The 57,671-nt window shown below is 40.8% G+C and carries 54 protein-coding genes and 2 pseudogenes (2 of these 56 cut by a window edge); 23 read left to right on the top strand and 33 right to left on the bottom strand.

Annotation, left to right across the window (positions count from 1 at the left end):
- The 9 genes from LC586_RS03195 to LC586_RS03235 form a co-directional block, all read right to left on the bottom strand.
- On the bottom strand, window positions 1–645 hold the beginning of the coding sequence (locus tag LC586_RS03195; RefSeq protein ID WP_229482959.1) for a hypothetical protein. The gene continues 954 nt to the left of window position 1, outside the view; the window shows 645 of its 1,599 coding nt (coding positions 1–645); the start codon lies at window positions 643–645; its stop codon lies off the left edge, out of view.
- Entirely contained in the window at window positions 642–1,346 is a 705-nt protein-coding gene (locus LC586_RS03200) for a hypothetical protein (protein WP_229482961.1), read from the bottom strand. Before LC586_RS03200 ends, LC586_RS03195 begins: the two co-directional genes overlap by 4 nt.
- Before the next feature lie 121 nt (window positions 1,347–1,467).
- Window positions 1,468–2,295, bottom strand: coding sequence for a hypothetical protein (locus tag LC586_RS03205; protein ID WP_229482963.1), 828 nt, complete (start codon window positions 2,293–2,295; stop codon window positions 1,468–1,470).
- Between the two features lie 309 nt (window positions 2,296–2,604).
- Entirely contained in the window at window positions 2,605–3,666 is a 1,062-nt protein-coding gene (locus tag LC586_RS03210) for a hypothetical protein (RefSeq protein ID WP_229482965.1), read from the bottom strand.
- 705 nt (window positions 3,667–4,371) lie between these two features.
- The gene (locus LC586_RS03215; protein ID WP_229482966.1) at window positions 4,372–5,298 is read right to left on the bottom strand and encodes a hypothetical protein; all 927 of its coding nucleotides are present in this window, start codon (window positions 5,296–5,298) and stop codon (window positions 4,372–4,374) included.
- Window positions 5,299–5,574: 276 nt separating this feature from the next.
- Window positions 5,575–8,322, bottom strand: coding sequence for a putative type IV secretion/conjugal transfer ATPase (locus LC586_RS03220; RefSeq protein ID WP_229482968.1), 2,748 nt, complete (start codon window positions 8,320–8,322; stop codon window positions 5,575–5,577).
- Window positions 8,276–8,647 (bottom strand): hypothetical protein, encoded by a 372-nt coding sequence (locus LC586_RS03225; RefSeq protein WP_229482970.1) that lies wholly within the window; start codon window positions 8,645–8,647, stop codon window positions 8,276–8,278. The genes LC586_RS03220 and LC586_RS03225 overlap by 47 nt, the downstream gene beginning before the upstream one ends.
- 25 nt (window positions 8,648–8,672) lie before the next feature.
- On the bottom strand, window positions 8,673–9,290 hold the full coding sequence (locus LC586_RS03230) for a hypothetical protein (protein ID WP_229482972.1): 618 nt from the start codon (window positions 9,288–9,290) through the stop codon (window positions 8,673–8,675).
- 328 nt (window positions 9,291–9,618) lie between these two features.
- Window positions 9,619–10,824 (bottom strand): RNA-guided endonuclease InsQ/TnpB family protein, encoded by a 1,206-nt coding sequence (locus tag LC586_RS03235; RefSeq protein WP_229482974.1) that lies wholly within the window; start codon window positions 10,822–10,824, stop codon window positions 9,619–9,621.
- 715 nt (window positions 10,825–11,539) lie between these two features.
- On the opposite strand from LC586_RS03235, the gene LC586_RS03240 reads away from it, so the two are divergent.
- Window positions 11,540–11,968: a hypothetical protein gene (locus LC586_RS03240; protein ID WP_229482975.1), complete on the top strand. Its 429-nt coding sequence runs from the start codon at window positions 11,540–11,542 to the stop codon at window positions 11,966–11,968.
- A gap of 202 nt (window positions 11,969–12,170) precedes the next feature.
- Window positions 12,171–12,404 carry a DUF3134 domain-containing protein gene (locus LC586_RS03245; RefSeq protein WP_114082879.1) on the top strand — a complete coding sequence of 78 codons (234 nt, stop codon included), beginning with the start codon at window positions 12,171–12,173 and terminating at the stop codon, window positions 12,402–12,404.
- A 377-nt stretch (window positions 12,405–12,781) separates the two neighbouring features.
- Here the strand turns inward: LC586_RS03245 and mltA are convergent, their stop codons facing one another.
- Together mltA and LC586_RS03255 are read right to left on the bottom strand one after the other, a co-directional pair.
- Window positions 12,782–14,053 (bottom strand): murein transglycosylase A, encoded by a 1,272-nt coding sequence (mltA, locus tag LC586_RS03250; protein WP_229482977.1) that lies wholly within the window; start codon window positions 14,051–14,053, stop codon window positions 12,782–12,784.
- A 144-nt stretch (window positions 14,054–14,197) separates the two neighbouring features.
- Window positions 14,198–15,544: a proton extrusion protein PcxA gene (locus LC586_RS03255; RefSeq protein ID WP_229482979.1), complete on the bottom strand. Its 1,347-nt coding sequence runs from the start codon at window positions 15,542–15,544 to the stop codon at window positions 14,198–14,200.
- An 87-nt stretch (window positions 15,545–15,631) separates the two neighbouring features.
- Here LC586_RS03255 and LC586_RS03260 point away from each other — a divergent pair, with 87 nt between their 5' ends.
- Complete coding sequence (locus LC586_RS03260) at window positions 15,632–17,806, top strand: PD-(D/E)XK nuclease family protein (protein WP_229482981.1); 2,175 nt, start codon at window positions 15,632–15,634, stop codon at window positions 17,804–17,806.
- Window positions 17,807–18,255: 449 nt separating this feature from the next.
- Here LC586_RS03260 and LC586_RS03265 read toward each other — a convergent pair whose 3' ends face one another.
- The gene (locus tag LC586_RS03265; protein WP_229482983.1) at window positions 18,256–19,164 is read right to left on the bottom strand and encodes a beta-1,6-N-acetylglucosaminyltransferase; all 909 of its coding nucleotides are present in this window, start codon (window positions 19,162–19,164) and stop codon (window positions 18,256–18,258) included.
- Window positions 19,165–19,178: 14 nt separating this feature from the next.
- Here LC586_RS03265 and LC586_RS03270 point away from each other — a divergent pair.
- Window positions 19,179–19,328, top strand: a pseudogene (locus LC586_RS03270) (IS4 family transposase); the annotation flags it as partial.
- Between the two features lie 596 nt (window positions 19,329–19,924).
- Window positions 19,925–20,749 carry a hypothetical protein gene (locus LC586_RS03275; protein ID WP_229482984.1) on the top strand — a complete coding sequence of 275 codons (825 nt, stop codon included), beginning with the start codon at window positions 19,925–19,927 and terminating at the stop codon, window positions 20,747–20,749.
- A gap of 71 nt (window positions 20,750–20,820) precedes the next feature.
- Here LC586_RS03275 and LC586_RS03280 read toward each other — a convergent pair whose 3' ends face one another.
- From LC586_RS03280 to LC586_RS03290, 3 genes are all read right to left on the bottom strand, one after another.
- Window positions 20,821–21,333 (bottom strand): YidH family protein, encoded by a 513-nt coding sequence (locus LC586_RS03280; RefSeq protein WP_229482986.1) that lies wholly within the window; start codon window positions 21,331–21,333, stop codon window positions 20,821–20,823.
- A 233-nt stretch (window positions 21,334–21,566) separates the two neighbouring features.
- Complete coding sequence (locus LC586_RS03285) at window positions 21,567–22,568, bottom strand: hypothetical protein (protein ID WP_229482988.1); 1,002 nt, start codon at window positions 22,566–22,568, stop codon at window positions 21,567–21,569.
- A 15-nt stretch (window positions 22,569–22,583) separates the two neighbouring features.
- Window positions 22,584–24,086, bottom strand: coding sequence for an MBOAT family O-acyltransferase (locus LC586_RS03290; RefSeq protein WP_229482990.1), 1,503 nt, complete (start codon window positions 24,084–24,086; stop codon window positions 22,584–22,586).
- A 222-nt stretch (window positions 24,087–24,308) separates the two neighbouring features.
- Here LC586_RS03290 and msrA point away from each other — a divergent pair, with 222 nt between their 5' ends.
- Window positions 24,309–24,977: a peptide-methionine (S)-S-oxide reductase MsrA gene (gene msrA, locus LC586_RS03295; RefSeq protein ID WP_229482991.1), complete on the top strand. Its 669-nt coding sequence runs from the start codon at window positions 24,309–24,311 to the stop codon at window positions 24,975–24,977.
- A gap of 261 nt (window positions 24,978–25,238) precedes the next feature.
- Here the strand turns inward: msrA and LC586_RS03300 are convergent.
- Window positions 25,239–25,901 (bottom strand): annotated as a pseudogene (locus LC586_RS03300) (serine/threonine protein kinase); the annotation flags it as partial.
- A 167-nt stretch (window positions 25,902–26,068) separates the two neighbouring features.
- On the opposite strand from LC586_RS03300, the gene LC586_RS03305 reads away from it, so the two are divergent.
- Window positions 26,069–26,332 (top strand): helix-turn-helix domain-containing transcriptional regulator, encoded by a 264-nt coding sequence (locus tag LC586_RS03305; protein WP_229482994.1) that lies wholly within the window; start codon window positions 26,069–26,071, stop codon window positions 26,330–26,332.
- Here LC586_RS03305 and rfbB read toward each other — a convergent pair.
- From rfbB to pedR, 5 genes are all read right to left on the bottom strand, one after another.
- Complete coding sequence (gene rfbB, locus LC586_RS03310; RefSeq protein ID WP_229482996.1) at window positions 26,259–27,320, bottom strand: dTDP-glucose 4,6-dehydratase; 1,062 nt, start codon at window positions 27,318–27,320, stop codon at window positions 26,259–26,261. The genes LC586_RS03305 and rfbB overlap by 74 nt on opposite strands.
- Window positions 27,321–27,372: 52 nt before the next feature.
- Entirely contained in the window at window positions 27,373–28,368 is a 996-nt protein-coding gene (locus tag LC586_RS03315; protein WP_229482997.1) for a glycosyltransferase, read from the bottom strand.
- A 187-nt stretch (window positions 28,369–28,555) separates the two neighbouring features.
- Window positions 28,556–29,263: a DUF6391 domain-containing protein gene (locus LC586_RS03320; RefSeq protein ID WP_229482999.1), complete on the bottom strand. Its 708-nt coding sequence runs from the start codon at window positions 29,261–29,263 to the stop codon at window positions 28,556–28,558.
- The gene (locus LC586_RS03325) at window positions 29,263–29,412 is read right to left on the bottom strand and encodes a hypothetical protein (protein ID WP_229483001.1); all 150 of its coding nucleotides are present in this window, start codon (window positions 29,410–29,412) and stop codon (window positions 29,263–29,265) included. The genes LC586_RS03320 and LC586_RS03325 overlap by 1 nt, the downstream gene beginning before the upstream one ends.
- Window positions 29,413–29,639: 227 nt before the next feature.
- Complete coding sequence (pedR, locus tag LC586_RS03330) at window positions 29,640–29,903, bottom strand: photosynthetic electron transport-dependent transcriptional regulator PedR (protein ID WP_069073632.1); 264 nt, start codon at window positions 29,901–29,903, stop codon at window positions 29,640–29,642.
- 364 nt (window positions 29,904–30,267) lie between these two features.
- Between pedR and LC586_RS03335 the strand changes: the two genes are divergently transcribed.
- Entirely contained in the window at window positions 30,268–31,245 is a 978-nt protein-coding gene (locus LC586_RS03335; RefSeq protein WP_229483003.1) for a carbohydrate kinase family protein, read from the top strand.
- On the opposite strand, the gene LC586_RS03340 is transcribed toward LC586_RS03335, so the two are convergent.
- Window positions 31,242–32,006: an HIRAN domain-containing protein gene (locus tag LC586_RS03340; protein ID WP_229483005.1), complete on the bottom strand. Its 765-nt coding sequence runs from the start codon at window positions 32,004–32,006 to the stop codon at window positions 31,242–31,244. The genes LC586_RS03335 and LC586_RS03340 overlap by 4 nt on opposite strands.
- 371 nt (window positions 32,007–32,377) lie before the next feature.
- Between LC586_RS03340 and LC586_RS03345 the strand changes: the two genes are divergently transcribed.
- Complete coding sequence (locus LC586_RS03345; RefSeq protein ID WP_229483006.1) at window positions 32,378–32,812, top strand: hypothetical protein; 435 nt, start codon at window positions 32,378–32,380, stop codon at window positions 32,810–32,812.
- 19 nt (window positions 32,813–32,831) lie between these two features.
- On the opposite strand, the gene LC586_RS03350 is transcribed toward LC586_RS03345, so the two are convergent.
- A complete protein-coding gene (locus tag LC586_RS03350) occupies window positions 32,832–32,987 on the bottom strand; it encodes a hypothetical protein (protein WP_229483008.1) in 156 nt (51 codons plus the stop codon).
- A 192-nt stretch (window positions 32,988–33,179) separates the two neighbouring features.
- Window positions 33,180–33,857, bottom strand: a complete 678-nt coding sequence (locus tag LC586_RS03355; protein ID WP_229483011.1) for a polysaccharide deacetylase family protein — start codon at window positions 33,855–33,857, stop codon at window positions 33,180–33,182.
- A gap of 330 nt (window positions 33,858–34,187) precedes the next feature.
- Between LC586_RS03355 and LC586_RS03360 the strand changes: the two genes are divergently transcribed.
- The 4 genes from LC586_RS03360 (at window position 34,188) to LC586_RS03375 (ending at window position 37,485) form a co-directional block, all read left to right on the top strand.
- Window positions 34,188–35,183: an RnfABCDGE type electron transport complex subunit D gene (locus LC586_RS03360; protein ID WP_229483013.1), complete on the top strand. Its 996-nt coding sequence runs from the start codon at window positions 34,188–34,190 to the stop codon at window positions 35,181–35,183.
- A 60-nt stretch (window positions 35,184–35,243) separates the two neighbouring features.
- Complete coding sequence (locus tag LC586_RS03365) at window positions 35,244–36,632, top strand: DUF2330 domain-containing protein (RefSeq protein ID WP_229483015.1); 1,389 nt, start codon at window positions 35,244–35,246, stop codon at window positions 36,630–36,632.
- Window positions 36,629–36,760, top strand: coding sequence for a histidine kinase (locus tag LC586_RS03370; protein ID WP_229483017.1), 132 nt, complete (start codon window positions 36,629–36,631; stop codon window positions 36,758–36,760). Before LC586_RS03365 ends, LC586_RS03370 begins: the two co-directional genes overlap by 4 nt.
- Window positions 36,761–36,834: 74 nt before the next feature.
- The gene (locus tag LC586_RS03375) at window positions 36,835–37,485 is read left to right on the top strand and encodes a sigma-70 family RNA polymerase sigma factor (protein ID WP_229483019.1); all 651 of its coding nucleotides are present in this window, start codon (window positions 36,835–36,837) and stop codon (window positions 37,483–37,485) included.
- Between the two features lie 114 nt (window positions 37,486–37,599).
- Here LC586_RS03375 and LC586_RS03380 read toward each other — a convergent pair whose 3' ends face one another.
- Complete coding sequence (locus LC586_RS03380; protein WP_229483021.1) at window positions 37,600–38,538, bottom strand: alpha/beta fold hydrolase; 939 nt, start codon at window positions 38,536–38,538, stop codon at window positions 37,600–37,602.
- A 173-nt stretch (window positions 38,539–38,711) separates the two neighbouring features.
- Between LC586_RS03380 and LC586_RS03385 the strand changes: the two genes are divergently transcribed.
- Window positions 38,712–39,596 (top strand): shikimate dehydrogenase, encoded by an 885-nt coding sequence (locus tag LC586_RS03385; RefSeq protein WP_229483023.1) that lies wholly within the window; start codon window positions 38,712–38,714, stop codon window positions 39,594–39,596.
- Between the two features lie 143 nt (window positions 39,597–39,739).
- Window positions 39,740–40,942, top strand: coding sequence for an alpha/beta hydrolase (locus LC586_RS03390; RefSeq protein WP_229483025.1), 1,203 nt, complete (start codon window positions 39,740–39,742; stop codon window positions 40,940–40,942).
- 36 nt (window positions 40,943–40,978) lie between these two features.
- Here LC586_RS03390 and LC586_RS03395 read toward each other — a convergent pair whose 3' ends face one another.
- The 3 genes from LC586_RS03395 to LC586_RS03405 form a co-directional block, all read right to left on the bottom strand.
- Window positions 40,979–41,548 (bottom strand): Uma2 family endonuclease, encoded by a 570-nt coding sequence (locus LC586_RS03395; RefSeq protein WP_229483027.1) that lies wholly within the window; start codon window positions 41,546–41,548, stop codon window positions 40,979–40,981.
- A 201-nt stretch (window positions 41,549–41,749) separates the two neighbouring features.
- Window positions 41,750–42,187: a hypothetical protein gene (locus tag LC586_RS03400; protein WP_229483029.1), complete on the bottom strand. Its 438-nt coding sequence runs from the start codon at window positions 42,185–42,187 to the stop codon at window positions 41,750–41,752.
- A 54-nt stretch (window positions 42,188–42,241) separates the two neighbouring features.
- Window positions 42,242–42,853: a hypothetical protein gene (locus LC586_RS03405; RefSeq protein WP_229483031.1), complete on the bottom strand. Its 612-nt coding sequence runs from the start codon at window positions 42,851–42,853 to the stop codon at window positions 42,242–42,244.
- 134 nt (window positions 42,854–42,987) lie between these two features.
- On the opposite strand from LC586_RS03405, the gene LC586_RS03410 reads away from it, so the two are divergent.
- On the top strand, window positions 42,988–43,419 hold the full coding sequence (locus tag LC586_RS03410; RefSeq protein ID WP_229483033.1) for a biotin carboxylase: 432 nt from the start codon (window positions 42,988–42,990) through the stop codon (window positions 43,417–43,419).
- A gap of 143 nt (window positions 43,420–43,562) precedes the next feature.
- Window positions 43,563–43,691: a hypothetical protein gene (locus tag LC586_RS42520; RefSeq protein ID WP_438822871.1), complete on the top strand. Its 129-nt coding sequence runs from the start codon at window positions 43,563–43,565 to the stop codon at window positions 43,689–43,691.
- Window positions 43,692–43,756: 65 nt separating this feature from the next.
- Here the strand turns inward: LC586_RS42520 and ccmS are convergent, their stop codons facing one another.
- Both ccmS and LC586_RS03420 read right to left on the bottom strand, forming a co-directional pair.
- On the bottom strand, window positions 43,757–44,185 hold the full coding sequence (gene ccmS, locus LC586_RS03415; protein ID WP_229483034.1) for a beta-carboxysome assembly chaperone CcmS: 429 nt from the start codon (window positions 44,183–44,185) through the stop codon (window positions 43,757–43,759).
- A gap of 41 nt (window positions 44,186–44,226) precedes the next feature.
- The gene (locus LC586_RS03420) at window positions 44,227–46,035 is read right to left on the bottom strand and encodes an ABC transporter ATP-binding protein (RefSeq protein WP_229483035.1); all 1,809 of its coding nucleotides are present in this window, start codon (window positions 46,033–46,035) and stop codon (window positions 44,227–44,229) included.
- A 362-nt stretch (window positions 46,036–46,397) separates the two neighbouring features.
- On the opposite strand from LC586_RS03420, the gene rbsK reads away from it, so the two are divergent.
- A complete protein-coding gene (rbsK, locus tag LC586_RS03425; protein ID WP_229483036.1) occupies window positions 46,398–47,351 on the top strand; it encodes a ribokinase in 954 nt (317 codons plus the stop codon).
- Between the two features lie 146 nt (window positions 47,352–47,497).
- Here rbsK and LC586_RS03430 read toward each other — a convergent pair whose 3' ends face one another.
- Window positions 47,498–48,625: a hypothetical protein gene (locus tag LC586_RS03430; protein ID WP_229483037.1), complete on the bottom strand. Its 1,128-nt coding sequence runs from the start codon at window positions 48,623–48,625 to the stop codon at window positions 47,498–47,500.
- A gap of 188 nt (window positions 48,626–48,813) precedes the next feature.
- Window positions 48,814–50,301: a galactose oxidase-like domain-containing protein gene (locus LC586_RS03435; protein WP_229483038.1), complete on the bottom strand. Its 1,488-nt coding sequence runs from the start codon at window positions 50,299–50,301 to the stop codon at window positions 48,814–48,816.
- Between the two features lie 878 nt (window positions 50,302–51,179).
- Here LC586_RS03435 and LC586_RS03440 point away from each other — a divergent pair.
- The 4 genes from LC586_RS03440 (at window position 51,180) to LC586_RS03455 (ending at window position 55,304) form a co-directional block, all read left to right on the top strand.
- Entirely contained in the window at window positions 51,180–52,235 is a 1,056-nt protein-coding gene (locus tag LC586_RS03440) for a glutathione S-transferase family protein (protein ID WP_229483039.1), read from the top strand.
- Between the two features lie 175 nt (window positions 52,236–52,410).
- Window positions 52,411–53,295: an aspartoacylase gene (locus tag LC586_RS03445; RefSeq protein ID WP_229483040.1), complete on the top strand. Its 885-nt coding sequence runs from the start codon at window positions 52,411–52,413 to the stop codon at window positions 53,293–53,295.
- 451 nt (window positions 53,296–53,746) lie between these two features.
- Window positions 53,747–54,730 carry a polysaccharide deacetylase family protein gene (locus LC586_RS03450; RefSeq protein WP_229483041.1) on the top strand — a complete coding sequence of 328 codons (984 nt, stop codon included), beginning with the start codon at window positions 53,747–53,749 and terminating at the stop codon, window positions 54,728–54,730.
- A 334-nt stretch (window positions 54,731–55,064) separates the two neighbouring features.
- Complete coding sequence (locus tag LC586_RS03455) at window positions 55,065–55,304, top strand: hypothetical protein (protein WP_229483042.1); 240 nt, start codon at window positions 55,065–55,067, stop codon at window positions 55,302–55,304.
- 463 nt (window positions 55,305–55,767) lie between these two features.
- Here the strand turns inward: LC586_RS03455 and LC586_RS03460 are convergent, their stop codons facing one another.
- Entirely contained in the window at window positions 55,768–56,355 is a 588-nt protein-coding gene (locus tag LC586_RS03460) for a hypothetical protein (RefSeq protein ID WP_229483044.1), read from the bottom strand.
- A 701-nt stretch (window positions 56,356–57,056) separates the two neighbouring features.
- Here LC586_RS03460 and LC586_RS03465 point away from each other — a divergent pair.
- Window positions 57,057–57,671, top strand: the beginning of a protein-coding gene (locus LC586_RS03465; RefSeq protein WP_229483046.1) for an Hsp70 family protein. It continues 984 nt past the right edge of the window; 615 of the gene's 1,599 nt are visible here — the first part of the coding sequence; it begins with the start codon at window positions 57,057–57,059; its stop codon lies beyond the right edge, outside the window.

A 57,671-nucleotide genomic window follows, 5' to 3' on the forward strand; every position in this document is an offset into this window, starting at 1 on the left:
CGATCGCACAGGTTGAGAAGCAGGTACTTTAACGATGCGCTCAACTGTCACTGTCCGAGGTACATAAGCTGTTGGTGGTGGGGGTATTGGGATCACTCTTTCTGTACCTCTGGAAGATACTGACGGTTGTTGTAAGGCTACTGTTGGCGTTGATTTGGCAGTTCTGAGCTGTTGTTGGGCGGCTTTCACCATTTCTGCTTGTTCAGTCAAAGCTAATTTCGTTTTTAGAGTATCTACTTCGCCTGCTAGCTGTTGAGAGGTGGATTCATTAGTTGGCTGCTCAGGCACTTGTGGGGAAACAATATCTGGCTTTTTAGAGCCGGGGTTCATCAACTGGGACAAAAACACACCACCTACCAAAACGATCGCAAAGGTAGCGGCCCCTACCAAGCCTAACTTGGCAAAGGGATTAGATGAGAGGGGTTGCTTTGTCTGAACATCTTGTGGTTGAGAAAGCGATTCTTGTGGAGTTGCAGAGTCTTCTGATTCTTGGGTATCGGGAGAAGAAGATTCTTCTTCAAAGCCGACTAACCTTGACATCCGCGATTCCCAATCAAAAGATTCTACATCTTGTTGGTGAGCGTCGTTGCTTAGAGTAAATTCATTTTGAGCAGGTGTTTCCGCAGGAGTTGAGTATTTAGTCATGGTAAAGCTTGGTTAGGATTTCCAGAACAATTTTTATCTTTGATATCACATACATTATAAATTTCTAATCTGGCTTCACCAAGGCGGTAAGCTGCGAACTGCAATGGTAGTGCTGCATTTGGTAGGGAAGTTGTGGGTTCATCTATTGCTCTAACTAAAATTTGTTTATTAAAAGAAACTGATTTTCCTAACTTATCATAACCGCTAAACACTAGTTGATTAGCAAACATCTCCACTTTCCACTTTCCATTACCTATTTCTGTCGGTTGAGAAATTTTTTGGATTACTAGTACATTCTCTGCTCCCCTATTAACATTTTCAAATTGGCTATCTGGATTTAAATTGGTAACTTCTGACTTAAGTTTTTCTTTAAAATTATCAGCTACCAGTTGGGAGGTAATTTCCCAAACTTGCGTTGGCGGCTGTTGATCTGACCAGGTAAGCATTAAGCTCATAGTTTCACCTACAAACCGCCGAATAGCCTCTGGCTGCCGCTCTAAATTTGGTTGGGGGTCTACGGTTATAGTGCGACCATCAACAAGCTGCACTAAACTTTGAGGTGTGAGTTGCCGGCCTAATTGTTGTAACATAGACCCGTGAAATAGTAGTAAAAGCAAGGTCAATACATGTAACCCAAATGTTCCTACTGCTAACAGTGGCAATGGGTTATTTTTCCTATTTTCTGGTTTGAGTAATTGCATTAATATTTATATAAATTGAATTAGTGAATTAGAAATCTTTAGGTCTTATTTGATTTTTTAAAAAAGCCCTCAACTCGAAAAGGCTGATTCCCCAGACGCGATTAATCGCGTCTCTACCTACTCATCTAATAAAGCTATCAGATGTTTGTCCAGCCCCGCATTGGGTAAATCTATTTTGATTAAGGTTGTTGTTGCCATCTAGCAAACATAAGTTACGAATTTCATAAATTTCTAATCTATCAGCGCGGACACTATAAATTGCTTTTTGCAAGTCTGTGCCATTGTCGCCTTGGGGATTACCGAAATAATCTGCTGCACGTACAAGTAAATCTTTGTTAAAAGGAGTTATGAGTCTTGCACCACCAACTCGGTTTTTTTGAATTAAGTCGGCTACCATACCCACTTGCCACTTACCTGGAGCAATTTGTTTTGGCGGATAAACCCGCTTAATAACTAATTGTGATGTCATGACTAGGTTAGGATTTTCAGAGAAAACTTCTGTCGGTGTCATTTCTGCAACTGTGCTTAAGAAACCTTTACGAAAGTCTTCTGATAAGGCAAAACTAGCTATCCAACTGCTGGTACTAACTTTTTGGCTACTTCCTTGAGGTGTTTGAATAAGAACTCCTAAATCTGGTTTGGGGTTTGCAACTTCTTCAATCCTTTGTGGTGGTAAAGTTCCAGACCAGCTAAACATTGATATCATCGTTTTGCTGATGAATTGGCTAATTGCTTCTGGTTCTCTTGCTAAATCATCAATATTAGCTACTGGTTTACCGTCTATTAATTGCACAAAGTTGGGAGCTTTTCTCACACTGAGTTGGCGAATATTTAGCCCTTGTAATAAGAATAAAAATAAAACTAATATATGTAAACTGAAGGTTGCGATCGCAAAAATTGTCAAAACACTTGCCGTCGTTCTTTGTCTTTTTTCCAGTAAACGCACCATTTACTCACCTCTTTTGCAGAAAACTTCAGCTATTATTATATATTAATTATAGATAGGGCTATTTTATTTTATACATAAACCGCCCATAACTAAAGTTCTAGGCTAATAGCTAAAGTCCGTTAAAACGGACTAGAACCTTTGCTCAGTCATCTTTAGATGACTTTCGCTATTAGACTCAGAATTCATTCTGAGGCGGGCTAGATGAGAATGAAATAGCCCTGATATTAATTCCGATTTGCATATAGTTCAGCAGTTACGACACTTATCAAAATTTTATTCATTTTGAATTTTGAATTTTGAATTTTGAATTTATATTCTCTCCCTTACTAAAGAAGCTGTATTACTGATACCACTGAAGACTGCAAAACCGCCAGCAGCAGCCACAAGTAACGATAAAATTGGTGCTAAAATTCCCAGAAAAATTATGAACCACATTAAATCTGGATCAGCACTAACATTTTGACCTGGCCCATTTACAATAACTGCGGCAGTCACCACAGCAATAACATTGAATGAAATTTTTGCGATTCCAATAGATAAAAATCCGGTCAGCCATGCAAAAATTGGTTTACCAGCTACAGGTAGTAAAGAGCCACCTACAGCTATTGGCCCTAAAAGTGCTATCAGCAACATAGTAGCTTCTATCAGATTCTGAAAGGCATATTGCAAGGAAATTAAAAAGTTTTTGATGCTTGTTTGGACTGTAGAACCTAACAAAGAATTAAATGAGGTTTCTGATACAAAGCCTTTGCTATATCTAATATCATCTACCCTAGTTTGTAGTCTAATTATCCAGTTTTGATTTCTGTATGTATTTCTATATTTCTGCAAGAGAATGTTGATTTTATCGGCAGCGCTGACAAAGCATTGACTTTGTTGAGTGCCAGTTAGCGATTGGCAAGGGCGCAGAAAAGAACCAGTTACTTCTTCAGCAACACTCATATTCAGTGCTTGCTGATAGATTTTATTGGCATCTGCTGTTACCAATATTTGCTGATTTACAGTGTTTACAAAATTCCGCAGTCCCAGTGTCAGATTAGAAAGGATACTTCCATTGCCTGAATTACTTAAGAGAATCACCACCACAAAAGGCCAGATTAAAGCTGATATTGGACGACTATATTCGTAGGATATTAAGTCTTTGAGGAATTGTATCATAAAAAATAACAGGGTTCCTACCGCAAAAAAAATACCCAGATTTGTCAGCGCTCCATACAAGTTATTACTGGTGGTATTTTGTAATAAATCCAGCCATTGTTTATTCCAACCATTGGCAATACTTTGGGAAGTTACTGCACCATTATCGAGAACGTCATCAATGCCTACTTGGCGGCCTACTTGGGCAAAAATTAGTTGAATAGGAAGTTGCATTTTGAGTTGATGGGCTGTTTTTTTTAGATTTCGTAGGGTGCGTTACGTTCCTAACGCACCATCCAGGATGCTTTCGGTACGTTACGCTATCGCTAACGCACCCTACCAAACTGTTTTTTAGACTTCCTGTTGGTTTGTAAGAAGTTTAGAGAATGTCTTAAAAGTCCTCTTGTTGGTAGCAAAACGTTCTAGAACCCCCTAAATACCCCGATAAATTGGGGGACTTTGATTTCGGTTCCCCCCTTAAAAAGGCTTGTCATTAGCAACATTTTTTTTGTAACAGTCAAAGTGTAGCACTTACTCACATCCCGCCCAGAACTTAAGTTCTGGGCTAATAGCTCAAGTCCACTTAAGTGGACTTAAATTTTCGCTTTCACAAGGTCTAGCCATCTACATCGCTTAAAATATTGTATTTAGTCCTCTTGAGAGGACTTTAGCTATTAGCTTTGGAATTTATTCCTAAGCGGGATAGCAACGAAGCTAGTGATTGAAAAGATGTGGGTAACGACAAGCCTTAAAAGGCTTGCTCTCAGAGTTTATTTACCCCCCTTTTTAAGGGGGTTATAGGGGATAAATAAATGCCTAAAATCATAGCCAAGCACTTTTCAAACAAGCTCTTAAGGATTTTAAAAAATATATGGAAAATTAGAGTTTTTTTATCCTAAAATCCTACTCCCCAACTTTTTCTCTGTCGGTGTTGCTGAATTAGGGGATGACTTCGCACAATAATTTATCACGAATTTCCAATGGTTTTAACCGCAAATTCATCCCGCATTTATCCAACGCCTCTCTGCCAAACAAATCTAGTTGAGAAGTAGCTCGTAAAAGTCGCGCCGCTTCTGTAGATGTATCTACTCTCCGAGCGCGATTTGCCTCTTCTGCCTGCTGAGAAATGTTTGCTAAATTTAAATTAGAATATTGTAAAGACTGATTTGTTTGTATTGTCTGAGCAAATGTTTCAGCTACAATTTTTGATTGTTCCTGTTGAATATTAATAGCTTGTAATTGAGTCTTCCCTAGTGCATCTGCTAAATATGATATAGCCCTAATAGTACTAGATCCAACTTGTTGAGGAATATTTCCTGTTGTTAAATTTTCAAGGTTATCAGCTAAACCTTTAATTCCTCTACCAAATCCACTGTTCCCTACCTGCGCGTCGTTGGCAAAACCGGCAATAGCTTCTAGTGTGTTTTCAGTATTTTCTAACTTTTCTTGTGTCCGCTTTTGTCCTTCTTTACCAAGAATAGCTTCCGATGCTCCACGAGTAATAAAACGATTGAGTTCATTACTAGCTATATTTCCCCGTACTGCTGCATTATTTTCAAAGCGGCTTCCTCTAGACTGTGAACGATAAGATTCGTTGATAATGTAATTACGAACTATTTGTCCCGCAGCGACGGGGTTAGGTATCTTCAATTCTGTATCTCCCTTGGAACTATCAAGAGCATTTCGACTCTCTGCTTCTACAGGGTTTAAGTTTTCGCTCAGATTATTTTGAAAGTATTTTCCCATATCTATAGAATATGATTTAAAATCAGTCCAAACCTGCCCTAATCCCGTCTGTGTTTGTGCCATTGCTGGTAGGATTGCCAGGGATAGCAACGCAAGAGTAAAAATGGTAGTTTTTCGCATACATTTGTGCCTGAAAAAGGTAGACGATATTAAGTAGAAAGTCAGAAATTTCGAGGATATTTTAAAAGTATTTTTAGTAAGTTCAAAGCCTCCCAAACCTAACCCCCCTAGCCCCCTTCCCTAAGAGGGAATGGGGGTTTCAAAGCCTCTCTCCCTGTGGGGGAGAGGTTTGGAGAGGGGTTTCTGCTATAATGTGCGATTTTTCAAGCATTTTCTGAGCTTTTTAACTATAATTTATAACTTTTTGAATCACTGTTAACTGCTAACACAACCCGATTAACTACTACGCAGATTAGCCACTAACTGACGTGCAAATGCAGAAATTGCTTCATATTTATCGCTATGAAGTTGCATCATTTTACTACGTGCAGTTTGTTCAGCAGGGTTATTAGCAACTGCTGCCAATTGTTCGTAACCTGGATAATAACGACAGAATGTATAAATACCGTTATCATCTAACAGCCATTGGCTATAAACGCCTTCTTTGCGGGGAAAGAAGCTTTCTGAGGCATTACGAGCAATAATGTTGCGAGGATATTTTAAGATATCTGCAAAACTATCCACTGCAACGGGCTGAATGCGTCCAATCAATCGTGTTGTCAAGTTTTGCAAAATCTTAGATGCAGCTTTAGATTTGGCAATTGTATCAGGATCTTGTCCTGATAAGATGACTCTGATACCGGCTTTAGCGCCGTTTGCACAAACTCTGCCAACTAAGTCAGAAATTTGCTCGAATTCAAATAGAATTGGTGCTTCGTCAATGAAGAATATAGAAGCTGGACTACCTAATGCGCGTCGTAATGCTGCTGAATAGGCACTCAGAGATAGTACGGCTGCATCTTCACTATCTGATAGGTTTCTCAGAGCAAAAACTAATAGTTGTGCATCGGTAGGAAAGCTAGATGGTGCAGAAATGGCTTGTCCCACGCGACTAGAAAGCCAAAACCGCAAGCGCAGTTGAATTTGACTCAGCGCGTCTTCTACTCTGCCAGTTAAAGTACTTAGCTGCAAGTGTTCTGATGAACAGAAATACAGAAAATCTTTTAAGGTAGGGGTTTTCTGCCAAGCAAGAGTGCCAAATCCTCCCGCCATCGCCTGTCGATATCGCTCTTTTATGCCCTCATCAGCAAAGAAGGCTTCTAATGCTAAGTTGAGCAGCGATCGCACGGTTTGCGATAAAATTTGACTTTCAGTGGATGATCCTAAAACCATTGTCATCAACGCTGATTCTAGGAAGGCGGTATAATCGTTAAAGCGATCGCGCTGTTGTTCTGGATCTAGCGATCGTAAGTCTGGCTGTTCAAATAAGTTATTCGATTGTTTGGAGATATCAAAGTACGCTCCATTGACCCCCATAAACTCTGTGTAATCAGTGAAAGTAGATGTACCATCAGGTTTAGGGAAATCTAATGCCACAACAGGAATACCATGCGCCAAAGCCTGAGTTAAAATCCCTGATACCAACACCGATTTACCAGCACGAGTTGTAGCAAACAGAGCTAAATTTTTGTGCTGATTAAACAAATCTAAATGTACCGGTGTTCCGCCTTCTTCAGCAATCAACTCAAAGCCTTGTCTATCACCCCGTTTAGTTAAAACTAAAGGCATTAATCCGGGAACTTCACTGGTTAAATATAGCTGGCGACGGTTGAAAGGTGTCGCTAACAAACCTTCCCAAACTATTGGTAGAGTTTGCAGCCAAATTTTCCAGGCGTACTCAGTTTCCCTAATTAATTTTGCTGGACGTTGAAAACAGTTTTCAATATATCTTGTTGCCTCATCTAATTTATCGACAGTTTGACGATGTACCAAAATAACGATGCTCGTATAAATCGGGACTGCACCTTCAAATAATTGTTCTTGTGCTGCTACCGATTTCTTCAACTTTAATTGGGCGTTGACATCAATAGTTTTACTTTTTTCTTGAGCCATGATTGTCGTCATGTTTGACTGTTTCAAGACTCGTTGCAAAGTAGTTTTCACCACTGCTGGATTTGCCGCAGTCAACTCACAAAAAATTTCTGTATCTATTACTGTTTCTCTGGCTAACAGTTCCCATAGATATCGCAGTTGAGCAGATTTATTTACCCAACCTCCGGGTTTTTCCAGAAATGACAGGACGCCAATATAACGATTGTTAACATTCACCCAACGGCGATCGGCACAAGGTACACTAGACTCCATCAGCAAAGTTGTGCCGTGGATATTCTCTAGAAGCAATTTAGTACTAGCTAAATCTGAATTAACTTGCTCGTGCAGTCCTTGTTCATCTAAAGTCATCAACTGGGGAATCGGTATTGGCTGCGTATCATTAAACCTTTTCCAGATGCCCTCCCAGAGTTCATCAGCTTTTAAAGGCTTAACATCCAATCCCATTTGGTTAGATAAAATTTGCTCCCAGCGTAGAAAACCTTGCTTGTAAGCATTTGTTATCAGCGTTTCAATACGCTGGTTTTCTACTTCTGAAAGATCCCCTTTGAATTTTAACCACCATGATTCAGCTCTAACTAAAAGCTTCTCTATCCAATCATCTGCATTTCTGGAGTTGGATTCAATAGTGTAAGTGACATAAATCCGCAAAAATTTAGGCTTACGAACACCAGAAATAGTCAATTCTTTGACTCTGGCTCTTTCTGCCATCAACAAATATTTTATATCTCGTGATGGGGCATTTCTGATTAGCGATACTAATTCTTTTTGGCGCTCTTTGTCTGAACTAAAAGATCCCAAATGCAGTGTCATTCTTTCACCGCTAGGAATGTCTTTCAATCCGGCTTCAATGTTATTAAAGAGTGTATCGATTTGTTCTGGTCTTAAAGTGGTATGAATTCCCTTACAGTCAAAACCAAAAACAAAGCAAAACCGATCTCTTTGAGTGCCTTTTGTCAAAAGGTAAGCGCCAATATCACGTCCATTCATTGCGACACGCAGCATTGTCGCCAAGTGCAAGGCATCTTCAAATGGTGTTAATCTACCTTCATTTCCGGCTACGCCGACGCTTTGTTTTCCGATTTTTTGCTTCATGGTTAACTTCCAATAAGCTTTGATAACGAGCAAAGCCTCTTGTCCAAGCGGGAACGCCAATAAATTTACTTAAAAAACTCCAACTCCTACCACCAGTTAAAATCCACCAAGTTCCTATTCCCCAACCTGTCATTAGTATTGTCCACAACCACTTTTGAAACTCTTCTTGGAAAATGCCACCAAAAACTCCATTGACAATAAAGTAGGAGGCTAAGGCAATTACTGTCCAAGGAAGAATTTGATCGGCAGGGATTGGCCCTAATGAGGGTTGGCTTCCTAGAATCTGATTCACTGGACGAAAATCTTGTTCCCGCTCTTGAGACATTTGAAATATGAAATATCTAAATTATTTACTGCCCTTGTGGCCCAATTACAAAGCGTGTGAGTACATCAGCAATGGTAACAGCAACAACCACTAATAGGGGAGTTCTGGCAATACTTTGCCAATCCTCATCCTTACGCACTGCGTTAATCACACCAACTAGAGAAATTGCAATATAGAGTAAGTAAATTGCCCGCAACACATTAAATATCAAACTTATTGCTGCCTCACTACCACCACCAGCTGCTTGTGCTCCACCTAAGTTTCTTTTGAAAAACCTTTCAGCTTCTCCAAAAAACTGTGCTTGTGCAGGGGCTGCAAACCAGTCTAACCAATACAAACTCAGAATGACGGCTGCTGCTAAAATTTGTAATAATATTAGCGATCGCCTTGGTAAATTCACCTGCTGGCCAATTTGCTGTATGATAACTGCAATTAAACTACCAACTAGTAAACAAAAAAGCAGGATAGGACTTTTTAGGCTGATAACGCTTACAAGTACAGCACAAGCAATCAAAAAGGGTACAGACTCAACCAGAATAATCAAGCTGGATTCCAATCCCAGTTTTAACTTATGAGATCCTTTGACAGCGCTACCAGTTAAAGCTTTGAAAAAGTTTCTCTTATGAGAACTTTGTCTAGACATTGCTAATTTTCCTATGGTGTACTTGAGTGTTTATTGTCTAAAAATTTACCATACTTAAATCAATTTAACATGATTTAACATTTATTTTTAATCAAATTTCTGAACTTGCAGTCAAGTATCACATTATATACAACTATTATTTAATTAAATAAATATTAATATTTATTTAAAAGCAAGTATGTACCGTTGCAGAAGCTAGGTTTTGAGCCTCAAGCCAGAAATCCCACAGTCCTCCTCAAGTTTTGCCCTCTCAGCGATTAGCCTCACTTAGAGGTTGGGGAATGCGTTGACATCCTCACCGTGGCTTTAGCCACGGTGATTCCAAAGATTACTCTTTAGGTTTCCTCTTTCCACGACCCGACTTACTTGGAGGAGTTTCCCCACCCACGCAGAGGTCGATGTCTCCAGAGGCGATTAACGTTCCCGTATGCCCTACGGTACGGAGTCCAATCTCAAGTATGTTCCGTGCCGCGTTCCAGTCCCGGTCAAGAGTTAGCCCACAGTCAGGACAAACATGAGTTCTAGTGCTAAGAGATTTTTTCACAACCTCACCACAGTTAGAGCAATTCTGCGAAGTGTAGTGAGGTGGAACTGCAACAGTTACCACGCCAAACACCTTGCCAAAATACTCAACCCATTCACGAAACAGCGACCAAGAAACGTCACTAATCGATTTAGCCAAGCGATGATTCTTGGCCATGTTTCGCACCTTCAAATCTTCATACGCCACAAGGTCGTTAGACCTCACCACGCACCTTGCTGTCTTAACAGCAAAGTCTTTACGTTGGCGACTTACTTTGAGGTGTTTGCGCGCAAGTTTATTTCTAAACTTAATTCTGTTTTGAGAACCCTTTTTAGTCTTAGACAAACGGCGTTGCAGTCGTTTCAAAGACTTCTCGGATTTACGCAGGTGGCGCGGGTTAGCAACTGTTTCCCCGTCACTATCTGTATAGAAGTGATTCAATCCCACGTCAATACCAATGGTTTTACCCGTTGGTTTCCGCTTTTCTATTCGCTCTTGGTCAATGCAAAACTGGACATAGTACCCATCGGCACGACGCACAACCCGCACTCTCTTGAACTGTTTCAACTGATAGAAATGCAAATCGCGGGTTCCCCAAAGCTTAAAGGTTCCCGATTTAAATCCATCAGTGAAAGTGATGTATCTCCTATCTTCCGACAAAGCCCACCCACTGGTTTTATATTCAACAGAACCATGTGTTTGCTCTTTGTTAAAGCGTGGATATCCTTTCTTTCCTGGATTAGATTTCTTGCAGTTGTCATAGAACCGAGCGATTGCCGACCACGCTCTTTCTGCGCTGGCTTGACGGGCCATAGAATTAAGATTCTTGGCAAACTCAAACTGCTGCGCTAGCACAGCGCAATACGCAGAAAGCTCGTATCTGCCTACATTTTTATTGTCCATCCAGTATCTCAGGCAACTATTACGAACAAACCGATCAGTCCGAATAGCCTCGTCCAGCTTTCGATATTGCTTGCTTTGTCCCTCAAGTTTTGCCTCAAATACCAGCATTTTACGTCATACTCACTGACGTAATTATCTCACAAAGTCGCCCTTCTAGGGCGAGGCTTTAGACCCAGTTTTTCGGTAAAAATTGCAGATAATGTTTGGGAGTTTGTATTTAACCTTCAGAAGGCTGTGTAAGTAAGACCTAGCAAGGTTAGCAGTATTATTCATACAGGATTTGCACCTAGATAGTTATATCTAAATACTGACATATCTTAAGTTTTATGGACACCACTACATAATGCAATAATACTAAATATTTATTCTCAATATTTAACTGATTTTGGTAAAAATTAAAACTAGTTAAGCAGGGTATTTAGTTGTCTAAAAGTCGGGATTCAATACAAATTTACTGTTGTTCATGCCCTAATATACTTAATATCTATGGATCAGAATAGTTGAGAAAAGTTTAACCGTCAACTATGTTATAATTAGATGGTTGAGAAATATTTTCGGTCATGTAACTGACTATATAGACGCTTCTCCGAATCTAAATCTCTACACCCTTTGATTCTGGAGGTGTTTTATGTCAGTTTATATTGCCAATCTATCCTTTAGAGATGAGAGTCTTCAGCATTGCAAAAATTGAAATTTTTAGTTAGCGGAACTATATTGGAATATTTCGTGTAAAACAGATACATCCCATTGTCCAAGAATGTGCTAGTACGGACAAGTTGAGGGTGTCACAAGCCCAGATAATATACGGTTAGTACTTGAACTTATGCCAACGGATATAATTACCCGTCCTGACTCACTCACAGAAGATTGCTTTTTTACTTATGCCCTTGGGACTGATTTGCACGATACCAATTCGACTGCCCAATATTTACGCAGAATCAGGAAAGAAGATAAACCCTATATCGACATAGCTGTTTCTCCCAGGCCTGGCTATCGATTTGAGGTCTGCCTTATCCCTGTTGAAGGGTTCGCTAAAGAAACAATATTGACAAAAGATGGGTTCGCTAAAGCTTTAGCGATTATTTGTGCTGTATCTAACAAAGCTAGAAAGCGATTCCCCTCAGGAAATGGACAAGAGATTGTCCGGTGTCAATTTAGCAACTTAGCTGATGCAGTCGCTGTAGCGAACAGATTGTCTGCATTACCCTCTAATATGTATGAAACTCTCGCCAAGCTACCAAATGCCTTGTGAGATGGCGTCCGCTTGAAGATTTATTATTAGAACTGACGCGAAGACATTTTAATGGTAAGTAACTAGACGGACAAGAGAATAAAAAACTCAATGGTTCATATTTCATCTGTTGAGAAAAGACTTGTAATACAAGGCTTTTAACTCTAGTGGACAATTTTGCTGTTTTTGCACACTGACCGATAATTCAAAGTGAGTTTTTTTTATGCCTATAAGCCCTTTGCGTGAAGAACCTCGTAACCAGCGAGCGCCTGTAATTCGTACAAGTAATGAGTTTATTCTCTTGGAATGGTTAAAGTCAACTGGTCGTCTAATAGAGCGGGAACATCAAGAATCTGAGTATCTAAATGAAGTAGAAGAAATTTCAGAAATGATAGACCTTGACGATATCCCTTATGATCATGACGATGATGATGGTGATATGGATATAGAAGCGTAGTACCGCTACGCAAAAGTCAAAAGTCAAAAGTCCTGTATTTTAGGGCTTTGAACGATTGAGAATGGTATCTTCATTTCTACCACGCTGTACTAATAGGGTAATTTGTAATTAGTAATTACCCTAAGCGTTTCATATCATGTCCGCTTGATTGCTTATTAAACCCCAAGAACCCCACCCCGCCAAAGCTATGCTTTGTCTCCCCTCCCCGCAAGCGAGGAGAGGGGTTGAGGGTGGGGTGTAATGACTGTGGTTAGCATAACTATTTATGCGGACATAATATCATTGATTTGGAATGTGTACTTTGTTTACGCCGAAAGGTTAAGATTCCCGACTTCTTTAAAAAGTCGGGAATCTTTAGTATTAAAATGCGAGTGTGTTTAATTGTTGGATTGAAGTAATAGATAAAATAATTGTCCATTGCTGACTGTGACACCAGCGCGATCGCCTGCTAATTTCCCAGTACCTAAAAAATAATCTACCCTACCTGCACCTTTAATTGCACCTCCGGTATCTTGGTCAAGAACATAGCGACTAACGATGCGCTCCTCCATTTTTCCGGTAGGATTAGCAAAGGGAATAGAAGCGCGAATCAACGCTAAAGCACCAGGAGGCATGAGGGATTTATCTGTAGCGATAGAACGCTCTGCTGTTAATGGTACGTTGATAGAACCTTGGGCTGGCTCACCGTGGTTTTCTTGAAAAAAAACAAAACTGCGATCGCGCGGAATATAAATATTTAATTCTTGGGGATGCTTTTGGAAATAGTCGAGAATAATGGGCATAGTCATCCCTTCTAGCGGTAATTTGCCATCATTCGCTAATTCTCGCCCAATGCTTTTGTAGTTATAAGCAATATTACCTGCATAGCCGATTGTTGTCTGACTACCATCGGGAAGCTGAAGTCGCGCTGAACCTTGAATTTGAGCTAAATATGGTTCAAGGCGATCCCGAAACCAAAACAACTCTAATCCTCGTAATTTTCCTTTTGCGCCTTGTAAACCATCTGCTCCTTCTAATTCTTCGCGGGTAGGATGAGGTTTAGTCCAGGAGTTTAAATCAGGAGGTAATCGATAAACAGGATAACGATATTCTGCTGTGGGGACGCGACTGGCTGCGTAAAGCGGTTCATAATAGGCGGTGAATAAAACGGAACCTTTGGTGTCTTTACCGACTGACTGGTAAAGAACAAATTCCCGCAGGGTAGCTTGATGTAATTCTCTTGCAGAATTAGTTGTTAGTAGGAGTTCGCGGAATCTTTTCAAGCTTTTGATGATGCGATCGCGCGTAATCCCAGCCACTTGATAGTTTTGATAAGCAGCCGCAGCATTAGCCGTTTGCAGGTATTGGAGACTGCGAGCGATCGCACTGATCAGCGCCTTTTTGTCTGGTATTTCTCCATAAAGAAGTTCATCCAAACAAGAGGTATCACCTTGACAACAAGTGATTGGTAACCTCTGAATTAATGGTGCTTTTTGGTTTTCAGCAGTCAAGGAAACTGGTATATCCCACTTTTTCACACGACATTCAGGCAGGCTAAGTTCCTGATACGCTAAAAATTGCATACGCACCAGGAAAATTGACAAAATTACAGGTAAGCTGATGGCGATAACTTTGTTAAACTTCCCTAACTCAGCAAGTGTCTTTTTCATCAAAATTCAAATTTTTAATATTATCTCACTTTCCTCAAATTCAAAAATCAAACCGCAACGCGAGAGTCATTAGTCATTAGTCATTAGTCATTCATTCTCTGTGCAATGCCCCATGCCCAATGCCCAATGCCCAATCCCCACTTCTTATTCATTCATATTCCGGTAAGTTGCAACTGCTGAAGGCGATATCCGGTTCAAATATCGGAATATCCAATATTTAAATATAGTATCTAAAATTACTGGAAATGTAGCAATAAATAAGAAGATAAAATCTCGATTTGCTGGCAATCCCCAATGACGCGATACACCTTCTAGGAGTACTTCCCAGCCATGAGGAGAGTGGAAACCTACAAATATATCGGTAAACAAAATAATGATAAATGCCTTGGCACTATCACTAAGTCCATAGACAATACGATCAAAGAAATCTTTAATCACAGCAATAGAAGACTTGCTGACGAGTAAAAGCCAGATAAAAGCAACCACCGAGAAAATATCTGCAAAAACATTTTTGATAGCATTAGAGCTTTCGTGACGAAATTCCTCAGCAAGCTTAACCGCCCTCTTTTTCATTTCAATTTCTATCTGATTGGGCAACAGTGGCGGGGCATTTCTAATAAAATTTTCAAATTTGAGTTTTTCTTCAAATCTTTGTAATTCTACAAGGGCTTCCTCTTCCATTTCGGAATTAAGGAATATCTGCATTTGCTCAGTGTCTCTAAACTCCTCAACAAGTGGCCCTACTACAAAAGCTTTTGCTATCTGATGCGTCAGAAGTGGTACGATAACTAATAGTAAAATAAATCTAATAGATATTATTGTTCTTCTTTGAGCTTGACGAAAATTCTGAATTACCTCTTGTTCAGAATTCGGGTCTAATTCAACTTGCAGACGAGTGATAGTACTTAAAATAGAGCGAGGTAAAACGCCCATTGTATCAGCTTTAAGCTTTGGTTTTGGTCTGTGATCCGAGCTTTGAATTGGTATTTTGGGTGGTAAACTTGGAGCGTTAACACCCAGCAGATTGTTGTCAGATATTACAGGGTCAACTGGGATATTTGGAGGTTTGACTACTAAAGCTTTAGAAGTTATCTGATCAGAAATTATTGTGTATTTGGATATAACTTGATCGATGAAGTTAAGCTTTTCCAAAACCAAAGAAGGACTGGGATGCTCTATACCTGCTTTTTGAGCAGCTTTTTGATTCTCTTCATCTAGAAACCAACGGCTTGCTCTAAACTCTGTAAGCCGCATCTTAGCAGTTTTTAATAGCTTTTTTAAGTCTGACTCAAAATAATCCATCACGCTCTTACTGTACATGGCTGAGTCAATGTCTATTTTATTACCATTGAAATGCTTATTTTCTATTTCCTTAATTTTTAATGCTGCATCGTAAGCTTGATCTAAAGAACGTTCAGGAGTTTGTAAATACCATCGGTAAGTATCAAGTAAGAAAGAATATATTTTTTGGCTAAAAACAGAGTTTTTCATTGGAGATAATCATCCAGCATTATTTGGTGATTCTTAACCTTAAGTTAACGCACGAGATATACTAGCAAATCTATAAGGAGAAAGTTTGTGGTTTCCCATTCGGTTTGGATTGTTGGCACTAGCCGCAGTGGTAAGACAGCTCGTTTGGTAGAGCAATTTTGTAGTTGGGTACAACCTGAGAAGGAGTATGCTGAATTATTTTATACTAAAAATTTATTACGTAAAAAGGGCGTTCATATACCCGAATTTTTATATCTTAAACAAACAGAGCCAGGAGTTTTAGTCTTAGCTGCCAATGATGATAATCGGCGAGAATTAGGAGATATAATTGTTACATCTACCTTAGGAAAATATGCAGTGCGTGCCAAGACACCGCTAGGTTTTTTCCAGGATGAAGTTATTTTATTTTGGCCATTGCTAATTAACTCGTTGAGCCTGAAGGCACAGTTTCCGGTAAGATTGCGCCCAGAAACGGAGCAAGAGTTAGCAACCAAACTCTGGCGTCCCCAATTAGACGAAGAAATTTTACGTGTTGCGGGAGTGAATGAATCTCGCTTGGTGCGTCGCATTCTAGACCTATTGCAATTAGCAGCTTACAGTGGTGTGCCTTGCGAAGATATTGCCCAGATTTTGACAAGGGGTCTGGGGGAAAATAGTACAACTTTAGAGCCGGAATTTCTAGCCTCTTTGCTCCTAGATTGGCGTAACTGGTGTTTAGAGAGAGGGTTACTAACTTATGGCATTATTACTGAACTTTATAGTCAGCATTTATTAAGCGATCGCAATTACCAGCAGCACCTAATTAAACGCTATCAGGCTGTACTGGCGGATGATGTAGATGACTATCCTAGCGTAGCGCGTCTTTTGTTTGAGTTGCTATTAGATCAAGGTGCAGTCGGGGCGTTTAGTTACAATCCCGATGGTGCAGTGCGATTGGGATTGGGAGCAGACCCCAACTACCTAGAAGGGTTAGCAGAGCGTTGTCGGGTAGAAATCTTGACCGGGCCGCCTCCAGAGTCTCTGGGAGAGCAACTCACTCAACAGATGGTGGAATTGGTCACAGAACCAATGGCACTGTCAAGCTTACCAAAAACGGTGCATTCAATTCAAACCACCTCCCGCGCCCAACTATTGCGGCAAACAGCAGAGGAAATTGCTAATGCCATCCAATCACAGCAAGTGAAACCAGAAGAAGTGGCGATTATTGCACCAGGTTTAGATGCGATCGCTCGTTATACCCTAGTAGAAATCCTCGTTAAGCAAAACATCCAGGTAGAATCGTTGAATGACCAACGTCCCTTAGTTAGTTCACCCGTCATTCGCGCATTACTCACCATGCTGGCACTAGTTTATCCCGGCTTGGGACGCGTCGTAGACCGGGATGCCGTGGCAGAAATGTTGGTTGTCTTAAGCAGAAAGCAACAACCATCAGAAAACTCCTCACTCCTAACTCCTAACTCCTCACTCACCACTGATATTGATCCGGTACGCGCTGGTTTGATTGCAGATTACTGCTTTGTACCGCATCCCGATCGCCCCAACTTGCTACCAGTGTCAGCCTTCGAGCGCTGGGATAGAATCGGCTATGCAGCGACTACAGCATATAATGAGATATTGCAGTGGTTAGAACAGCAGCGATCGCAACAAGAACTGCGTTTAATTCCCAGTCCCATTTCCCTCTTAGACAGAGCAATTGTGCGCTTTTTGTGGAATGGTAGTAATCTCCCCTATGAACAACTAGCAGCATTACGAGAATTATTAGAAACCGCCCAACACTACTGGGAAATCGACACCAGGTTACGACAAATTGCCCCAGCTCAGACAACGCCTCACACAACTCTTATCGAATTCATTCAACTACTGCGACGTGGGACTATTACCGCCAACCCTTACCCTGTGCGCCCCATTGGTGGAGCGAGAAAGGCTGTCACCTTAGCAACTATATTTCAATATCGATCTAGTAGGCGATCGCACCGTTGGCATTTTTGGCTAGATGCTGGTTCACCTCTATGGGCCAAAGGTGGTGCAGCGACTTTGTTTGGTGCGCCGTTTTTCCTGCAAGACAGGTTAGGCGAACCTTGGACAGCAGAAGATGAAAAATTGGCACAAGAACGAAGACTGCAAAGAATTTTGACAGATTTACTTTCTCGTGTATCCCAGAGAGTTTATTTGTGTCACAGCGATTTAGCCGTAAATGGACAAGAACAACTAGGGCCGCTGTTACCTTTAGTGAATGCCTGTGTAACGCATTCCGTTATATAAAACTTATCCAAAGTTCTCTAAATTCGCATAATTCATACGCTAATTTAGCAGTTTCGTCTCAATTATTATAAGTAATATCACTATTATTTGAGGTCGTCCAATTCTTGAATAATAATGATAATAAAAAATGAGGAGAGAGGGCGAGCGACTCTCGCTCTCTCTCCTCCTCCAAAGTAGCGATTATCATTTTTATTATCAATTTTTTGAGTATTTCAAATGATTGACAAAAGGCACTTTATCTTAACCTCTCACGGATGCTGGTGGACTATCAGTTCGCCGAAGAATGTCGGCTGGATCAACGTCAACGTTGAGCAATCATCTGAGTGTTCTTGAAATTACGTTTGGTTCGCGGATATTTGACGCGAACCACTCTTTTTTGTCCAAAGTTCAATAGTCGGGAACATTTATTATTCCTTCTCTACGACCAAAATTCAAAATTTATTTGTAAGTTAAGATTGACTCAATATCATTTTATCAATCATATCTAATATATCCGGGTCTATAGTCATATCAAACTTCCTGGCAAATAATTTTTCTGATTCTATAATTTTATCAAAATCATTTTTTTCTAAAATTTTGGGATGAAGGGCATTAACGTTAGACCACTCTAGATATGTCAAGCGAGTGTTAATAATTTTATCCTTAAAAGGGGAATTTACAATTAGGATCTGGTAAAACAATTCATCTGGACAATAAGTGTAATTAAAACGATTAACAAATTTAGGGTTTTGCTTAACAAAATCATTTATCCATTTTATGGATTCTCCTGTTAAGCACCAAAATGCTGAACCTCCATAAAGAGCAAAGCCTTCAGGAAATTTATGTCTTTTCGGTAAAAGCAAAATCAACAATGAATATAAAAATGAGTTAATGCGAGATTTAAACTCACGCTTTTCTGGGATACAAAAATCCTTATCTTTCCAACGAATATGCCAAGATCCTAATCTTGTTAAACCCCCTTCGTACCATTTATTACAAGGTAGTGGAAAATACTCTAAAAATTCTCTACCTTTATTTTCTTGGAGAAACTTCTTAATCTGTTCATTTGACTTGATCAAATAGTCTTGACCCGATAAGTATATAACATAATCGAAGTAAGTACCTGTTTCAACTATTGATTTTATTCCTTTAAGACTAGCTCTAACAATATCAAAACTTCCCCATGCTAAATGGTATCTCTTTATGAAAGAGACATTTGGAAAATCCTTGAGTTGAGTTAGTACGTGATGATAAATTTTATAATCCGCTTTTTTATCTATATGTATAAAAAATGACACATCATCTGTGTTTAGTTTATAAATAAGACGTACTAATTGTTCTGGATATTTATGTGCCAAAATTACATAGGCTATTTTCATAAAAACTGCCTTAAATGTTACTGATGTGGGGTAAAGGTCTACATTCTTACACAATGGTACGAGCGACTCTGGGACGACAATGTGATTACTTAGGAAGAGTACCAAAAAACGTTAAATTCCCAGTAGACAAGGTATTGGACGATGGCTCTTATCTGTCGTGGATTGCTCAGTAGCGGTAAATATTTTGAATTATGAATTATAGCGCATAGCGTGACATGATCTGCCATACTTTAAATCAATACTTCGGACAGAATTAAGCAGCAATAGCATCGTAGGACAGTAGTTATGGGTAGTTGGGATGATTTCTGATCGCTTCAGGTTCCAAATCTAACTTAGTAATAAACATCAAACTCAAAGCCTTGGCTAAACTGTCGTCGGTAGGTCTTCTGCGAGATTTGACTATAGCGACATCGATTTGTGAAGTTCACTTTCTCCAACATAATACTAATCGTGGTAAACAAAGTTACTAGAAACTTCTGCTGAGATTTGCTAAATTACCCCTTTGGGCGAGTATCGTTTCTACCGTATTCATAGCTGATCTGGCAGTATGCTTTTTTTGAACTATTTGCAGCCTACAACAATAAGTGGCTTTTTTATCCTTTGGGGCGAAAACTGTCCGGAGTATTGTTAAAATAAGCGAAAAGGCTGACGGAAGCGTCACAATTGTTTTGCAGATTTGTAGTAAAATCGAATTTAGGAAAAGATTATGTTGATGGTGTATGCTCTAACTATAGTATGAAAGTATAAACAAATGCAGAATATGCAAAATATCAGAAATGATTTGTGGCAAAAAACATCATTTTCTACATGCTCATATATTAAGTCTTTACGCGATCATCGTGCATTCATTGTTTGTCGTGCTATACAAAGCTGGGCTAAAGTACTAGAGCTTCCTTTTGCTGAAAAAATATTTTTAGATGATAGTAGCCCTGATTTAAATGGGATGAAGCTACTTCAATCATCCAATCAAATCAATCATTTTGATTGTGTAAGATATAATACTATGAGCCATCCCCCTCATAGTAATTTTGGAATTCTTATTAGTCTGAATCTTTGTAAATCTGATTATATTTTACATCTGGATGACGATATTCAAATAGTTGGAACACATCAAGACTGTATTGATATTTTGGAACATGGTCTTACTATTCTTAATGAAGATAAAAATATTCTGGGAATAAATTTAATGCATGTAGATAGAAGTGCTGGGGGACAGTGGGGTCCAAGTAAAGATTATTTTGCAAGTGATATTTTTTCTCATCCTATTCAATATTTTGGAAATTCAGCATGTTTAATTAGAAGGGAACTTTTAGAAGTCGTGAGTTTAAAAACAATTTTTAATTGGGGCAAAGAACAGCCTACTAATTGGGAAGAGTTAGTCTCGACTTCAGATGATACTTCTTCGTTTCTTGTAGCTAAGGTTGGAACTCCTTTTACAGTTGATAATGATGCATGGTTATTCAAAAGTACATTTCGTGTGTCTACCTTGGAAACATATAAATATTTCTTACTTAAGAAATTAGGTTTAGGCACGCTAGCATCCCAATTTTCCAAGAAGATAAAAGAAAGGGAATATAATTCGTGATTGGATCTTACAAAACTAGATTTACTATAATTAGCGAATAGTGAGCATACTATTAACCATTATTTAATGAGCTATTTCAAAAACAAAAATATTTGTTTGTATAGAGTAGTAATTGTCCCCTTTCTAACATTGGCGTTTGGGGTTGATCTTTGCAAATTTCGGGACTGTGGTTGAATTGGAACAGGAGAATGAGAAGGGACTTTATCACGCCTTAAGAGCAAAGGAATACTGAAAAGTCCCAAAATAATTACTACTCCGGTCATTATCCAAACCATTAACCTATTTGGTTTATAATCAGCTCGTTCAATTTGCCAGAAAACTTGGTTGTATCGCCACGCTGCTAACGCAACAGTAAAAATTCCAAAAATTACCAAAGCCAAACCCAAATTTTCCGAATTGGATAATGGGTTTACCGGAGGTTCTTGTTGAGTAATAGCAATATTCAACTGGCGCAGAAATATACCAAATCGCGCAATAGCAAAACCAAAGCTAATCAATGCAATAGAAGTGCGTAGCCAAGCAAGAAAAGTACGTTCGTTCGCTTGATGCTCCCTTTGACGATCAATTTTTGGTATTTTATCCATGAGTATCTTCTGACGCCAATTTACCCTTAAAAAGTATTCATAACATTGATGAATAACATGGACTAGTACCGTAAAGCGGAAGTCAAAAGTTAACACTGAGCGACTTGCCTTGAGCGCAGTCGAAAGGAGTCGAAGTGTCAAAAGTCACGCATAATTGTATTCCGAGCTTCTTGCGCCATTTGAAATAATACGTCTCAGAAAAAATTGATTAAAACAAAGTAAAACTCTGTTTTTTACCACAGCTTTCCCTGTTTTTCCTTGTACAAATACTCTTTTAACTTACTTTTATGGAACTGCTGATATTCATTTAGATTATATTGATGGATGCGAATTCCAAGACTTGATCGCTTTCCTTCAAGAACTTGTGCTATTTGATTATTCACATCTGGGTGGTAGTGACTACCATCATAAGTATTATATGTGACTGTGGTGATCTCTGAAGGATATGAAAAATCGTATGTTACATCGTAACTCTTGGAAGCTTCATAAATTGCCTCTAATTCGCAGTCTAGCAAACCACGAGCATAGCTTTCATTGAAAACCTTCCAAACTGAGATTGGTGGCACATATCCAATAATTTTGGCATTTGGGAATATATGTCGTATTTGTTTGTAATAGGCAATACGAGAAAAGTTACATCTCTCTTGAGTTTTTTTATTTACAAATTCAGGTTTGTACTTGGGGGCATTCTCAAAAACTTTACCCTGGAAGTTTTGATCGTAAAATCTAATCTCTGTATTTAGCCTAAAAATTGTTTTTAAGGACAACTGTAAAGTATCTAGAGAGAAGAGATAAGACTGATAGACGGGTTTTGGTTCTGCTACCTCAACTTTATTTTTAAATGCCGTCTTTTTATCAAAAGTGAAATTGTAAGCGTCTATTCCCACATATATTTTTTGAGGATTAACTCCTTTACCTTTAACATATTCGGCATATTTGGCAAATTCCTCAGCTGTTCCAGCACTGAAAGAATAATTGAAACAAACATTATTCTTAAGTGCTTTACTACCTAACAGAGTGACACGAGAGCTACCAAAAATCAGGCAATCATACTTTTGTTTATCACTATGCAAAAATAGATTAGTTTTGGTCAATCTTTCATTATAAGGAACATTTACTTGATTTAACTTGTTCCCTTGAGTGTACCAGAGTGGGTCAACAGCTACATTTACAACTCCAATAAATGAGACAAGCGTACTTACCATTGTCAAGTAGGTTTTCAAATAAGCAAACATCAGCTTTGATTCTCCCTAGAACTGAAAATACAAAAACTCACTAACTTTGGTAAGGTGCAACAGCGCGATTACAGTTAAAACTGAAATGACTAAGGCATAGGTTTGATTCGGTTGCCACTGTAATCTAGGCCAGAAAAGGCTATTAGATGAAAGTTTTTTGACTTTTTCATAATTGAATACTGGATCATACTTGCCCATCCATTCCTGAACATTAGGCGTCAAGCAGACGATCGCAAGTAAAATAGAAATATCAATGATTGCTTTTTTTAATCCTGATTCAATAATTTGAGTACTGAATAATAAGCCATTTAATCCGATCATGCCCTTGACAATTATGAATGCCGTAGCCATGTTTTCTGCTCTGAAGAATACCCATCCGAAGACAACCGCGAGAAATGTTATAAACCAACTTAGTTTTAGACTTAGCCAGTTATCTGTTTTCAAATCATACTTTTTTTGTAAACCATTCCATTCATGATTAATACTTAGATAAGCTCCATGCAATCCACCCCAAAAGACAAATTGCCAACCTTCACCGTGCCAAATTCCTCCCAGCAGCATGGTTATCATTAAATTCAAACTTCGTCTAATCTCACCTTTGCGATTACCACCTAGAGGAATGTATAAGTAATCTCGAAGAAAGTTAGAAAGAGTGATGTGCCACCTACGCCAGAAGTCGCTAATGCTGGAAGCTTTATAAGGTGAGAAAAAGTTGACTGGTAACTTAATCCCGAACATCCTAGCTATCCCAATCGCCATGTCGGAATAACCAGAAAAATCAAAGTACAGCTGCAACGTGTAGGCTAATGCACCAACCCAAGATTCTAAAAATGTGGGGAAGATACCAGCAGCAGCAGTATTAAATACTGGGCTTGCATAAGCAGCAATGTTATCTGCAAAAACAACTTTCTTAAATAATCCCAAACTAAAAATGGTAATACCTACTGCCATATTTTCCAAGTTAAACCTACACACACTTTTGTCAGCGAATTGTGGCATTATCTCTGAGTGGTGAACAATAGGGCCAGAAATTAGTTTAGGAAAAAAGGTAATAAATAGGCAGTAGTCTAGAAATTTAATGTCTTTGGCTTCGCCACAGTAAGAATCAACCAAGTAGGTAATTTGCTGGAAAGTAAAGAAGGATATCCCTAATGGCAAGATAATATTTTGTAAATTAAAGTTTATACCTAATATATCGGCTGCACTTGAAACAAAAAAATTAGCGTACTTGAAGCAACCAAGGATGATTAAATTAGCTGTTATTCCTAAAATAAGCAGTGTCTTTTTTCTGACTGGTGAGTTTAATTGGTTGAGTGTATAACCTATAAAAAAATTTAAGCCAATTGAAACTAGAAGCAATAGTAAGTATCTTGGGTTCCACCAACCATAGAAAAATAAAGAAGCAGTCACTAACCAGGTGATTGCTAAATGGTGATAACCATATTTACCAAGAAAGAAAAATATGAAAAGAGTAATTGGCAAAAACAGAAATATAAACTCTAGGCTGTTAAATAACATACATGATTTTTTTGTGGCCGAAGAAAATAATACGATTACATGTATTACCAGCACACAAACTATTTATATATGTTTACTATAGTTAACAAAAGTTTATGAAAAAGCCACCAACCAACAGTTAACTGAGAATGGCTGCGCTGAGAATTCCGAGAAAACCCCAAGCGATCGCTAGAATCTTTACAATAGTAAATAAGGTAAAGATATATATCAGAGTCAAAATCAATGGCACTATTCGGATTTGGCAAAAAGGCAGTTATGCCCACACCTGAGGAAGCTTTGTCAGGAAGGGCACAATCTATGTCAGTACCCGCAGCTCATTATGTCAACAAGAATCCCTTAAAACCTCCTTATCCCGATGGATTAGAGAAGGTAATTTTTGGCTTGGGCTGTTTTTGGGGTGCAGAACGTAAATTCTGGCAACTTAAAGGAGTTTACACCACCGCAGTGGGTTACGCTGCTGGGTTCACACCCAACCCCACTTATGAAGAGGTATGTAGTGGGCGAACTGGTCACAATGAAGTGGTGTTGGTTGTGTTTGATCCCAAAGTAATTAGTTATTCCGAACTGCTCAAAGTCTTCTGGGAAAGTCACAATCCTACCCAAGGGATGCGCCAAGGTAATGATGCTGGCACTCAATACCGTTCGGGAATTTATGTATATTCTGAAAGTCAAAAGCAGCTAGCAGAAGCATCGCGGGAAGCTTATCAGGAAGCCCTCAACGGTGCAGGTTATGGCAAGATTACTACAGAAATCTTGGATGCGCCGGAATTCTACTACGCAGAAGCCTACCATCAGCAATACCTGGCTAAAAATCCTAATGGGTATTGTGGTTTAGGAGGGACAAACGTATCTTGTCTCGTGGGTGTAGTTGAATCGCAAGTTAGTAGTTAGAAATAGAGTTGGTGGGGTAGTCAACTTAACGTGAGTTCGACGAACCTCTCCCTGTCTTGAACTTTAGTTCAAGTCTGTCCCTCTCCGAGTCGGAGAGGGACAAATTTTGTATATTTAAGAATATTTGTAGGTTGGGTTGAGGCAATGCGAAACCCAACAAACCCCGTAAAAAGTTGGGTTTCGTTCCTCAACCCAACCTACACATTTTTATTTTTTGGGCTTAACCGAACCGTATTGCATTTATTTACCCAAAAGACTGCCTTACAGTGCCGATTTCAATAAATTGATCGCTATAGATTTGAGCAAATCGAACGCTCGAACCCATAACATAATACTAATCGGCCCTCCAATTAGAATACCAGCGATCGCCCAACCTCTTTGATGCGCTTTGAATTGTTCAATACTGTTCCACCGTCTACTTTTCCAAGCCCATTCATTGCCTTTTGCACCGAATGCGATCGCCAGAAACCACGAAAGCATTGGTATAAAAAAGAACACTCCACACCACACTTGATTTGGCCACATCCACAACCAAGGCATGAGAAATGCGACCCAATTCCAACCGAGAATTTCCTCTGGGACTGTCTCATTGTGATTATTTATCCCACATCCAGAATTGTTGATTATTTCTTTTAGCGGCAAAAGCTGATTTTTGTTTGCGGATTTGATAGCCAAACGAGATTTGAGAACATTCAGCGCTTCGCGGGCATTAGTAAATCGTTGTTCTGGAGCAGGTTCTATCAACTTTTGTAGCCAACTGATAAAACTGGGACTCAAGTTAACTCGGTCTGCAAATTGCAGCCGCAAATCCTGCTGGGGTAAATGAGAGGGGGAAGTTCCTGTTAACAAATGAATCAGAGTCGCACCCAGTGCATAGAGGTCTGAAGCCGCAACCGCTCGACCACCAAATTGTTCCATTGTTGCCGAGTTGGCGTTGGATTTGATAACGGTCTTGTAATATCTGTTCTGCTTGCAGCATCTGACACCTGCTGGCAATTTACGTTGATCTGATTCCCTTATATTCAAGGATAGTCATTATCTACAGAAATTGTGGGAGCCAGATAATTTTTTGAAAAGAGAGTACCTAAGCCGTGAGAAAATTTAGAACACTCGATGAATTTGAAGAAGAATACTTCCGTAAGCACCCGGAAGAAATCGACGATTATTTGACTGAGATATTTCAGGAATATGCACAAGACAACGATTCCGGCACGTTGTTGGCATCCTTGCGAGTGGTTGCTTGTGTACGGGAAATTAACGAGATAGCCATTTTAGATCATTTTACAGATAATTTTTGCGATAGTAAGCTTGATATTCCGCAGACAGCAGAGGTTCCCACCAATCACGATGATTGAGATACCATTCAACTGTTAAACGTAAACCCTCAGCAATGGTTACTGAAGGCGTCCAACCAAGCTGAGTTTTAATCTTGTTCGCATTAATTGCATATCTCCTATCATGTCCAGGTCTATCCTTGACAAAAGTAATCAAATGCTTTGTTGGACGCACTGGTAAATCAGGTGCTAATTCATCTATCATCTGACACAAAAGTTGCACCAGGTTGAGATTTTCCACCTCATTGTTACCACCAATATTGTATGTTTCGCCTGGTTGACTATGATTGATTACCATATCCAAAGCACGACAATGATCGCCCACATAAAGCCAATCGCGCACATTTTTACCATCACCATAAACAGGTAATGGTTTACCTATTAAAGTGTTGATGCACATCAGAGGAATTAGCTTTTCGGGGAACTGATAAGGGCCGTAGTTATTAGAGCAATTTGTGATAATGGTCGGGAGGTTGTAAGTATGGTAATAAGCACGCACTAAGTGATCACTACCGGCTTTCGAGGCTGAATAGGGACTATTGGGAGCGTAAGGTGTAGTTTCACAAAAAGCTGCATCATCTGCGCTCAAACTACCGTAGACTTCATCAGTAGAAACGTGCAGGAAACGATAATCAGAGGACTGTGCTTTTGCCTCCCAATGTTGCCGAAAAGCTTCTAGCAGGGTGAAAGTTCCTACCACATTAGTTTGCACAAAAGCAGCCGGCCCAAGAATTGAACGATCAACATGAGATTCAGCAGCAAAATGGGCGATGGTATCTATATTTTCCGTTGATAATAAATCGTCTATGATGGTGCGATCGCAAATATCCCCCTGCACAAACCGAAAATTCTCTCTTCCCTCAACCAGCGCCAAATTCAGACGATTTCCCGCGTAGGTAAGCGCATCCAACACCAGCACCCGGTCATCTGGATAAACCTGACACCAGTGATGGACAAAATTTGCCCCAATAAACCCCGCACCCCCAGTAACTAATAACCGCCGACTCATTCAATTTCCTCTCTTCTCTCTGTGATCTGTGCGCCTCTGCGGTTCTTTTCTATTACTTAAAATATTTCTTCCTCAGCTTCCCATATATCCTCTGTGCCAATAATTTTGCCATACGTATTCTCGTCAAACTCTTAATATTAGATGGCTGCTGTACTTTGTGATCAAAAAACTCATTTAACTCATCCAGAATAACTTGGAAACGCTTAATAATATTTTCAGTTCGATATTCAGCCAAAAACTCCTCAGACAAACTAAAAGTTACTGAAGAACCAATCACCTTCAGAATACGTTGGACATCATATTCTTGAGAATATCCAGCAATTTTATAGCAATTAAATCCAGGATCTAAGTAATCTGCCAGTCCACCGTTGACACTAGAAAATACTTGACAACCACAGGCAAGAGCTTCCATTGGTTGTAGACCAAATCCTTCACTAACACGCTGTTGTGCCCAGTACTCAGCCGAATCATACAGGTAAACCTTAGCTCGGTTGAATAGTCCAGGTAAATCCTCTATGTATGAATCAACAACCAATACTTTACACTGTTTTTGTAACGCTGGAATCAATTCTTTCATTAAATACTCAGAAGACTTCCGAACCTGAACTAAAACATCAATATCCCGTTCCAGACCTAAATTTTGAAACTCATCAGAAATTTGATTTGGCAAATAATAAATCAGAGAATTAGGTGATTTTTCTCCCCAATATCCCATTGTATAGCGGCTAACAGTGATGATCGGAATACTTGCAGGTAGCCTAAATGGATAACCTGCACTATGTGCATGGTAAACAACATTGTATTGCTTAAGTTTAGCCACGAGTTGAGCTACATCAAATCCCCAACTGATGACAAAAATTACGTCATTTAAATTTTTTTCTTTTAGCAAATCATCAATAAAAAGCTTACCTTTTTCCCGTTGACGGTAAGTTACAACATCAGCACTACAGAACTGCTGAACCAGATTAAGTGCTTTTAATTCAGCCCAAAGACCACCACAGGCAAATTTGCCATCTGTACCGGGGAGTAAGAAGTAAAGTTTTCTCATAATTTTTTTAGGGGAGTACCGCAAGGCGGAAGTCAAAAGTTAACACTGAGCGAAGTCGAAGTGTCAAAAGTCACCCATGCTTGAATTTTGGGCTTTCTGGCTGTAATGAAATGGTAGGTTTATTTCCGCCGACCTGTACTAGATGGAGAAAACTACGGAGAAAATTTTTTTGTCTTCCTCATCCCCCTCATCCGTACTCTTGCCAGCCCACTTTAACAAAATATGCCTGACGCCCCCAAACGTCGCGTGTATGAGTAATATTGTCAATTGTTAGGTTAAAAGGAATGGCAGTTGTTAAGTAACGCTGTGCCATATAACCTAAATCAGGTGCGAGTTCCGCGGCTGTCGTCGCTGCTAACCCCAAACCGATAAGTTGCTCGATTGGTCGAAATGGTAGTAAAAGATGCACACCGACAGCTAGTCCAGCTGTTAAGAGCATTGCTACTGATAAATTTGTGCCGCAACGGGGATGTACAGCCAAATCCCATTCTCCACTGGTGAGGCGATGTCGAGCAAGTATAACCGCACGCCGCAAATCACTAATATTCACCTCACCATAGAGGTAGAATCCCTGCTCAGTAGACAAACCGCCTAATAGTTCGTTATCTAGTTGAACGTTAGCAGGTTCACCTTTGGCAGGATAGGCACTTTTTGATTCGCTAAGAACCCAAACAGTAGCGTGTTCTAAGGCGTGAACCTGCCGTATCATCAGAATTTCTTTCAACCCTGGAATAAAGGATAGCTGTCTGAGTAAGTCGGCATCTTGTGTGGGTTGCACAAAGTCTGAAAATCGGTCTTCAAGACTCGGAATTTTCTCAGATACAGGTGTCGTAAAATCAAAGTTAAAAAATTCAAAGGGAGACGAGCCACTTTGAAAAGAAGCAGAAGTATTCATTAAAACACTGCTCTCCAAGCCGATGGAGCAACATAGATTTCTTTCAAATGTAACGCTTGCACCACTGAATTGTTGCTAATTTTTGTGGATGATTTTTGAGTTTGGGCATGGGGCATGGGGCATTGGGCATTGTAGATTGCTCTCCCCATTCCTACATCTGTTCTGCTTAATAAGAAATTCTGATCTTTTATAGTTTCCGAGTCCGAGGGTCAGCTGGCTCCACTAACATAAACTCCGGCTGAGTGAAGGACTCGGAACTTTTGGTAGAGTGTTCACACTGAAAACTTAGGCGTGAAGAGGGAAATAATCAGTAAACCTTAAGATTGGTTTGCGATTATACCAAACCAGAGCAATTACGTTGCTACTAATAAATCGTTTATTCGATCTGGTTAGGCAGAGTACAGCAATTGACATCATTCAAACAGACTTTGCCCCACTGTAAAGCCCAGCGGACAAGAGCTACTCGATTTTCTGTCTCGGTCTTGGTAAGAATATTACTGATATGGTTATCAACTGTACGCTTGCTAATCTCCAGTTTTCCTGCAATCTCTTGGTTAGTTAAGCCAGCGGCTACTAAGTCGATAATTTGCAGTTCTCTGTCTGACAGACTAACGGGGGTCTCAGACTTGCCACCAGCCATGACTATTTCTATCCTCCCTTGGTATATGTACTTAATCACTCTTTCTAATTCTAGAAGATTCTTTTGTTGGGAGAGGTTTCAAGTATTAGCAGTAATCCGATTGTCAATATTTTCTTTGGATTTTAATTTGGCAAAAACATAAACCATGAAATCAAATAAACTTTATATTATACAATAAGCTTTATAAATATTTAGTGTAAGTACTTAGGTTTATTGGATGATATTCAGAAGCATATAGATGTTATGGAGTAATAAAAATTGCTATTTAATTCTATGAAGGGCTGGCGACAGATTAGCGAAAATTGTTGTAGATTTTATACTGTAAATTACTAATCCAAAATCGAAATCTAAAATCTAAAATAAAATGAGCAATCCCCGTGTTTTGTGTCTCGGTGAAGTTTTGTTTGATTGTTTAGCCGATCAATTGGGGCTAAAGCTGGAAGAAGTAAAATCCTGGACTCCCTATCCAGGAGGGGCACCAGCTAACGTAGCCTGTGCTTTAGTCAAGCTGGGGACGTCAGCAGGATTTATCGGAGCCGTTGGTGAAGATGAACCAGGGAATGCACTGGTTAAGCTATTACAAGATGTAGGTGTAGAGACGACGGGGGTACAACGCCATCCTACAGCACCAACGCGGCAAGTTTATGTTACACGGGATTTAGCAGGCGATCGCACCTTCGCCGGATTTGGTCAGTATGACACCGCAGAATTTGCCGATACTCGCCTGCAAGCTAAACAATTGCCAAATTCGCTGTTTCAAGAGGCAGATTTTCTGGTTTTGGGTACTTTGGAATTAGCCTATCCTGAAAGTGAAGAGGCAATTCACCGCGCTCTAGAGTTAGCAGAACATTACGACCTAAAGATTGTGCTAGATGTCAACTGGCGTCCAGTTTTTTGGGAAGAGCCAAACATCGCTCATCAAAAAATTCCAGAATTATTTAAGCGAGTCGATTTCCTCAAACTCTCTAAAGAAGAAGCCCAATGGCTATTTGAAACCGCAGATCCCGGAGCCATCACTTACCGTCTAGCTTCAATTGAAGGAGTGCTAGTAACAGATGGGGAAAACGGTTGCACCTATTGTCTGGGTGAGAACGAAGGCAAATTACCTTCATTTTCTATCCCCGTAGTTGATACAACTGGTGCAGGGGATAGCTTTTTGGCAGGATTCATCCACCAATTGAGTCACCACGGCATCCACAGCTTGCGGGATGCAGAAACAGCAAAACGTATTGTCACATACGCCAGTGCTGTTGGGGCACTGACTACCATTAAACCAGGTGCGATCGCTTCTCAACCTACTGCTGCTGAAGTCGAAGCTTTTCTCGCCGCAAATCAACTTTAGGAACTAGCATAAGCCATTGGGATATCAGTCACCAAAGGCTGATACTCCCGACTAGAAAATGGACGAAAATCCTCATGCCATTCTGCGGTCATATTGCACAATAAACGTAGTTGGAGTGGTGTGGGTACTGGATTAACCCGCTCAACTTTTACTTTTAGAAGTTCTGAATTTTTGTTCTTGAGTTTAAAAACATCATCCACAATATACCGAGGACAATAACCTACGATGTGATGATCCTCGGTGCATAAGAGCAATGCACGGGGGTCATGGGGATTTTGAAATTCGTTAGCTAAATATAAGAGTTCACCCGTTTGTAATTGATTAATCCGTTCAGTTGCACAAACAGGAATGTGTCGCAGTCCATGTGTAAAAAAATGGATATGGTATAAACCATTCTCATCTGGTTCTGGACAGGGGAAAACTTCAAAATAATCTGTTACCTTGCGTCCACCGCTCCGAGAAAGAACGCTAATTGGATCGTCTTCTCCTTCTGGAATATTTAGCGATTCAATATAATCTTTGTAGTCAGGGCGAGAGCGTCGCATTAATCGATTAGAAAACAAGGGGAATAGTTCAACTGATGCGTATTCTTTGTTCAAGTCTGGGAAGGAATATAATAGCTGAAAATTATGTTCAGTTTGAGCTTTAACAGCACCTTGCGTATATACAAACTGATATTTTTTCCCGTCAAATGTTAGGCGACCAATGGGAAGCCAAGCGCGACTTTTAGGATCTTGCCAAGCTAAAAAAAGTGTTTTCATAGTAGGGTGTCCAGCAGCTTACTTTGATTTAACTCCAATATCTTTTGTGCAAATTAAATTGCTGTTTGCGATATGCGATCTGATGGAATACGCTTAATGTTAAGCAATATTTCGCCAACCGGATCCGAATCGTTGTAATACCCCTTAGAGAATTTAGTTGTTACTAACACGCCTGCATTTATTAACTTAATTATACGTTTACAAAAATTTAGGTGTAAGCTGCACTTTTACGTATATACTTAGTAACAAGATTATAGAGTCATCAAACAATAGTTTCATATTTTGATGTCAAAAAACTTCTCCTAATTTTCTTTTAGCACAGAATATTAATGCTTTGGAGATGTCTAGTGTAACAAAAGGATTTAAGGCTAATGAAGACAAAACAGTTTATTGCATCTACTTTAACTTTGTTTACTACAACAGCATTATGTTTTCCACTAGTACAGTCTACTGTAGCTCAAGCTCAGACAAGTAGTACTGCTGTTGTTGTTGGTATCACAAAAATTGCTGCTGGTTCTACAACACCGGGTGCTACAAATTGGCAACCTTACGTAGGCTCTATCTCTATAAACGGAATTTATGTTGATGTAGATACTAGTGGAGCAAATTTTACCTCTACTCCAAAATACGTTACATCTATAGGTGGTGATGGTTATCACTGGGCGACTACTGGAGGGTCAGCAATTTATTCTCCAACACCAACAGGTTTTCGTGTTTATGTTCGCTTCTCGGATAATGGCACTTTAAGTCCTGCCTTTGCTAACCAAAATAGATTCCACATTAACTGGATAGGTATTGGACAATAGTTTTTCAACTTTCTCGACCTTAGTCAAAGCCTGTAGTCCTCACAGAATTCGGTATTTCTATAATCGTTCTGATATTTTCCACAAATACTTGAGGCGGCTCGGAAACATCTACAGACATAGCATTAGCTGGCTCCTCAAGAGTTGAAAACTGGCTATTGAGGAGTTTTCTGGTCATAAACTGAATTGTGGCGCTCTTGCAGCTGCTTTTGAATGACTTCAAAAGAGCCTTTGAGGTAAACTAGCTTGATGCGTTCGCCCTTGGCGTTGGCGGAGCCATCGCTATCCAATAATCAAAATTGGCGATCGCTAACTTTGAGTACTAAACACTCCAGCACCACATTTTTATTTAACTTGACAGGCTAATACTTTAGTTGGTTCTAGCTTGCTGCCACAGAGTATCAACAGTCACAAACTCATAACCTTGTTGTAGCAGTTGCGGAATGAGGATTTGAATTGTGGCAGCAACATCTTGTCCACCGCAAGCACCATCATGTAAAACAATCAGCGAACCATTTTTGACTTGCTGCATAACTCGCTCTACCACAGTGGTAACGCCTGGTCGCACCCAGTCTTCTGGTACAACACTCCACATTACCGTCCGGTAATTCCACTGAAAGAACAATTTTAAAGTAGCAGGTGTAAATAAACCATTGGGGGGGCGGACATCTCGCACTTGTTGAGGTTGCAGGTTGCAGGCATTGTAGATGGCAGCTTGGGTTTTTTCTAAACTGTCCTTCAGGTGATTTGGAGAAAGCATGGCAAAAGAGCGATGATCGTAGCCATGCAATCCGATCCAGTGTCCGCGATCGCTAACAGCTTTGGCAATGGCTGGTGAACGGTTGACGCAAACACCCAACCAAAAAAAACTCGCTGTAATCTTGTAACGGTCTAACACTGCTAAGACTTCGGGTGTGTATTGAGGATGGGGCCCATCATCAAAAGTCAGGGCGATCGCTTTAGCATTGGGATTTCCAGCCCAAAGGCAGTTGGGAAAACTTGGCTGGAGAATGCGGTAGAAAATTGGGAACAGGGAAGCTAGCTGCATAAAGTTTTTTCTTTTTTGCATAATCTTGCATAAATACACTGATTACTTAATTTGAAACTGTTAAACGAGGGAACCATAGCTTAACTCGCTTATATCTGGAACTTACCTACTGTACAAATAGAGAGTTCCAGATACAAGCCTTCCTTATAGGTTCAAACATCACAGCGATCGCTTTGGCATGGCAATCACCACTCCAAAACCAGTTGTGAAAGGTCGGCTGGAGAATGTCAATGCTCTATTTTGTAAAAAATCTGTTAGAGCAATACTTTTTGACCTACCACTCGTCTAAATTGATGATAAATCTACCAATAAACACTGCATGAAAAGTTAATGCTGTTCAAAGATATACGAGATTATCAAATTTCATTTCTGGGCTTGTTCCTAGTCGTGGGAATCAGTACACGAGATTGGACGTTGCGACCAGACTTGATTGGGGTATTGATCGCTACTTGTTTAGTAACCCAATCGGTATTGTCATTTGTCATTAGTCATTGGTCATTGGCAAACAACATAGACGCCCCAGCGGCTTCCCGCAGGGTAGGACAAATGACTAATAACAAAGGACAAATTACGAATCTTCGCAGTGCTTTAATTACCTCACTGGGACTGAGCCTACTTTTGCGGGCTGATCACTGGACGACAATGGTAATAGCGGCAGCAAGTGCGATCGCTAGTAAATTTCTCTTTAAATTTGGTGAGAAGCATTTCTTCAACCCTGGTAATTTTGGCATCATTTCCGCCTTAGTTCTCACCTCCGATGCTTGGGTTTCGCCGGGACAGTGGGGTGAAGAGTGGTGGTATGCGCTGTTATTTGTCGGGACTGGGGGCATGACTTTGCAGCGCATTGGTCGCTGGGACACCACAGCCGCTTTTTTGGGTAGCTATTCCTTACTAGAAGCAATTCGCAATCTCTGGCTGGGTTGGACTTGGGATGTTTACTGGCATCGGTTGATGAGCGGCTCGTTGTTGTTGTTCGCCCTATTTATGATTACAGATCCGCGATCGATTCCCAATTCTCGAATTGGGCGGGTAGTTTGGGCAGCTTGCATCGCTGGATTAACTTTCATCCTGCGGAATTATTTCTTTATTCCCACCGCAGTTTTCTGGGCACTGTTCATCCTTGCCCCGTTGAGCATTTTGCTAGATATTCTCTGGTTAGCCCCACGATTTTCTTGGCAAATGGGAGATGAGGGAGATGAGGGAGCAGGGGGAAAACTTTTACTTAGCACTCCTAACTCTTGTACAGACGCGATTAATCGCGTCTCTACTCCTCTTGTACAGACCCGATTAATCGCGTCTCTACTCCTCTTGTACAGACGCGATTAATCGCGTCTCTACTCCCAACTCCTAACTCCTAAATCAGCACTTAATATAGAGGTATAAAAAATGAAGATTTTTCGACTTTTAACGCCATTACTGTTGACAATTGTAGCTGTATTTTGCTTTGCACCCGCAGCTTGGGCATTTTGTGGATTTTATGTAGCTAAAGCTGATACAAAGCTGTATAACAAAGCTTCTCAGGTGGTGATCGCACGGAATGGCGATCGCACCGTCCTGACAATGGCAAACGACTTTCAAGGCGAAGTCAAAGATTTTGCGATCGTAGTACCAGTGCCAACGGTGCTGCAAAAAGAACAAGTTCGCGTTGCCCTACCCCAGATTATCGAGCGTCTAGATGCTTTTAGTGCGCCGCGATTGGTGGAATATTTTGACCCAGATCCTTGTGCCCCACTACCACTATTTTTAAGAAACTTCACTATAAATTCAGCACTAGCACAAGAAGATAGTTTCGCACCTCAGATAAGCGATCGCAGTTTAGGCGTGACGGTGGAAGCGAGTTTCAACGTGGGCGAATACGACATCGTGATCCTCAGTGCGAAAGAATCTGGGGGACTAGAAACTTGGCTGACACAAAATGGCTACAAAATCCCTCAAGGGGCAAAACAGTTACTTCAGCCCTATATCCGTTCCTCAATGAAATTCTTTGTTGCCAAAGTCAACTTGGATAAATTTGAGGAATCAGGCTACCAGTTTCTCCGTCCGCTACAAATTTCCTATCAATCACCCAAATTCATGCTGCCAATTCGTTTAGGCATGATCAATGCCACGACAGAGCAGGATTTAATTGTCTATATCCTCTCGCCCCAAGGAGAAGCACAACTCACTAACTATCGGACGGTGAAAATCCCCTCCAACGTCAATCTTCCCGTGTTTATCAAAAATGAATTTGGTGAATTCTACAAATCCCTGTTCCAAACCGCTTACACCAAAGAAGGCAAGAGAGTCGGTTTTTTGGAATACAGTTGGGATATGGGTAGTTGCGATCCTTGTGCTGCCGATCCCCTGACTCCAGAGGAACTCAAGGAAGCAGGCGTATTTTGGCTAAATGATAATTCTCTAAGTAAGCAAACTAAGGTTAAACAAATTCGCAGGTTTGCTCCTCCCGTTTTGAACACTAACGTCTTCATCTCCCGTTTGCATGTCCGCTACACCCGCGACACATTCCCTGAAGACTTGATTTTCCTGCAAACTGCCAACCGGGAATTATTCCAAGGGCGTTATATTTTGCAATATCCATTTGAAGGGGAACTTCAGTGTGAGGCAGGTAAAGAATACAAACGGTCTTTGCCCAAGCGTTTTGAACAAGAAGCGCAGACTCTAGCTAGGTTAACCAACGGAAATATCCAAGATATTCGCAACAAAATGAAGCTGAGTGTCGGAGATCTCACATACACCTGGTTGGAAAATGTCCAGTCCTGGTTTGGATTAGATTGAGGGAATGGGAAGAAAGAGGCAGGGGGCAGGGGGAGAATAAAAATTACCTCTTTACCCTCTGCGTCTTAACAATGCCCAATGCCCAATGCCCCATGCCCAATGCCCCATGCCCAATGCCCAATGAATAAATCTTGACGAAAATTTTTTAGAGTATTGTTATACGCAATACTAAGATATTCTTGCCTTCTTCGCCAAGATTCTCATGGTTCAATTCGATGAACACCTACGCCGCTTAGTTAGCGAAGCCTGTGAACACCCATCTGGAAGTCCTCAGCGTCAGAAGCTGCTCACGCAAATTATTCGCTTGAGTGCAAGTAGACTCTGGAGAGAAAGTACTCCTTACTATCAAGATGCACTACAACAAACTTGGTTGTATTTCTGCCGCAATGTTTGTGAAGGTTTGACAGGTCAGATATATAATCCCACTTATGGCAGTGTCATCACCTGGCTGAATGCTTACCTAAAACGGAGACTACAAGACTTTTATATTAACCAAAACCGGGAACAAGCCACAACAGTCCATCTTCGGGTTCGTCAGTCTACATCGGGTGGAATAAGAGAAACCATTGATCCTGTAGATAACCTGCCAGCTACCCCCCAACCACCTCCCATTTTGGAAGACTTGGAGATATGGGCTAAGACAGATTCTGAAGGAGAACTGTGCGGTACTTACATTAAAGGGCGTCCAGATGTGAATTGTCAGATGTTAATTCTTAAACGCCTACCCCCGGAAGTTAGCTGGAAAGAATTATCTGAGGAATTTGGGCTGTCAATTCCGACATTAAGCAGTTTTTATCAGCGCCAGTGTTTACCACGTTTGCGTAAATTCGCCGAATTAGAAGGATTGTTATAAAAATACGTTGTTTCAGGCTTTTCTTAATTCTCGTGCGATGCCTACGGCGGTAAACTACGCAAATAGACCATGCTGTAGGGGCACAGCAATGCTGTGCCCTTACCAAAGATGTGGTCACTTAGTAATAGACAAAACCCAATCACCTAAAAGTTGGTTTACTCTATCGGGTATTTCATCATGGGGACAATGACCGGCTCTTAAGAAATGTTCTCTAAGTTCAGGATAATATTGACGAAATTTTTGGGAACGTTCTCTAGCATTCATCCAAGGGTCAGCTTCTCCCCACAACATCAACAATGGACAAGTTAATTGCTTTAGTAGCACATCAACTTTTTCCCCTTGAGGGGTGCTAAAGACTGACACAAATACTTCCATTGCACCAGGATCGTAAGCAGGGCGAGAAATTTCTTCTACTAATTGATCTGTAATGGCACTTTTGTCAAGATAAACTTTTTCTAGAGTTTGGCGAATTACCCAACCTTGTCGCACGTATTGAAATAACAAAGACTGGGCTAAAGGTTGTTGAAAAATCCACTTAGTGCCGTCACCAAGAAGTTTCTGTAAAGTAGCGGGTTGTTTGGGAGGTTGAATTTCTGATTGTAAAGCTTCAGGCTCAGATGTCGGCTGGCTGTCGCTAAAAGGCCCTGCACTATTGAGCAAAACTAAACCAGCCGCACTGTCGGGACGTTGCGCTGCAACACATAAGCTAGCGTAGCCACCAAGGGAATTACCTGCTAATACTGCTTTTTGACCAATTACTTCACTAATAAAATCATGGAGTTGGTCACGCCACAAGTCGGCGCTATACTGCAATTTCGGTTTTGCCGATCGCCCGAATCCTAAAAGGTCGATCGCAAATACTTCAAAATCTTGACACAATCCTGTGATATTCTTGCGCCAGTGGTCTGTGGAAGCACCAAATCCATGTACCAAAAGCAAGGGCGGACGTTGCGCTTGCTTCTCGGACGCACGCACATAGTAAACGTTGTGCCCGCGCCACTGCCAATATTTACCAGGAATTGGAGTTGTAGAAGGGGCTGTAGTTGCCTGCATGATTCAAAGAATTGTTAAGTAGCTTTAATAATTGTAGGCTAGATGGGGAGTGGGGAGTGGGGAGTGGGGAGTGGGGGGAGCAGGGGGAGATGAGGGAGCAGGGGAGGCAGGGGGAGAATGACTAATGACTAATGACTAATGACTAATGACTAATGACTAATGACTAATAACTAATGACTAAAGAAAGATTAATGACAGGCAAAACTAAGCTATTAGGGGTAATTGGACATCCAGTGGAACATTCGCTGTCGCCAGCGATGCATAATGCTGCGATCGCTCATTTAGGATTAGATTACGTTTATCTTCCCTTTCCTATAGCACCACATAATTTAGAAATAGCGATCGCAGGTTTTGCGGCTATTGATGTTGTCGGTTTTAGTGTGACAATACCTCATAAACAGGCAATCATGCCTCTGCTTTCAGAAATTACCCCTCTTGCTCAAGCTATAGGCGCAGTGAATACTGTTAGTCGCCAAAATAATCAATGGGTGGGGACAAACACAGATATAGAAGGATTTATCGCTCCTTTGCAGACAACGTATCAGCAAGATTGGAGTCAGAAGGTAGTAGTAATTTTAGGCAATGGTGGCGCAGCTAGAGCAGTTGTAGCAGGTTGTCACCAACTAGGTTTTGCGAAAATTCATGTTGTTGGGCGTAATGTGCAGAGATTACAAGAATTTGCCAATAGTTGGAATAATTCACCCATAAGTGAAAATCTACAAGTTCATCAATGGGAGGAATTGCCAAAGTTAATTCCCCAAGCTAATCTGCTGGTAAACACAACCCCCATAGGTATGTATCCCAAGGTTAATGAGTCGCCTTTGAGTGTAGAGGAAATAGCAAATTTACCAAAGGGTGCGATCGCTTACGATTTAATATATATTCCGAAACCGACGCAATTTCTAGAGCAGGCAGAAAAACAAGGCGCAATTGCGATCAATGGTTTAGAAATGCTAGTTCAACAAGGGGTAGCAGCATTAAAAATTTGGTTACAGCAGGAAACTGTACCTGTAGAAGTGATGCGCCAAACATTGCAAAATCATTTAGGTTTAGGTTGATCAAATCCGAAGAACCCCACCCCGCCAAAGCTGTGCTTTGTCTCCCCTCCCCGCAGGCTCTTAGGGGTTGGGGGTGGGGTTCTTTGGGTTTAATAAGCAATCAAGCGGATATGATATGAATCGTTATTACCGCTATTTGATCTATGTTCTCCAAACCCAAAATACTTTTATCATGGCTTGCATTATTACTCTGTTTTGCAAGCCTATTTCTTAGTTCTTGGATTATTCTTCCGGCTCCAAATATGTTTTTACTCACCCTAGCAGTAGGAGCGCCAGAAGTAAGTCCTTGGTTATTGTTATTAAATTTGCTCTCTTTATCACTTGCTTTTTTCTACATCCGTCGCCGGAAATTACAACGTTTCGCTTGTATTTTCAGCTTAATAGGATTGCTAATTTGTGCATGGGTGCTAGTGAATATCCCACTAACTCAAGTGCAGATGACTAAAGCGATGAAGCAAGGACTCGGAGCAAATTATCTAGAGCAAATTCCAGTCCAAGTAAGAGCTAAGATGCAAACCCATCCCTTTGATTTAGTTAATTCCTTTCGGGGTATTGCACTAGCTAAAACGCGTCATCAAAAAGATATTCTCTTTGCTTCTCCTGCGGGAGTGGCTTTAAAAATGGAAGTTTACCAACCCTCAGAGGTAGGGAAATATCCAGCAGTGGTAGTAATTTATGGTGGAGCTTGGCAATATGGCAACCCTCATGCAAACTCCGAGTTTAATCAATATATCGCTCATCAGGGATATACAGTATTTGCGATCGCTTATCGACACGCACCTAAATATCGATTTCCCGCTCAGTTAGATGATGTGCGTACAGCCCTAAATTTTATTCGCAAACATGCAGCTGAATATGAAGCCGATCCAGAACGTATGGTACTTATAGGACGTTCTGCGGGAGCGCACCTAGCAATGCTAGCGGCTTATCAACCAGATGCACCGCCTATTCGTGGTGTGGTGAGCTATTACGGGCCTGTTAATTTAACGGAGGGATACAAAACACCACCAAATCCCGATCCTATTAACACCCGCGCTGTTTTAAAAGCATTTCTCGGTGGTTCTTTAGAAGAATTGCCTAATCAGTATAAAATTGCTTCACCGATAAATTATCTGACGCACCCTTTACCACCAACTTTATTAATTTACGGCAGTCGTGACCATTTGGTGGAAGCGCGATTTGGCAGACAAATGTATGAACGTTTACATAAGTCTGGTAATACTGCGGTTTTTCTAGAAATTCCTTGGGCAGAACACGCTTTTGATGCCGTTTTCAATGGTGTGAGCAATCAATTAGCGTTATATTATACCGAGAGATTTTTGGCTTGGGCGTTGTTTAAGCAATAAGACTTGTCGAAGTTCATCAAACGTTTTAATCACATCTCATCCTTGCAAAACTTTAGCAGCAGTTAACTGAAGATTAGCAAAAATTGAAGAGACAATCGCACTTTCTCCCTGATAAACTCGCTCATCATAAAATCCCTCTACCCATTCCAAAACCGTCACCTTCTGGGCGATAGGATCAACAATCCAATACTCAGCAATTCCCCGCGCCGCATACTCGGAACGCTTATAACGATAATCCCGATTTTCCTGATTCGGACTCACCACCTCAACCACCAACAACGGTGGCGGCATATCCATCAAAATTATAGATCGCGTAGCTCCTTGCATTACCTTGGCTAACTCCTCAGAATACACCACCAAATCAGGCAAACGTACCCCTACCTGTCGGCTATGCACAGCTACCTCTGCCTTCATCCGCAACTGATAAGATGGAATTCCCAATTGCAAGAAACAAGTAACTAAAAACATCGCTATCCGTTGATTAATATCACTTTCTGAAGGCATGGGTATTAGTTCTCCATTTTCTAATTCATATAAAGTATCCGTCCCATCGTCATAAGAAAGGAATTCTTCAAAGGTCATCTTTTTAGCGGCTGCAACTGTCATTGCTTTTTCTCCCATAGTTAGCTTGTATTGATTATTTTAACAATGCCTCTAATTTCTCCATCCCCTGCTGAATCTCCGCGTCGGGAGCAATGCTCTAACAGTGAGATGGGGAAGCAGGGGGAGAGGAAAAATTAAGTGTATTTACGGTTATTTTATTAGTAAAACATACTAAATTTTCTCTTTGCTCCCCCTGCTCCGCCTTTAGTGGCTTGACGAGAAGTGGAACCTCTTAGAATACGTTCGGCTGGAAACGAGGTAACATAAACCTTTGGGCTTTACAAGCGTGCCATTCGGCTCATTAATGGAGTTCAAAGGCTCATTAATGGAGTTCAAAGACTCATTAATGGAGTTCAAAGGCTCATTAACGGAGTTCAAAGACTCATTAATGGAGTTCAAAGGCTCATTAATGGAGTTCAAAGACTCATTAATGGAGTTCAAAGACTCATTAATGGAGTTCAAAGACTCATTAATGGAGTTCAAAGACTCATTAACGAGTATCAAAGCCTCATTAATGGAGTTCAAAGACTCATTCACGAGTATCAAAGCCTCATTAATGGAGTTCAAAGACTCATTAACGAGTATCAAAGACTCATTAACGAGTATCAAAGCCTCATTAATGGAGTTCAAAGACTCATTCACGAGTATCAAAGCCTCAATGAGATTTACTCAGCACTCCTAACTTCTCACTCCTCACTATTTCTGCGGCCAGCGCCAGTTATAGCGATTCCATTCGTAGATGCCTTGAATTTCATACTCAGCGCCGTTGAAGAAGCGGACGACGCAGTTAGTAGAGGTATCATCACCGTTGCTAATTTCCTCGACCTTAATTACCATACAGGGAAACCATTCGCGCTGACAAGGCCCATCTTCTTGCACCCATTCCCATAGTGCATTGGAAACTTCAATGCGATCGCCTATTCTTAGCTTTAGTGCATCCTCAAAATAAGAATACTTATCAAAATGATATGACTCAACACGATTCAGCCACTGTAAACCATAGCGTTGCCGGATAAATTGTACTGTTCCAGAGTCATTTTCTAATAGCCAGTCGTTGAGTAATTGCACTTTCCAAGTGCGGTTGCGTTGTTCTTCATCCTTAACAAATTGTAAAAATGCTTCTAACTCCTCTGGGGTAAGTTCGTCTAAGGGATTAGCAATAGCTGATGCTCTAGAGGTAGAATTTCCCTGAATTTGCTCCACGACTTGCAGTAATATCTCTTTCTGCGTGTCAGTGAGAGGACAGCTTGCCGCATCACAATCATTAAAGGCTGCGAGCATAGATGCTTCAATCTCATCTGGAGTCATAATTTAATAGCAATTGAGGGTTATTTCCCTAATTATTACAAAGGTTAAATTAAAGTCTTCAATCCCTTGTAGTGAAATTCAGGTAAGCTGAGATTATAAGTTACATATTGTTAGATTAAGTCACGGAGTCTTTTATGCGCTTGCGCTCACTCACGGTCGTTTTTATTTCGTGTCTCATCACCTTTCTATCGTGGGTGAGCATTCCCCTTGCTGTAGCATTGACACAGATTAGATTATTTGATGTTTCCTATAAAGATTGTCCACCAGAACTAGCACAAGGCGCTGTTATCAGTAGTGGTAGCGCGGCTGCCAATTGTTTTCTTGTCATTGGCAAGGCAGAAAATGGCACTTATAAAACAGTCTACGACGCAGATATTTTTGGACGCATCTATGATGCCAACAATGACTCGGTAATGCAAAACCGCACTCGCTTAGGTTCTATTGCTGAGGTTCCACCAGGCATTAGCGATTTTGAATTGAGAATTTCTGTACCTGCGAATCAGCCTACTCCGTTGAAGCTGAAGCAGTTTAAAGCAGCCGGATTTAGCGGCCAAGTGCGTAAGTAATACCAATTTTGGAGTTGAGATTTTAAAGCCAGTGCATTGGTATTAAATAATTCGTAATTCGTAATTCGTAATTCGTAATTAAGTTTTGCAATAGCGAAGCGTGGGAGCAACCCATCACTTTTCAGGAAGAACTGCTAGTCATAATTCTAAAAGACTATCTAAGTAAACAGTTCTACAAAAGCAATTCATATCGCTACGAGGCTGTATTTAACATTATCTGGCATTGTGCCGAAAATCTAACTTACCCAGATTTCCACAAAGCAATGGACTAAACAACAAGCGCAAAGTTCTTATCTTCCTTTGCGTTCCTCTGCGCTTCCCTTAGCGTTCCTCTGCGTTAAAAAACAATCTCCTCCCTCATCCTCTCTTCCAGCACATCCAATAACCCATCCACATCCTTCCCAACTTCCTCAAAACAAATCGGTGGTGGTGGTTCCGGTGCAAACTGAATTAACTTAATTTCCCCCTTCCCAATCCCAATCATCACAACTTCCACTTCCGGCTTATGATTCTCAACAATTCCCAAAATTTCCTGAAGCCGATTCTCAACTTGAATATTTAACTTCTCTATCTGCTCTTTCGGACAATAAACAAAATGCGGCGTTGGTTGCAAATCAATACCAATAGTACCTTGACTGTCACCATTTGCTAACCACAATCCCCAAAAAAGCGCCGCCAATTCTTGCTGATTTGCTTTGACAAACTTATCCAACTGGCGACGCCACTTGTTATCACCTGATTCTGGTTGACTATTACCAAAAAACATAAATAATTCGTAATTCGTAATTTACAAAGAATGAGTGAAACTCACCTCAAGCCTGATTGTACACGCCAGAGGCTGGAATAAATCCCATCTTTCTCCAACAGTTGCTCATGGGTTCCTGACTCTACTAATTTCCCATGTTCCATGACATAAATGCAATCGGCATTGCGGATGGTGGAAAGACGATGAGCGATCGCAATTGTAGTTCTATCTACTGTAATCCGTTCGAGCGATCGCTGGATTGCCGCTTCTGTCTCATTATCCACTGCTGAGGTCGCTTCATCTAAAATCAGAATGGGCGGATTCTTCAAGACTGCACGAGCGATCGCAATCCGTTGTCTTTGTCCACCAGATAACTTTTGTCCTCTTTCCCCCACAATTGTCTCATAACCTTGGGGCAGATCAATAATAAATTCGTGCGCCTCCGCTATCTTCGCCGCCGTGATAATTTCTTGCTCTGTATTCTCAAAGCTACCATAAGCAATATTCTCCGCTACAGTGCCATGAAATAGAAAGACATCTTGACTCACCAAACCAATGCAACGGCGTAAATCTTGCAAATTCAAACTTTGCAAATCAATGCCATCGAGAGTAATGCTTCCCGTTTGCACTTCGTATAACCGCAACAAAAGTTTGACTAAAGTGCTTTTACCAGAACCCGTTGAACCGACAATTGCAATAGTTTTCCCCGCCGGAATATCCAAAGACAGATTTTTAATTACTGGAAATCTATCTTTATAGGCAAAATAAACATTTTTAAATTGGACTTCACCGCGCACTTCATCCACAGGTAAGGCCACATCACCTGTATGAATAGCGATAGGAGTATCCAACAAATTCATGACTCGATTAGTAGAAGCCATTGCTCGTTGATATTGGTCAAAAGTTTCGCCTAATCTAGTTAAAGGCCATAGTAATCGCTGGATTAAAAATACTAATACGCTGTAAGTACCTACAGACATTTCTCCAGAAACTGCTGCCATCCCGCCATATAACAGTAATGCTGTGAAACCTACCAAAATTAGCATCCGAATTAACGGGACAAAAGCAGCAGAAAGAGTAATTGCTTTAAAGTTACTCCGGCGATAAGCTTCACTATCTAATTCCAGACGAGAGGCTTCATAAGCTTCGGCGGTGAAACTTTTAATAGTAGTAATTCCGCTAATATTGTTTGACAAACGCGAATTCAGGAAACCTACCTTTTCTCGGACTTCGGCGTAGCGAGGTGCAAGTAGTCGTTGATAAGCAAAGGAACCCCAGAGGATAAATGGCATCGGTGACAAAGCCATCCACGCTACACTTGGAGCCAAAATAAAGAAAGCAGCGCCAATAATTAGAACAGTTGCGGAAACTTGGATAATATCATTCGCTCCTCCATCCAAAAACCGCTCTAATTGGTTAATATCATCACTGAGGATAGACATTAAACCGCCAGTGCTGCGTTCTTCAAAATAAGCCAATTCCAACTCTTGCAAATGTTTGTATGCATCCAAACGCAAGTCATGCTGAATATTTTGAGCCAAATTACGCCAAAGTCGAGCGTAGGCGTACTCAAAAACAGATTCTAGTATCCAAATGATCACAGTCAGGAAGGAAATAATCAAAAATTGTTGAAAGACATCGCGTACCCCTAACTGGGCAATTATGGAATCCTGCTGCTTGACTACCACATCCACCGCGACGCCAATTAAGCCGGGTGGTGCTAAGTCGAAAAATTTATTGAGGGTAGAATAAGTAGTCGCCAGCCAAATTTGTTTACGATACTGGTGTCCATACTCAAGCAAGCGCTGGAGAGGATGCGTTGAATGTTTACGCCTTCTTGATGCCCGATGAGATTTTAATACAGTAGCCACGGCTTTTTGCGGTTTCGTGCAACTGATATTACCACGGAAAAAAGTTCTGAGTCTTGAGTCTGAAGATGGGCGAACGCAATTGTAATTCTATCTACTGTAATTTGTTCGAGCGATCGCTTCCTGTAATATTAGGCTGAATCACTTTAATAAGTGGTTACGCAAAATTATTTATGTCATTGCGTTCGCTCTTAGCGTTCCCGTTGGCGCAGCCTAAGAAGAGAAGGGTACGAAGTGAAGCAATCCAAAGCCGCAAGCGAATTGCAACTCTAAGAGACGCTCCGCGAACGTTTCGCTTTGCTCCACTCGCAATGACAAATGTATATTTAATTTTGCACAACTACTTATCAACCAAAATAAACATCATGAGTATTATCGTCTTCGGCAGCATAAATATAGACTTGGTAGCAACAGCACCCCGCTTGCCAGTCGCCGGAGAAACGTTGCTAGGAGAAGACTTTTTTAAAGTTTCAGGAGGTAAAGGAGCTAATCAAGCGGTAGCATTAGCAAAATTGGGAATTCATACCCAAATGGTGGGGCGTGTAGGTGCAGACGATTTTGGTGTGGAACTTATTAACAATTTACAAGCATCTGGTGTGCAGATTGGCAATATTTTCGTGGATGAGACTGTTAGTTCTGGAGTCGCCATCATCGCCGTAAATCATGCTGGTGAAAATCAAATTATTGTAATTCCTGGTGCAAATGGGTGTGTTAATCAAGAAGATGTAGAACGATTGTCCTATTTATTACCAGAAGCGACAGCACTGCTTTTACAATTAGAAATTCCGATTGCTGCGGTGGTTGCAGCAGCTAAAGCAGCAAGAAAAACTAAAATAACGGTAATTCTCGACCCTGCACCTGCACAATCTGATTTGCCAGATGAACTTTACCCATTAGTAGACATTATTACACCGAATGAAGTTGAAGCCTCGCAATTAGTGGGTTTTGCTGTGGATGGAGAAGAACTTGCAGCCAAAGCAGCTGGAGTTTTATTACAACGGGGTGTGAAATGTGCGATCGTTAAACTGGGTGCTAAAGGTGTTTTTTGTGCCACTGCTGAGGAAAAGTTTTTTGTACCCGCGTTTCCAGTTCATGCAGTTGACACAGTAGCTGCTGGCGATGCTTTTAATGGCGGCTTGACTGCGGCACTTGTTGAAGGACTTTCTTTACATCAGGCAGTTGTTTGGGGTGCAGCAGCTGGTGCTTTGGCGACGACAAAACCAGGCGCACAAACTTCACTACCGGATAGGTTTACATTTGATGCATTTCTTAGGGAAAGGGCAGTGGGGAGTGGCGAGATTAGGGAGATACATCTGTGAGGGGTTAGAATAAAGCGGCTTTTATCAATCAATTAAAATACTCAAAATATTTTTAATAATAAGGTGTACCAATCAATGCTAATAAAAAGCCCTCAAGGCAAGATGAGGGCTTGGCATTTTTTTGCTAGATATCGGCTCAATCTCTTCTACTCACGAGCAAGAGTAATCTGGGCAGCGTCAAAGTCTTGTAGCCGAGTCATGTTTCCAGTGTTCTTATCTATGTTATACACAGCATTAGGTGTTTCATACCTCATAGCTCCAAAGCCAAGAAGTTGACCTGTTGCAGAGCAAATTAAGCTTTGTAAGCCATTATTCCATGCTTGACCATCAAGTTTCAATTGTGCCAGTCTGATCGGGTTTTTTTGATTTGAGTCTAGCTGCACCAAAGTTGTATCGCCATTTAATCCAACTAAAGAGGTATAGAGTTTTCCATCTGGGCACTGAGCTAGATTGCTGGCTCGCTCATCGTTCGGGAATCTAATCTTACTAATAGAACTGATCTCTCCTGTTTGAAGGTTAATATCTACTAATGTGATCGGTGGTGTACCGTTCTTTTTACCTACTAGACCGATGAGCCGCCCATCAATAGTGCCTAGCAAGCTCCCAAGCTGTTGATTCTGTTTAAGTCCTGAGATTATCAAAGTTTTTATAGGCGTACCCAAAAATGTAATGCGAGTCGGTGCCCCCTGTTTCCTACCAGTGCTAACAGGAGTAGCGGCTACAACAAGTGTGCCATCGCTTAAAGAAGTGAAGCCACTCAATGTCTCATTAGTCTCTACTAAAGGTGTAACCGGATCGGCAACTGTGCCATTGCTTGAAGAAGTGAGGCTACTCAATATATCATCAACCTTTCCTAAAGCTGTACCGAGCCTGGCAAGTGTGCCATCGCTTAAAACAGCGAAGCTACTCAATGTCTCATTAGACTGTACTAAAGCTGTACCGCGCTCGGCAAGTATCTGAGTAACTACTGGACTTAGAAGCTGAACCTTTCCTGTATTTAAGGCTTGCAAAACAAAGGATTCTAAAACAAGTCCTAGCCCTACAGGTTTAATATCTGTGGGTACAATGTTTGGGGCAATGCTATTTAATTCAGTGGTATCTACCTCTGGAATAAGCGTTTGGTCAGTGCTGATGATAGAGCCAGAACCTATACCTACAATTTTGAAACTTGGTGTTTGCGCCAAAGTTTTGTTGCTTAGATAACTAAGCCCAGATACTATAGTTCCACCAAGTACCAACTGGCCAAACTGCCTACGTGATAGCTTGTAATTCATATTTCCACTCCTAGAATTAATGACTTTTATTGAATAGCAGTGTATTAGACCTCTTGCATAAATCAAAAATAAAGAACCCTACGCCGCATTTGAGTAAACTTACGCTCCCCTCACTGCAAGCAGCAAGGGTTTGGCGGTGGGATGTTAGGGACTTTTGCAAGAGGTCTATTGAACATAAACGGGTAAGGCTATGATATTCGCGTCCAGGTTGCTAGTGAGGGCGTTCCATTGTTGTCACTAATAAAAAGCATGTACCAGCCTGGTACTGCTATGTTTCGATTCGTTGCTAGCGTGACATTGAGAAAATTAGCGTTCTTAGAATTAATCCGCACATCCACTAATCTTTGTTCTGTATCGCAGGAATGAGTGGTTGCGATTGGTTTAATCAGACTAACCCATTTAATATTCCCAGCCTGGGGTGTCTGAATTGTAAATTGCTGTCCGTAGTTCAATGTTTCAGGAGCGCTCTGAATAATTGGGCGCGATCGCGACATATACGCAGGACGGTAGATTTCTAATCGCAGTTCATTCACCCTCCGGTTAGGGTTACCCCCAGCTGCGACTACACTACCATCTGGTAGGAGCAAGGCTACTGAGTGATATACGCGAGGGACTTTTTGTTTAGCTACTACTGTCCAGGTATTTGTGGCTGGATTGTAGATTTCTGCTGGCAGCATTGATTGTGCTGTGTCTTCACTTATTTTGCTACCATTGCAAACAAACACTGTGCGATCGGGTAACAAAACTGCGCTGTGATGCATCCGAGCATAGTTTAGAGGCTGTGCTGGTACGTAAGTTGGGTTAGTAGCTTTTAAATCTACAATATTGACCCTGTTTGTTGCCGTATTAGCACTACCTCCACCCATAATCATCACTTTTTGGTCTTGTGCAGGTGGTAAAAGCACGCTGGTAGCTTGATTTCCAAAAGCTGAGTCTTGCAGCCCTGGCACCACTTTTTCTGTAATGGATTCGGTAAATGTCTCTGGTAGGGTTAGTATAGCTGGCGCTATTCCAATGTTGCCGCCCATCTGGGCACCTGAATAAAACATTTTTCCACCATCGAGTAGAAACAGATGTAAGTATGGCGCGTAGGGACGAGTTATTGGAAAAGCGTTCCAACCATTTGGAAAGAAAGCAGAATAAATTTCTGGTTGTCTGTTGAGCTTGCCATCTTTATCCGGCCCAGATATTGCAAAGATCCGACCGCTGCCTAGTGTTAACACAGTAGGATACCAGCGGCCATTATTCATTGGTGGTATCTTGACCCATTTCTCCTCAATAGGATCAAACATCAGAGCTGAGGGTGAACCATAAAATGGGTCATAGCGCAAAGTTCCACCCGCAACCAATAACATACCATCAGGACGGAAGGAGTGACCGGCGCAAAAAAGATCAATAGGTTGATTATTACTATCCAATGGAGCCTTTTGACTGCTAAAGGTTCCTTTAATCACATCCCAAACCACACTGTCATAGGGAGTATTTAACCGACTGGGATCATTACCTGAACCGCAGAAAAAGAATACTTTACCAGTACGAAGTAAAGCGGCATGTATAGGGATGATTGGCGCACTGTACGGCAATACTTCCCATTTGTCTGTGGTAGTAGCCTGAGCGATGAAAGTCCCTAAATCCGTTTCCTCTAGGAGGTTAGCATTGTTATGAGCTTGAGTCACTTTATTTACAATTATTCCTACGTAGGTTTTATGTTTTTGTTTTTTGTTTCAGTAACTTATACCTAAAATTATATCTATACTTTTTTAGGCTTATCTAATGTTAAGATGTGATGTTTTTTATAACAAGAGCAGGTAAATGCCGTTTTTTCATTAGTAATTACGCTGTCATTTTTTACTGCTATCGAGTATCTAATTAAGCCTTGTACTGTGTTTTTTCGGAAAGGATGAACCATGCTTTTAAATATGATAAGTATACCTTTCAGGGCTTGGCATTGGGCATTAATAGCTAAAATATTGTGTTTTTGACCTTCGATTTGTGACTAATTTTAAACACTCAGATGTCGTCCATTTAATTTGCACAACTAAGGCGGGCAAAATGCCCAGTCCACAAGAGATTCGTTTTTTGGAGGATGCAAATTTAAATATTTTTAATTTATTATTTCTTGAAATAAAAATGATTAGCTTAAATCTTAATTACAGGTATAATACAGTACAGAGTACATAGTTGATAGAATTAAGAGGATCGCGACATCCCCATTAAGCCTTTTGCTAAATAGATTGGTAATTTATTACAGCGGATGGACGAATTAAACTGGGGAAAGTAAGTAGGTTTTTTAGGAAGCAATGCTTAGACTCCGTTTTCGACGATCGCTTTTGGCTGCGATACCAACTCTTGGAGACGCTATTCGCGTTCGGTGGGGTTTGCCTACGCAAATTTGAGACGATTAGCTAAGAGATTTTCCGCCATGAGCATGATACAAAGCACAGCTAAAGCGTAGTAAAGTAAGGTAGTAAAGCTCAGGGTGGGTAGTAAAAATCGAAACCTACTTAGTAGAAACAGTGGTAACGTCAATCCCTCTCAAAGCAAGATTGTCGCCATGAGCAACTCAACTCCAATGGATGACAAGAAGAATGTTCCCAAGAAAAAGGGCAGGACACTCCCTCCCAAGCTGATCATCTGGCTGGGAAAGTTTGTCTGGACAACTATGTGGCAAATCATGATGTCAAAGCTTGCTCCTAGCAATCAGTCGGGAGCTTATATTCGTCCTAATAGCCAGTTTCGGAAGTTCATTGGCACAGAAGAAGCGAATCCGTACCCACCAGCAGCAGGGCGCTACAAACTCTATGTTGGGCTGGGCTGTCCTTGGGCGCACCGAACCCTAGTTGTGCGATCGCTCAAAAAACTCGAAGCGGTAATATCAGTATGCATCGTCTCTCCTTCTCCCATTGAAGGCGGTTGGATATTCAACGAGGAAGAAGAAGGTTGTCGCACACTGGCTGAATTTTATCAGTTGGCAGAACCTGGTTACAGTGGACGCTCTACAGTTCCAATACTATGGGATAACCAAACAAAAACCATCGTCAACAATGAGAGTTCAGAGATTATTGTCATGCTGAACTCTGAGTTTAACGAGTTCGCCAACAATCCTACGCTGGATCTTTACCCAGAAGTACTCAAAGAAAAAATTGACTGCTGGAATGAAAAGATTTATCACGCGGTAAATAACGGTGTATATCGCTGCGGCTTTGCCCAAAGCCAAGAAGCATACAATCAAGCCTGTAATGAACTGTTTGCAACTCTCGATGAGATTGACATTGCATTGCAGACTAGTCGATATCTGTGTGGGGACAATCTCACGCTTGCAGATGTCCGTTTATTCACGACGTTATTTCGGTTTGATAGTGCCTACTATGGGTTGTTTAAGTGCAATAGGCAGCGAATTCGAGACTATCAGAACTTGGGAGCTTACTTACGCGATTTATATCAGCTTCCAGGTGTAGCTGACACCTGCGATGTAGAGAGTGTGAAGCGGGACTACTACGGGAACCTATTCCCACTCAATCCGGGTGGGATTATTCCCGATGGGCCTGATATGTCTTATCTTTATCAACCACATGGGCGCGATCGCATCGGCACAGTGAAGGCTTCATAAGGTACATTGAGAACTGATAAGCTGTTACGCATTTAAGTTGTACATTTACCTGATGACTGTTGACTGATGACCGATAACCGTCAACCGTCAACCGTCAACGATTATAAAGAATGTTTATATAATTTAGACGCATATCAGCTTACCTCGATGGCTGCATTCTGGAGTTGGTGTAATTGTGAACCAGATTAATCGAGTTGCAATTGTTGGTGGAACTCATGGCAATGAGTTTACGGGAGCCTACTTAATTCAAAAATTTGCCCAGTTTCCCGACTTGATTACTAGACAAAGTTTTGAAACAGTTACTCTGTTAGCAAATCCTAACGCTTTTGCGGCGGGGAGGCGATATGTAGAGAAAGATTTAAATCGTTGTTTTCTCAAGCAAGATTTACAAGATCCGACTCTGAGCAGTTACGAAGAATTGCAAGCTAAATCAATCCAGCACACCCTAGCATCAAACAGGGATAAACAAGCAGATTTTATCTTAGATTTGCACAGCAGTACAGCTAATATGGGTTTGACAATTATTTTGGTAAATAGTCATCCCTTAAACTTGAAATTGGCTGCTTATTTGAGCCAGATTAATCCTTTAGTTAGGGTTTATCGCTGCTCTTTTAAATCAATTGAAGAAAACCCATTTGTAAATTCTCTGTGCGAATTAGGCTTTGCGATCGAGGTTGGCCCTATTGCTCAAGGACTCTTAAAAGCAACGCTGTTCCAACAAACAGAGGAACTTGTTTATGCGGTTATGGACTATCTAGAACGGATTAACCAGGGTGGAATTCCATCAATTAACGAAACGTTGATTCTGTATGACCATTTATCAGTTGTGGACTATCCAAAAAAACCGGATGGTACAATATTTGGGATGATTCATCCAGAGCTTCAGGATAAGGATTATCAAGCCTTAAACCCAGGAGATCCAATTTTTATAACCTTTGATGATAAAATAATTTTTTATGAAGGGGCATCTACCGTTTGGCCTATTTTTATAAAGGAGGCAGCTTATTACGAAAAGGGAATTGCAATGTGTTTTACCCAGAGGCAGCAAATAAATATATAGGATGTGTAAAAGATTTTTTGTATGATCGCTTTTTATTGGAAGTAATGATATAAATTGAGCATCCAAATCATCAATTACTTCTATATCTAGTGCGATGTCTGCGACGGGCTACGCCTACGCTAAAACTTACTTATACGTTTAAATGTGTCTTGATTATGATATATTGATCACCAGCAATTATATATCAGGGTAAAAAGTTGTCCGCAAGGCTGATCAAGTCGAGATTAAAGGAGCGCTGAAAACCCATTATCTCATTTACCAGAAGTATCTTGTAAACAAGCAGAATTTGTTTACAAATATGGGACACTTATTAGTGTTCAATCTAGCCGATGCCTACAACGGGCTATTCGGCGTTGGAATGCTGCTCTTAAAATCACTCTTGATCGATAAAGCCCAAACCTAAGATTATATTTACGTTACGCTTAAAATCGTCCAAATACTTGAACTAATAATGAAAATCAAGAGACAAGCAAACAAACCAATAGCCAGTCTTTCTTTGGACTTGGATAATGTTTGGTCTTTTCTAAAAAATCAGGGCGCTCCGGGTTGGGAGACTTTCCCCTCTTACTTAGATATTGCAGTGCCTCGTTTCTTAGATATTTTTCAGCAATGGGATTTGACAATCACAGTCTTCATTGTGGGTCAGGATGCAGCGCTGGAAAAGAACACCAAGGCACTACAAGCGATCGCCAAAGCTGGTCATGAAATTGGCAATCATTCATTTTACCATGATCCTTGGCTACATCTCTATTCAGAGGATGAGATTGAAGAAGAGGTGGCCTTAGCCGAACAACATATCAAGCGCGTCACTCATCAACATCCTATCGGCTTCCGGGGGCCTGGATACAGTTTCTCTCCTGCGGTATTGAAAGTCTTAGCACGACGGGGATACGAATATGATGCTTCGACTTTCCCCACATTTTTGGGGCCCATCGCCCGAGCTTATTATTTGATGACTTGTAAACTGAGCAAGGAAGAACGCAAGAAACGAGAAGCCCTGTTTGGCGGTTTCAAAGAGGGTTTGCAGCCTCTGAAACCTTACCAGTGGAAGATGGGTAAGGATAGACTCACTGAAATTCCTGTTACCACCATGCCAATTTTCAAGGTGCCAATTCACTTCAGTTACATAATGTATCTGAGTACATTTTCTTCGGAAGTGGCGTTACTCTACCTGCGAATTGCTCTGTGGCTGTGTAAACTTACGCATGTCCAGCCTTCTTTGCTATTCCATCCTACAGACTTTGTAAGTCAAGAGGATGTGCCAGAGCTATCATTCTTCCCTGGAATGAGCCTTCCCACCTATAAAAAACTAGCAATCGTGAACAAAAGTTTGGAACTTATATCCAGTCAGTTTAAGGTTTTGACTGTTGGAGAACACGCCAAATCCGTTGCCGGTGCCCGTCAGTTGCCTGTATTAGTGCCTCAAAAAAGGTAAAAATATGAGCTATGCGATTGATAAGTGGAATTTGTATCCTTAATTACAAATAAAATTAACTTTGATCTGTTTTTGAAAAGGAGAAATAGTGTTGGCAAAAAGATAAATTTATTTTTATAATAGTTCCCTATTCCAATGTCTTTATTAAAAACTTCTGGTGATATCCCTTCCCCAGAAGTTATTTTTTTAAAATTCGATGTCTAATCAGATTTTTTAATCGTTATCTAAGTTTTGATATCAGCAAATTATCTTGAAACCAGCTGACATTTGCTAGCAAGTATGTGTAAAGTAATTGAAAGTGAATCACTATCTCTAATTTTTGACACATCTATCTATGGTTAGAAAAACGCAACGTCTTTTGCTGCTAGTTGTTTGCTGTAGTATAACTGGTGTAATTTTAGGAGGTACTGCTGCTTGGGCAGAAAGCAGCCTCTGCTTGGAAGACAGTAAGCTTACAAGTGAGTGTCTAACCCAAGATCCGATCCAAAAAACTATCCAAGGAATGAGTACCGGATTGTTAGCTGGGGCTGGGGCCGCTTGTGGTGCAGCATGGAAGTTACGGCATGAAGATTGAGTGTGAACTATCACTAACCCGGAGTTCCGGGTTAGACCCAAGTTCTGTACTAAAATCCTGATTTATTATGTAGCTTTGGAAGAATACCGGTCTATTAATGCACGAGCAAATTTTTGGTGTTGTTCAGCTAGATGTTGAGGATAGATGAACTGAGCATTTCCCATAAAGCGGTATACCCAGCGACAAAACCCCTCCAGCGATCACTTAGGAAGTTTAACAATATAATCTATGTAAGTAGGTTTGCTATGTGTCTTATTCATAAGTCTGGGTTAATCGCCTGGATTGGTGAACGAAATAATCAGCTTTTTCGCCACCTACGCTATCAAATTCACAAAAAACCACCTAGGAGTAAATTTTCTCGTGGGTGGTTTTCATTTTTGTATTGTCTCAAATCTTCCAAATATTCAATCAAATCCCATCACCTCATCTGATTTTTAAAAAACTTGCCTGTGGCTGTTTGCACTCATCTTATTAGCGGCCATTCTCTTCTAGTAAAGTTTACAAGGATAACACTGCCAGTAGGATCGTTGATTGTCACTATGTTTCCAAAGCATTGATAATCACTAGGGTTAAAAATTGTAAAACCTCCCCATGTAAGATTTTGAAAACCAATAGAGCCATCGGGATACAACCATATTATCTGTCTATCTGTAGCTTGTTGGGAAAAGGGTTGATCGCCAACTATGTCACTTAAACCTCCAGGCGGACCTCCATAAGTATAAATACGACGATCACTAAAAAATTGTTTAAGTTCTCCAGATGCAGAGGAACTTCCGGATAGGGTTCCCTCAGAATAACTTGCCCAGTTATTATTGTTAGTTAATATAACAACCTTTGTCTTAAGTTCTCTTCTATTTCCTGCTGTTACCCAAGATAATTCATTTGTGACACATCCAGTAGTATTCCTAATAGCAATACCTCCAGAACGCACAGGGTAATCAATTGAATCAAATTGATTCTGTGCGTGCGCGGGAATACCAGCCAAAATTCCAACACTCAAAACAGCGAAAGACGCAGTAGCTCTAGCTAAACGATTAAAAGAAGCTAACATATCATACTCCAATACCGTTCAGTTAAGGATTGAGTGAGATTCTGGACTGACTGAAAGGTTGATTCTTTCGTTCCGTTTGTTTGAACCTACTGAGAACAGTCTTAACTGTGCGGCTTAACTGAACAGTATTGTATCATTCTCCTCTGGTAAATGAACGGACAATTGCCAAGAAGTTAACCACCTGGTTGACTTTCCTATGAACTTATGGGGAGGAGGAGCGGAATTTACACAACAATTTCTTTTGCTCTAAAAAACTGAGTTGCGATCTCACTGGAAAATCTCTTAACAGTTTGTAACAATGCGGCAAGTGTAGTACGCTGCTATGCGTTGGTGTGCGTTTGTTTTCCCTCGATGTCGTCAAACTCCACTTAGACGACATCCTCCTAATTAAAAAAGCATCTTAGATGCTTTATAAAGGGCTATATATGCTTTTGCTCCTCGCTTTACACAAGGAATTTTCTTGATTATTTGACCAACAACCGTGATCGCAGACTGAGTATTTGGCATTGAGCCAAAATGGAGTATTGATTAATTGATAACTATAACTGTGCTAACCCTTCGTTGCAACGGACTGAATCGATATCTGGGTTGGGATGCAAAGAAGCAAGCGTCTGGGCGCATTTGCATTCTTGGTAGCTTATAGAGAATAATCACAAATAAAGCAGCTTTGGCCTCTTCGTGCGAGATAATAAATATAAAATATGGCGATCGCAATCGATTTTGGTACTAGCAACACAGTCATTGCTCGTTGGAACCCTGTAACCCAACAGCCAGAAACCCTGAATCTACCAGGTTTATCAATTAAACAAAGTCTCAATCCGCCACTGATTCCCAGCTTAGTTTATGTTGAAGACGCAACCCAAAATAAAGTCTTAGTCGGGCAACAAGTACGCGATCGCGGTCTTGACCTCAAGAGTGAAACTAGATTTTTCCGCAGCTTCAAGCGGGGTATTGGTGCAGATATCCAAGGTTTCTTACCTGAACTAGATGGGCAAATTGTCACCTTTGAGCAAGTAGGGCAATGGTTCCTCACCAAAGTAATTGAAGAACTAGCACCCCTGGAAGGAGGGTTAGACTCTTTAGTGTTAACCGTACCCGTAGACAGTTTTGAAGCTTATCGTCACTGGTTGGGGAAAGTTTGTCAAGCCCTCCCCGTCGAACAGGTGCGGATGCTAGATGAACCCACAGCCGCCGCCTTGGGTTATGGCTTGGCAGATCAAGAAATTCTCTTGGTGATAGACTTTGGTGGCGGCACTTTGGATTTATCCCTTGTGCGGTTGGATCAAGGCGTGCAATCAACCATAAAACCGCTCGGA

Source organism: Nostoc favosum CHAB5714, from assembly GCF_020829495.1.
Classification (GTDB): Bacteria; Cyanobacteriota; Cyanobacteriia; order Cyanobacteriales; family Nostocaceae; genus Nostoc; species Nostoc favosum.

Excerpts from the sequence above, each read along its gene's own strand:
- LC586_RS03440 (WP_229483039.1), top strand. The coding sequence starts at position 51,180 with ATGAGCAACTCAACTCCAATGGATGACAAGAAGAATGTTCCCAAGAAA.
- LC586_RS03210 (WP_229482965.1), bottom strand. The coding sequence starts at position 3,666 with ATGCAACTTCCTATTCAACTAATTTTTGCCCAAGTAGGCCGCCAAGTA.
- LC586_RS03315 (WP_229482997.1), bottom strand. The coding sequence starts at position 28,368 with ATGAGAAAACTTTACTTCTTACTCCCCGGTACAGATGGCAAATTTGCC.
- mltA (WP_229482977.1), bottom strand. The coding sequence starts at position 14,053 with ATGAAAAAGACACTTGCTGAGTTAGGGAAGTTTAACAAAGTTATCGCC.
- LC586_RS03365 (WP_229483015.1), top strand. The coding sequence starts at position 35,244 with ATGAAGATTTTTCGACTTTTAACGCCATTACTGTTGACAATTGTAGCT.
- msrA (WP_229482991.1), top strand. The coding sequence starts at position 24,309 with ATGGCACTATTCGGATTTGGCAAAAAGGCAGTTATGCCCACACCTGAG.
- LC586_RS03265 (WP_229482983.1), bottom strand. The coding sequence starts at position 19,164 with ATGAAAATAGCCTATGTAATTTTGGCACATAAATATCCAGAACAATTA.
- LC586_RS03350 (WP_229483008.1), bottom strand. The coding sequence starts at position 32,987 with ATGACCAGAAAACTCCTCAATAGCCAGTTTTCAACTCTTGAGGAGCCA.
- LC586_RS03230 (WP_229482972.1), bottom strand. The coding sequence starts at position 9,290 with ATGTCTAGACAAAGTTCTCATAAGAGAAACTTTTTCAAAGCTTTAACT.
- LC586_RS03390 (WP_229483025.1), top strand. The coding sequence starts at position 39,740 with ATGTTCTCCAAACCCAAAATACTTTTATCATGGCTTGCATTATTACTC.
- LC586_RS03320 (WP_229482999.1), bottom strand. The coding sequence starts at position 29,263 with ATGAATACTTCTGCTTCTTTTCAAAGTGGCTCGTCTCCCTTTGAATTT.
- LC586_RS03380 (WP_229483021.1), bottom strand. The coding sequence starts at position 38,538 with ATGCAGGCAACTACAGCCCCTTCTACAACTCCAATTCCTGGTAAATAT.
- LC586_RS03335 (WP_229483003.1), top strand. The coding sequence starts at position 30,268 with ATGAGCAATCCCCGTGTTTTGTGTCTCGGTGAAGTTTTGTTTGATTGT.
- LC586_RS03340 (WP_229483005.1), bottom strand. The coding sequence starts at position 32,006 with ATGAAAACACTTTTTTTAGCTTGGCAAGATCCTAAAAGTCGCGCTTGG.
- LC586_RS03325 (WP_229483001.1), bottom strand. The coding sequence starts at position 29,412 with ATGGGGAGAGCAATCTACAATGCCCAATGCCCCATGCCCCATGCCCAA.
- LC586_RS03240 (WP_229482975.1), top strand. The coding sequence starts at position 11,540 with ATGCCAACGGATATAATTACCCGTCCTGACTCACTCACAGAAGATTGC.
- LC586_RS03290 (WP_229482990.1), bottom strand. The coding sequence starts at position 24,086 with ATGTTATTTAACAGCCTAGAGTTTATATTTCTGTTTTTGCCAATTACT.
- LC586_RS03385 (WP_229483023.1), top strand. The coding sequence starts at position 38,712 with ATGACTAAAGAAAGATTAATGACAGGCAAAACTAAGCTATTAGGGGTA.
- LC586_RS03405 (WP_229483031.1), bottom strand. The coding sequence starts at position 42,853 with ATGACTCCAGATGAGATTGAAGCATCTATGCTCGCAGCCTTTAATGAT.
- rfbB (WP_229482996.1), bottom strand. The coding sequence starts at position 27,320 with ATGAGTCGGCGGTTATTAGTTACTGGGGGTGCGGGGTTTATTGGGGCA.
- LC586_RS03280 (WP_229482986.1), bottom strand. The coding sequence starts at position 21,333 with ATGGATAAAATACCAAAAATTGATCGTCAAAGGGAGCATCAAGCGAAC.
- LC586_RS03460 (WP_229483044.1), bottom strand. The coding sequence starts at position 56,355 with ATGTTAGCTTCTTTTAATCGTTTAGCTAGAGCTACTGCGTCTTTCGCT.
- ccmS (WP_229483034.1), bottom strand. The coding sequence starts at position 44,185 with ATGTTTTTTGGTAATAGTCAACCAGAATCAGGTGATAACAAGTGGCGT.
- LC586_RS03255 (WP_229482979.1), bottom strand. The coding sequence starts at position 15,544 with ATGAAAAACTCTGTTTTTAGCCAAAAAATATATTCTTTCTTACTTGAT.
- LC586_RS03360 (WP_229483013.1), top strand. The coding sequence starts at position 34,188 with ATGCTGTTCAAAGATATACGAGATTATCAAATTTCATTTCTGGGCTTG.
- LC586_RS03430 (WP_229483037.1), bottom strand. The coding sequence starts at position 48,625 with ATGAATTACAAGCTATCACGTAGGCAGTTTGGCCAGTTGGTACTTGGT.
- LC586_RS03285 (WP_229482988.1), bottom strand. The coding sequence starts at position 22,568 with ATGTTTGCTTATTTGAAAACCTACTTGACAATGGTAAGTACGCTTGTC.
- LC586_RS03450 (WP_229483041.1), top strand. The coding sequence starts at position 53,747 with ATGAAAATCAAGAGACAAGCAAACAAACCAATAGCCAGTCTTTCTTTG.
- LC586_RS03275 (WP_229482984.1), top strand. The coding sequence starts at position 19,925 with ATGCAAAATATCAGAAATGATTTGTGGCAAAAAACATCATTTTCTACA.
- LC586_RS03345 (WP_229483006.1), top strand. The coding sequence starts at position 32,378 with ATGAAGACAAAACAGTTTATTGCATCTACTTTAACTTTGTTTACTACA.
- LC586_RS03235 (WP_229482974.1), bottom strand. The coding sequence starts at position 10,824 with ATGCTGGTATTTGAGGCAAAACTTGAGGGACAAAGCAAGCAATATCGA.
- LC586_RS03375 (WP_229483019.1), top strand. The coding sequence starts at position 36,835 with ATGGTTCAATTCGATGAACACCTACGCCGCTTAGTTAGCGAAGCCTGT.
- LC586_RS03225 (WP_229482970.1), bottom strand. The coding sequence starts at position 8,647 with ATGTCTCAAGAGCGGGAACAAGATTTTCGTCCAGTGAATCAGATTCTA.
- LC586_RS03455 (WP_229483042.1), top strand. The coding sequence starts at position 55,065 with ATGGTTAGAAAAACGCAACGTCTTTTGCTGCTAGTTGTTTGCTGTAGT.
- LC586_RS03245 (WP_114082879.1), top strand. The coding sequence starts at position 12,171 with ATGCCTATAAGCCCTTTGCGTGAAGAACCTCGTAACCAGCGAGCGCCT.
- LC586_RS03355 (WP_229483011.1), bottom strand. The coding sequence starts at position 33,857 with ATGCAGCTAGCTTCCCTGTTCCCAATTTTCTACCGCATTCTCCAGCCA.
- LC586_RS03200 (WP_229482961.1), bottom strand. The coding sequence starts at position 1,346 with ATGCAATTACTCAAACCAGAAAATAGGAAAAATAACCCATTGCCACTG.
- rbsK (WP_229483036.1), top strand. The coding sequence starts at position 46,398 with ATGAGTATTATCGTCTTCGGCAGCATAAATATAGACTTGGTAGCAACA.
- LC586_RS03410 (WP_229483033.1), top strand. The coding sequence starts at position 42,988 with ATGCGCTTGCGCTCACTCACGGTCGTTTTTATTTCGTGTCTCATCACC.
- LC586_RS03220 (WP_229482968.1), bottom strand. The coding sequence starts at position 8,322 with ATGAAGCAAAAAATCGGAAAACAAAGCGTCGGCGTAGCCGGAAATGAA.
- LC586_RS03395 (WP_229483027.1), bottom strand. The coding sequence starts at position 41,548 with ATGACAGTTGCAGCCGCTAAAAAGATGACCTTTGAAGAATTCCTTTCT.
- LC586_RS03205 (WP_229482963.1), bottom strand. The coding sequence starts at position 2,295 with ATGGTGCGTTTACTGGAAAAAAGACAAAGAACGACGGCAAGTGTTTTG.
- pedR (WP_069073632.1), bottom strand. The coding sequence starts at position 29,903 with ATGGCTGGTGGCAAGTCTGAGACCCCCGTTAGTCTGTCAGACAGAGAA.
- LC586_RS03215 (WP_229482966.1), bottom strand. The coding sequence starts at position 5,298 with ATGCGAAAAACTACCATTTTTACTCTTGCGTTGCTATCCCTGGCAATC.